The organism is Streptomyces sp. NPDC052687 (genome assembly GCF_040678395.1).
Taxonomy (GTDB): domain Bacteria; phylum Actinomycetota; class Actinomycetes; order Streptomycetales; family Streptomycetaceae; genus Streptomyces.
On record NZ_JBFATR010000009.1, the window covers coordinates 1 to 57,671 of the forward strand.

The 57,671-nt window shown below is 72.1% G+C and carries 48 protein-coding genes and 2 tRNA genes; 43 read left to right on the forward strand and 7 right to left on the reverse strand.

Annotated features, from left to right (window positions below; all coding sequences use genetic code 11):
- The 17 genes from AB0K92_RS11280 to AB0K92_RS11360 all read left to right on the forward strand — a co-directional run.
- On the forward strand, window positions 1-459 hold a 459-nt coding region (locus AB0K92_RS11280; RefSeq protein ID WP_365921650.1), incomplete at its 5' end, for a hypothetical protein.
- A gap of 261 nt (window positions 460-720) precedes the next feature.
- Window positions 721-1,041 carry a 50S ribosomal protein L21 gene (gene rplU, locus AB0K92_RS11285; RefSeq protein WP_004001309.1) on the forward strand — a complete coding sequence of 107 codons (321 nt, stop codon included), beginning with the start codon at window positions 721-723 and terminating at the stop codon, window positions 1,039-1,041.
- Window positions 1,042-1,055: 14 nt separating this feature from the next.
- Window positions 1,056-1,310 carry a 50S ribosomal protein L27 gene (rpmA, locus tag AB0K92_RS11290; RefSeq protein WP_073938528.1) on the forward strand — a complete coding sequence of 85 codons (255 nt, stop codon included), beginning with the start codon at window positions 1,056-1,058 and terminating at the stop codon, window positions 1,308-1,310.
- Between the two features lie 138 nt (window positions 1,311-1,448).
- A complete protein-coding gene (gene obgE / locus AB0K92_RS11295; protein WP_365921652.1) occupies window positions 1,449-2,894 on the forward strand; it encodes a GTPase ObgE in 1,446 nt (481 codons plus the stop codon).
- Window positions 2,895-3,053: 159 nt separating this feature from the next.
- Window positions 3,054-4,487, forward strand: a complete 1,434-nt coding sequence (locus AB0K92_RS11300; protein ID WP_365921654.1) for a VCBS repeat-containing protein — start codon at window positions 3,054-3,056, stop codon at window positions 4,485-4,487.
- A gap of 110 nt (window positions 4,488-4,597) precedes the next feature.
- Window positions 4,598-6,082 carry an FG-GAP-like repeat-containing protein gene (locus AB0K92_RS11305; protein WP_365921656.1) on the forward strand — a complete coding sequence of 495 codons (1,485 nt, stop codon included), beginning with the start codon at window positions 4,598-4,600 and terminating at the stop codon, window positions 6,080-6,082.
- Between the two features lie 176 nt (window positions 6,083-6,258).
- Window positions 6,259-7,830, forward strand: a complete 1,572-nt coding sequence (locus tag AB0K92_RS11310; RefSeq protein WP_365921658.1) for an alkaline phosphatase D family protein — start codon at window positions 6,259-6,261, stop codon at window positions 7,828-7,830.
- A gap of 352 nt (window positions 7,831-8,182) precedes the next feature.
- On the forward strand, window positions 8,183-9,679 hold the full coding sequence (locus tag AB0K92_RS11315) for a bifunctional cytidylyltransferase/SDR family oxidoreductase (RefSeq protein ID WP_365921660.1): 1,497 nt from the start codon (window positions 8,183-8,185) through the stop codon (window positions 9,677-9,679).
- 122 nt (window positions 9,680-9,801) lie between these two features.
- A complete protein-coding gene (locus AB0K92_RS11320; RefSeq protein ID WP_365921662.1) occupies window positions 9,802-11,889 on the forward strand; it encodes a hypothetical protein in 2,088 nt (695 codons plus the stop codon).
- A gap of 191 nt (window positions 11,890-12,080) precedes the next feature.
- Window positions 12,081-13,271, forward strand: a complete 1,191-nt coding sequence (locus tag AB0K92_RS11325) for a glycosyltransferase (RefSeq protein WP_365921664.1) — start codon at window positions 12,081-12,083, stop codon at window positions 13,269-13,271.
- A gap of 461 nt (window positions 13,272-13,732) precedes the next feature.
- Window positions 13,733-14,401, forward strand: coding sequence for a trypsin-like serine protease (locus AB0K92_RS11330; protein ID WP_165998508.1), 669 nt, complete (start codon window positions 13,733-13,735; stop codon window positions 14,399-14,401).
- Window positions 14,402-14,490: 89 nt separating this feature from the next.
- Entirely contained in the window at window positions 14,491-15,621 is a 1,131-nt protein-coding gene (locus AB0K92_RS11335; protein ID WP_165998506.1) for a phospholipase D-like domain-containing protein, read from the forward strand.
- Between the two features lie 260 nt (window positions 15,622-15,881).
- Entirely contained in the window at window positions 15,882-16,988 is a 1,107-nt protein-coding gene (proB, locus tag AB0K92_RS11340; RefSeq protein WP_365921845.1) for a glutamate 5-kinase, read from the forward strand.
- A 197-nt stretch (window positions 16,989-17,185) separates the two neighbouring features.
- Complete coding sequence (locus AB0K92_RS11345; protein ID WP_365921666.1) at window positions 17,186-17,656, forward strand: hypothetical protein; 471 nt, start codon at window positions 17,186-17,188, stop codon at window positions 17,654-17,656.
- Window positions 17,657-17,772: 116 nt separating this feature from the next.
- Entirely contained in the window at window positions 17,773-19,059 is a 1,287-nt protein-coding gene (locus AB0K92_RS11350; RefSeq protein WP_365921668.1) for a glutamate-5-semialdehyde dehydrogenase, read from the forward strand.
- A 102-nt stretch (window positions 19,060-19,161) separates the two neighbouring features.
- Window positions 19,162-19,737 carry a hypothetical protein gene (locus AB0K92_RS11355; RefSeq protein ID WP_365921670.1) on the forward strand — a complete coding sequence of 192 codons (576 nt, stop codon included), beginning with the start codon at window positions 19,162-19,164 and terminating at the stop codon, window positions 19,735-19,737.
- An 87-nt stretch (window positions 19,738-19,824) separates the two neighbouring features.
- The gene (locus AB0K92_RS11360; protein WP_365921672.1) at window positions 19,825-20,901 is read left to right on the forward strand and encodes a hypothetical protein; all 1,077 of its coding nucleotides are present in this window, start codon (window positions 19,825-19,827) and stop codon (window positions 20,899-20,901) included.
- A 130-nt stretch (window positions 20,902-21,031) separates the two neighbouring features.
- Here the strand turns inward: AB0K92_RS11360 and AB0K92_RS11365 are convergent, their stop codons facing one another.
- Window positions 21,032-22,126, reverse strand: a complete 1,095-nt coding sequence (locus AB0K92_RS11365) for a M48 family metallopeptidase (RefSeq protein ID WP_365921674.1) — start codon at window positions 22,124-22,126, stop codon at window positions 21,032-21,034.
- Window positions 22,127-22,288: 162 nt separating this feature from the next.
- Here AB0K92_RS11365 and AB0K92_RS11370 point away from each other — a divergent pair, with 162 nt between their 5' ends.
- The 9 genes from AB0K92_RS11370 (at window position 22,289) to AB0K92_RS11410 (ending at window position 27,264) form a co-directional block, all read left to right on the forward strand.
- The gene (locus AB0K92_RS11370) at window positions 22,289-22,438 is read left to right on the forward strand and encodes a hypothetical protein (protein WP_365758837.1); all 150 of its coding nucleotides are present in this window, start codon (window positions 22,289-22,291) and stop codon (window positions 22,436-22,438) included.
- A gap of 110 nt (window positions 22,439-22,548) precedes the next feature.
- On the forward strand, window positions 22,549-22,713 hold the full coding sequence (locus AB0K92_RS11375) for a hypothetical protein (RefSeq protein ID WP_165998494.1): 165 nt from the start codon (window positions 22,549-22,551) through the stop codon (window positions 22,711-22,713).
- Window positions 22,714-22,785: 72 nt separating this feature from the next.
- Entirely contained in the window at window positions 22,786-23,436 is a 651-nt protein-coding gene (nadD, locus tag AB0K92_RS11380; RefSeq protein ID WP_365921676.1) for a nicotinate-nucleotide adenylyltransferase, read from the forward strand.
- A 16-nt stretch (window positions 23,437-23,452) separates the two neighbouring features.
- Window positions 23,453-25,234, forward strand: a complete 1,782-nt coding sequence (locus AB0K92_RS11385; protein ID WP_365921678.1) for an LCP family protein — start codon at window positions 23,453-23,455, stop codon at window positions 25,232-25,234.
- 89 nt (window positions 25,235-25,323) lie between these two features.
- Window positions 25,324-25,773, forward strand: a complete 450-nt coding sequence (gene rsfS / locus AB0K92_RS11390) for a ribosome silencing factor (RefSeq protein WP_365921680.1) — start codon at window positions 25,324-25,326, stop codon at window positions 25,771-25,773.
- Window positions 25,764-26,435, forward strand: coding sequence for a histidine phosphatase family protein (locus AB0K92_RS11395; RefSeq protein WP_365921682.1), 672 nt, complete (start codon window positions 25,764-25,766; stop codon window positions 26,433-26,435). Before rsfS ends, AB0K92_RS11395 begins: the two co-directional genes overlap by 10 nt.
- Window positions 26,436-26,552: 117 nt before the next feature.
- Window positions 26,553-26,625 (forward strand) — tRNA-Ala (locus AB0K92_RS11400).
- 225 nt (window positions 26,626-26,850) lie between these two features.
- Entirely contained in the window at window positions 26,851-27,027 is a 177-nt protein-coding gene (locus AB0K92_RS11405) for a hypothetical protein (protein ID WP_165998484.1), read from the forward strand.
- Between the two features lie 3 nt (window positions 27,028-27,030).
- Entirely contained in the window at window positions 27,031-27,264 is a 234-nt protein-coding gene (locus AB0K92_RS11410; RefSeq protein WP_003976229.1) for a hypothetical protein, read from the forward strand.
- On the opposite strand, the gene AB0K92_RS11415 is transcribed toward AB0K92_RS11410, so the two are convergent.
- Window positions 27,233-28,420: a glycosyltransferase 87 family protein gene (locus AB0K92_RS11415; protein WP_365921684.1), complete on the reverse strand. Its 1,188-nt coding sequence runs from the start codon at window positions 28,418-28,420 to the stop codon at window positions 27,233-27,235. The genes AB0K92_RS11410 and AB0K92_RS11415 overlap by 32 nt on opposite strands.
- 134 nt (window positions 28,421-28,554) lie before the next feature.
- On the opposite strand from AB0K92_RS11415, the gene AB0K92_RS11420 reads away from it, so the two are divergent.
- Window positions 28,555-28,627, forward strand: a tRNA-Ala gene (locus AB0K92_RS11420).
- Between the two features lie 72 nt (window positions 28,628-28,699).
- Here AB0K92_RS11420 and AB0K92_RS11425 read toward each other — a convergent pair.
- Both AB0K92_RS11425 and AB0K92_RS11430 read right to left on the reverse strand, forming a co-directional pair.
- The gene (locus tag AB0K92_RS11425) at window positions 28,700-30,313 is read right to left on the reverse strand and encodes an NADH-ubiquinone oxidoreductase-F iron-sulfur binding region domain-containing protein (protein WP_365921686.1); all 1,614 of its coding nucleotides are present in this window, start codon (window positions 30,311-30,313) and stop codon (window positions 28,700-28,702) included.
- Window positions 30,310-31,593 carry a cytochrome b/b6 domain-containing protein gene (locus tag AB0K92_RS11430; protein WP_365921688.1) on the reverse strand — a complete coding sequence of 428 codons (1,284 nt, stop codon included), beginning with the start codon at window positions 31,591-31,593 and terminating at the stop codon, window positions 30,310-30,312. Before AB0K92_RS11430 ends, AB0K92_RS11425 begins: the two co-directional genes overlap by 4 nt.
- Before the next feature lie 377 nt (window positions 31,594-31,970).
- Here AB0K92_RS11430 and leuS point away from each other — a divergent pair, with 377 nt between their 5' ends.
- The 10 genes from leuS (at window position 31,971) to AB0K92_RS11480 (ending at window position 44,499) form a co-directional block, all read left to right on the forward strand.
- Entirely contained in the window at window positions 31,971-34,856 is a 2,886-nt protein-coding gene (leuS, locus tag AB0K92_RS11435) for a leucine--tRNA ligase (RefSeq protein WP_365921690.1), read from the forward strand.
- A 188-nt stretch (window positions 34,857-35,044) separates the two neighbouring features.
- On the forward strand, window positions 35,045-35,794 hold the full coding sequence (locus tag AB0K92_RS11440; RefSeq protein ID WP_365921692.1) for a hypothetical protein: 750 nt from the start codon (window positions 35,045-35,047) through the stop codon (window positions 35,792-35,794).
- An 82-nt stretch (window positions 35,795-35,876) separates the two neighbouring features.
- Entirely contained in the window at window positions 35,877-36,722 is an 846-nt protein-coding gene (locus AB0K92_RS11445) for a DegV family protein (RefSeq protein WP_365921694.1), read from the forward strand.
- A 141-nt stretch (window positions 36,723-36,863) separates the two neighbouring features.
- Entirely contained in the window at window positions 36,864-38,003 is a 1,140-nt protein-coding gene (locus tag AB0K92_RS11450; protein WP_365921696.1) for a ComEA family DNA-binding protein, read from the forward strand.
- Window positions 38,004-38,530: 527 nt separating this feature from the next.
- Window positions 38,531-40,981, forward strand: coding sequence for a ComEC/Rec2 family competence protein (locus AB0K92_RS11455; RefSeq protein WP_365921698.1), 2,451 nt, complete (start codon window positions 38,531-38,533; stop codon window positions 40,979-40,981).
- A gap of 118 nt (window positions 40,982-41,099) precedes the next feature.
- Window positions 41,100-41,552 (forward strand): hypothetical protein, encoded by a 453-nt coding sequence (locus AB0K92_RS11460; protein WP_365921700.1) that lies wholly within the window; start codon window positions 41,100-41,102, stop codon window positions 41,550-41,552.
- Window positions 41,553-41,603: 51 nt separating this feature from the next.
- Window positions 41,604-42,440 (forward strand): arylamine N-acetyltransferase, encoded by an 837-nt coding sequence (locus AB0K92_RS11465; protein ID WP_365921702.1) that lies wholly within the window; start codon window positions 41,604-41,606, stop codon window positions 42,438-42,440.
- 124 nt (window positions 42,441-42,564) lie between these two features.
- Entirely contained in the window at window positions 42,565-42,810 is a 246-nt protein-coding gene (locus tag AB0K92_RS11470; RefSeq protein ID WP_165998297.1) for a hypothetical protein, read from the forward strand.
- A gap of 73 nt (window positions 42,811-42,883) precedes the next feature.
- Window positions 42,884-43,873, forward strand: a complete 990-nt coding sequence (gene holA / locus AB0K92_RS11475) for a DNA polymerase III subunit delta (RefSeq protein WP_206313049.1) — start codon at window positions 42,884-42,886, stop codon at window positions 43,871-43,873.
- A gap of 230 nt (window positions 43,874-44,103) precedes the next feature.
- Window positions 44,104-44,499: a nuclear transport factor 2 family protein gene (locus AB0K92_RS11480; protein WP_365921704.1), complete on the forward strand. Its 396-nt coding sequence runs from the start codon at window positions 44,104-44,106 to the stop codon at window positions 44,497-44,499.
- A gap of 191 nt (window positions 44,500-44,690) precedes the next feature.
- Here the strand turns inward: AB0K92_RS11480 and rpsT are convergent, their stop codons facing one another.
- Window positions 44,691-44,957, reverse strand: a complete 267-nt coding sequence (gene rpsT, locus AB0K92_RS11485) for a 30S ribosomal protein S20 (RefSeq protein WP_086168781.1) — start codon at window positions 44,955-44,957, stop codon at window positions 44,691-44,693.
- Window positions 44,958-45,196: 239 nt separating this feature from the next.
- Here rpsT and lepA point away from each other — a divergent pair, with 239 nt between their 5' ends.
- The 6 genes from lepA (at window position 45,197) to AB0K92_RS11515 (ending at window position 55,985) form a co-directional block, all read left to right on the forward strand.
- Window positions 45,197-47,065, forward strand: coding sequence for a translation elongation factor 4 (gene lepA / locus AB0K92_RS11490; RefSeq protein WP_365758874.1), 1,869 nt, complete (start codon window positions 45,197-45,199; stop codon window positions 47,063-47,065).
- Between the two features lie 360 nt (window positions 47,066-47,425).
- Entirely contained in the window at window positions 47,426-49,300 is a 1,875-nt protein-coding gene (locus AB0K92_RS11495; RefSeq protein ID WP_365921706.1) for an AMP-dependent synthetase/ligase, read from the forward strand.
- Between the two features lie 258 nt (window positions 49,301-49,558).
- Window positions 49,559-51,559: an ATP-binding SpoIIE family protein phosphatase gene (locus AB0K92_RS11500; protein ID WP_365921708.1), complete on the forward strand. Its 2,001-nt coding sequence runs from the start codon at window positions 49,559-49,561 to the stop codon at window positions 51,557-51,559.
- Between the two features lie 111 nt (window positions 51,560-51,670).
- Window positions 51,671-52,903 (forward strand): radical SAM family heme chaperone HemW, encoded by a 1,233-nt coding sequence (hemW, locus tag AB0K92_RS11505; RefSeq protein ID WP_365921710.1) that lies wholly within the window; start codon window positions 51,671-51,673, stop codon window positions 52,901-52,903.
- 142 nt (window positions 52,904-53,045) lie between these two features.
- Window positions 53,046-53,432: a hypothetical protein gene (locus AB0K92_RS11510; RefSeq protein ID WP_365921712.1), complete on the forward strand. Its 387-nt coding sequence runs from the start codon at window positions 53,046-53,048 to the stop codon at window positions 53,430-53,432.
- Window positions 53,433-53,447: 15 nt separating this feature from the next.
- Window positions 53,448-55,985 carry a caspase family protein gene (locus AB0K92_RS11515; protein WP_365921714.1) on the forward strand — a complete coding sequence of 846 codons (2,538 nt, stop codon included), beginning with the start codon at window positions 53,448-53,450 and terminating at the stop codon, window positions 55,983-55,985.
- Here AB0K92_RS11515 and AB0K92_RS11520 read toward each other — a convergent pair.
- Complete coding sequence (locus tag AB0K92_RS11520; RefSeq protein WP_365921716.1) at window positions 55,966-56,778, reverse strand: DUF3097 domain-containing protein; 813 nt, start codon at window positions 56,776-56,778, stop codon at window positions 55,966-55,968. The genes AB0K92_RS11515 and AB0K92_RS11520 overlap by 20 nt on opposite strands.
- 32 nt (window positions 56,779-56,810) lie before the next feature.
- Window positions 56,811-57,542: an MBL fold metallo-hydrolase gene (locus tag AB0K92_RS11525; RefSeq protein ID WP_365921718.1), complete on the reverse strand. Its 732-nt coding sequence runs from the start codon at window positions 57,540-57,542 to the stop codon at window positions 56,811-56,813.
- Window positions 57,543-57,671 lie beyond the last annotated feature (129 nt).

Consider the following 57,671-nt stretch of genomic DNA (forward strand, 5'->3'; position numbering starts at 1 on the left):
GTGCGCAAAGCCACCGCGCCGACCGCGCCGGTGGAGGCGGGCGTCGTGGTCGTCCCGTCCACGACGGAGCCCGCCGCCGGGGCGCCGGTCGTGGAGCAGGCCGCCGAGGAGGCCGAGCAGGCGCCGGCGGAGGCCGAGGAGGCCGCCGCGGAGGCGGCGCGTGGCCCGGAGGAGGAGGCGGGCGCCGAGCCCGCCGCGGAGACCGGGGCCGCCCCCGCCAAGAAGGCCGCCCGCAAGACGGCCAAGAAGGCGACGGCGAAGAAGGCCGCCACCAAGACGGCCGCGGCCAAGAAGACCACCGCGGCGAAGAAGACGGCGGCGAAGAAGACCGCCGCCAAGAAGACGACGGCCAAGAAGGCGGCGACGAAGACCACCGCCAAGAAGGCCACGTCGAAGAAGACGGCGGCGGCCGAGCAGCAGGCGGCACCGTCCGTCTCGGCCTCCACCGACGAGGGCTGAGCCCGATCAGGGCCGATGCCCGTGGGTGTGCGGCCGGTCACGTGCGACGTACGTGACCGGCCGCACACCCCGGGCCCGGTTTGACCCCCTCGGCAAAGGCCCCGTAACCTTGACCGTCGGCGTGTCCACTGCACACGCCACATCCCCGTAAACCTCTTCCTTCCGGGCACGGGCCGTGACCGGGAGAGGCCGTTCGCGCGCGGGTCGCGCCGGGCGGCTGGCCTGCGGGGGTGCCGTTCTCCGAGCGAAAGTGAGATCCGCGTGTACGCCATCGTGCGCAGCGGTGGTCGCCAGCACAAGGTTGCTGTCGGCGACATCGTTGAGGTTGACAAGATTTCCACCGCCAAGGTTGGCGACACGGTCGAGCTCTCGACCCTGCTCGTTGTCGACGGCGACTCCGTGACCAGCGACCCGTGGGTGCTGGCCGGCATCAAGGTCCAGGCCGAGGTCGTGGACCACCACAAGGGCCAGAAGATCGACATTCTGCGCTACAAGAACAAGACCGGCTACCGCCGTCGTCAGGGCCACCGCCAGCAGTACACGGCGATCAAGGTCACTGAGATCCCCACGGCTGCGAAGTAAGGGACTGAGGAGAGATGGCACACAAGAAGGGCGCATCGTCCACTCGGAACGGTCGCGACTCGAACGCCCAGCGGCTCGGCGTGAAGCGCTTCGGCGGTCAGGTCGTCAACGCGGGTGAGATCCTGGTTCGCCAGCGCGGCACCCACTTCCACCCGGGCGCCGGTGTCGGCCGCGGCGGCGACGACACGCTGTTCGCGCTGCAGGCCGGTGCGGTGCAGTTCGGCACCAGCCGTGGCCGCAAGGTCGTGAACATCGTTCCGGTTGCCTGAATCGACTGATTCGGCACCGAACGCTTCGCGAGGCGGACCTCACTTCCCGGGCGGGAAGCGGGTCCGCCTTTCGCGTGTTGGCACTAAGACATACGTGTAACACAGAGACACACACCGCATTACTGGAGGCACTGAACCATGACCACCTTCGTGGACCGCGTCGAGCTGCACGTCGCCGCGGGTAACGGGGGCCACGGCTGTGCCTCCGTCCACCGTGAGAAGTTCAAGCCGCTCGGCGGCCCGGACGGCGGCAACGGCGGACGCGGCGGGGACGTCATCCTCACCGTCGACCAGTCCGTGACCACGCTGCTCGACTACCACCACTCGCCGCACCGCAAGGCGACCAACGGCAAGCCCGGCGAGGGCGGCAACCGTTCCGGCAAGGACGGCCAGGACCTGATCCTGCCCGTGCCGGACGGCACCGTCGTCCTCGACAAGGCGGGCAACGTCCTCGCCGACCTCGTCGGTCACGGCACCTCCTACGTCGCCGCCCAGGGCGGCCGGGGCGGGCTCGGCAACGCCGCCCTCGCCTCCGCCCGCCGCAAGGCGCCCGGGTTCGCGCTGCTGGGCGAGCCGGGGGACCTGCGGGACATCGTGCTGGAGCTGAAGACCGTCGCCGACGTGGCGCTGGTCGGCTACCCGAGCGCGGGCAAGTCCTCGCTGATCTCGGTGCTCTCCGCCGCCAAGCCGAAGATCGCCGACTACCCGTTCACCACGCTGGTGCCGAACCTCGGCGTGGTCACCGCGGGCTCGACCGTCTACACCATCGCCGACGTGCCCGGACTGATCCCCGGCGCCAGCCAGGGCAAGGGCCTCGGCCTGGAGTTCCTGCGCCACGTGGAGCGGTGCAGCGTGCTGGTGCACGTGCTGGACACCGCGACGCTGGAGTCCGACCGCGACCCGGTCTCCGACCTCGACGTCATCGAGGAGGAGCTGCGGCAGTACGGCGGGCTCGACAACCGGCCGCGGATCGTCGTGCTCAACAAGATCGACGTACCGGACGGCAAGGACCTCGCCGAGATGGTGCGGCCGGACCTGGAGGCGCGCGGCTACCGGGTCTTCGAGGTGTCCGCGGTCGCGCACATCGGCCTGCGGGAGCTGTCGTTCGCCCTCGCCGAGCTGGTCGCGAAGGCGCGCGCCGCCAAGCCGAAGGAGGAGGCGACCCGGATCGTCATCCGGCCCAAGGCCGTGGACGACGCGGGCTTCACCGTCACGCGCGAGGAGGTCGGCGGCGAGCCGCTGTTCCGGGTGCGCGGCGAGAAGCCGGAGCGCTGGGTGCGCCAGACCGACTTCAACAACGACGAGGCGGTCGGTTACCTCGCCGACCGGCTCAACCGCCTCGGTGTCGAGGAGGAGCTGATGAAGGCGGGTGCCCGCGCGGGCGACGGCGTCGCCATCGGCCCCGAGGAGAACGCGGTCGTCTTCGACTGGGAGCCGTCCGTCATGGCGGGTGCCGAGATGCTCGGCCGGCGCGGTGAGGACCACCGCCTGGAGGAGCAGCGGCCCGCGGCCCAGCGGCGCCGCGACCGCCAGGCCGAACGCGATGACGCGCAGCGCGAGTTCGACGACTTCGAGCCGTTCTAGACGGCGGCGGCCCCTCCGGGGCGCGCCGGGGTGAACTCCGGGGAAACTCGCGGCGCATGGCAGGGCAACCAACCCCTCGGGCCGTGAGTCGAACAGGGCGTGCGAAGAGGATCTTGGTCCTTTCCGCCGTCAACTGCCCGTTCGATCCCCGGAGTCGTCGTGTCCCAGCCCGCAGCGCGCCGCCTGAGGCGCACCGTCGTGGTCGCGCTCGCCCTGCTCGCCGCCGGCCCGGCCACCGGTCTGCCGGCGGCTCAGGCCGCGGACGGCGTGCGCGCCGTACGCCAGGACTTCAACGGTGACGGATACGAGGACGTGGCCGTCGGCGCGCCCGCCGCCACCGTGGGCGGCAAGGCGAAGGCCGGGTACGTCGCCGTACTGTACGGGGCGCCGGAAGGTTTCGGCGCCGGCAAGAAGGTGTTCCACCAGGACTCGCCGGGCGTGCCCGGGACCGTCGAGGCGGACGACCGCTTCGGCGAGACCCTGACCGCCGCCGATCTCGACGGGGACGGCCTCACCGATCTGGTCGTCGAGTCCCGTGGCGAGAAGTGGGAGTCCGGTGGCGTGCCCCGGGACGGCAACCGGACCGTCCTGTGGGGCGGCCCGGCCGGGTTCGCCTCGGGCAAGGTGCTGCCTCCCGTCGGGAACTCGTCCCACCAGATGGGCAGCTCCGTCGCCGGTGACTTCGACGGGGACGGGCGGCAGGACCTCGTGCACGGCGGGCACGTGTCGTACGGCCCGCTGGGCCGGGACGGCGTCGCGGCGCGCGTCCAGGACATCACCCTGGTCGAGGGCGACATGTACTTCGCGGGGATGGCCGCCGGTGACACGGACGGCGACGGAGCGACCGACCTCGTCACCATCGCCCGCAGCTACGACTGGGATGACGAGGGCGACTACGGTTACCGCATCGACCGCCTGCGCGGCGGCCGGGACGGTCTGAGTGAACCCCGCAGCGTGCCCGACGCCGCGGGCCGGCCCATCCACCCCGAGGGCGATGTCTCCGCCGTGGCCCTCGGCGACCTCGACGGCGACGGCCGGGACGACATCGTCACCGGCGGCGAGGCGCTGAACATCGTGCGCGGCACCGCCGACGGGGCGACGGGCACCGACCCCCGCGTCATCACCCAGGACAGCCCCGGTGTGCCCGGTGCGCAGGAGGCCGGCGACGGGTTCGGGCGGGGCCTGGCGACCGGCGACGTCGACGGCGACGGCTACGACGACATCCTCGCCGGGATCCCCTTCGAGGACTTCTCCGGGCTGAAGCGGGCCGGCACCTTCGCCGTCGTCCCCGGCGGCGCCCAGGGGCCGACCGGCGCCGGGACCAAGGTGTTCAGCCAGAACACCGCCGGGGTGCCGGGCACCGCGGAGTCGTCCGACTGGTTCGGCGAGCGGGCGGCGCTGGTCGACAGCGACGCCGACGGGCGGGCCGAGCCGGTCGTCGCTGCACTCGGCGAGGACCGGTACGCCGGTGCCGTCTGGGTGCTGCGGTCCTCCTCCGCGGGCGTGCAGACCGCCGGTTCCTTCTCCTTCGGCGCGCGGACCCTGGGCACCGTCAAGGCGGGCGCGCGGCTGGGAAGTTGGCTGACGTCCTGAGTGCGGTCGGCCACCCGTCCCGCTTCATCGACGTAACGACGCAACAACGTAACGACGTAACGATGCAACGACGTCTCGACGTCTCGACGTATCGACAGGAGTCACAACAGATGACCAAGCGCAGCACGTTCCGGCGCGCCGGCCTCGCCGTCGTCCTGGCGGCGACCGGTGCGGGCGTCGTCCCCGCGGCCCAGGCCTCGGCCGCCGGGCCGGCCGCCGCCGCCGTCGAGCGGAGGGACGACTTCAACGGGGACGGCTACGCCGACCTCGCGGTGGCGGCGCCGGACGCGACCGTCGACGGGAAGACGAAGGCCGGTTTCGTGGCCGTGGTGTACGGCGGCGCGAGCGGGCTGAACACGGCGACCAGGCAGGTCTTCACCCAGAACGGCGCGGGCATCCCGGACGACGCCGAGGTGAACGACCGGTTCGGTGCCGCGGTGACCACGGCGGACCTCGACGGGGACGGGTTCACCGACCTGGTCGTCGGCGTGCCCGGCGAGGACACCGTCCCGGGCGTCGACTCGGGGGCGGTGCAGGTCGTCTGGGGCGGCGCGCAGGGCCTGTCGGGCGGTGCCACGGTGGCGACCGGCGACTCGGCGTACGACGCGGTGGGCGACCGGGGCCGCCTGGCCGCCGGGGACTTCGACGGCGACGGCGTGACCGAGCTGGCGACCGTCGACGACAACTGGAAGCTGCTGCAGACCGAGGGCCCGTTCCGGCGGGACGGTTCGGCGGGCGGCGGGCAGCGGTTCGTCACGGACGACTCCGACCCCCGCTACCTGGACATGGCGGCGGGCGACGTCGACGGCGACGGCATCCTCGACCTGGTGGCGACCGCTCACCACGGCGACGAGTACGACGCCCGGCACATCAAGGTGTGGAAGGGCACCCCGGACGGTCTCGCCGCACCCGAGGTCGTGGTGAACACCCGGGGCTACGCGCTGCAGGGCGGAGAGGCCCTGGACCTGGGTGACGTCAACGGCGACGGCATCGACGACGTGGTCGTCGGCCGCCCGGTCGACGGCTACGACAGCGACGTCGACCTGCCGCTTGCAAACGGCGGCATGGTCACCTTCGTGCCGGGCACCGCGAACGGCCCCGACGGCACCAAGGCGCAGAGCCTCAACCAGGACAGCGCCGGCGTCCCCGGCGCCGCCGAGGCCGACGACGCCTTCGGCAGCGACGTCTCGGTCGCCGACGTCAACGGCGACGGCTACGCGGACGTCTCGGCGGGCGTCTTCGGCGAGGACTACGACGGTCTCACCAATCCGGGGTCCGTGGTCGTGCTGCGCGGCGGCGCGGGCGGCCTGACCGGCACCGGTGCCGTGTCGTACAGCCAGGACACCGACGGCGTGCCGGGCGCCGCGGAGAGCGGTGACCAGTTCGGCCGGGCCACCCGCCTGCTCGACGCCAACGGTGACGGCCGCGCCGAACTGGCCGTGGGCGCGCCGGGCGAGAACACCGGCTCCGGTTCGGTGTGGGTCTTCCGGTCCACCTCCGCCGGGGTCACCCCGACCGGCTCGGTCACCTTCGGGCACGGCACCCTGGGTACGGTGGCCGCCAACGCCGGGCTGGGTTCCGGGTTCGCCCACTGACCACCTGGCTCACGACCCGTCGCGGTGAGGGCGGCTCTGTCTCCCGCGGCGGGTTCCGTGTCCCCGCCCGTCTCCCATTTGTCATGCACGCGCTTCCTCGCGTTCAGCGCCCGGACCGACCGGACAGAGAGCTTCCGGAGTGTCCAACAGGCCGCTGTGGCAAGGGAGTTCCCGCGATGACCGGAGTGACCGCACCAGGACCCGTACCCGCCTCCCCCGACCGACGCCGCTTTCTGACCGCGGGCGCCGCCGTGCTCGGTGCCGCCGCCTCCGCGCAGCTGTGGCTGCCGGCCGCCGCGCGCGCCGCCGAATCCCCGCTGCCCGACGGCGTGTTCAGCCTCGGTGTCGCCTCCGGTGACCCGCTGCCCGACGGGGTGGTGCTGTGGACCCGGCTCGCCCCGGACCCGCTGAACGGCGGCGGCATGCCCGACCGGGCGGTGGCCGTGGAGTGGGAGATCGCCGAGGACGAGCGGTTCGCCAGAGCCGTGCGCCGGGGCACCGCCCAGGCCCGGCCCGAGTACGGGCACAGCGTGCACGTGGACGTCCGCGGCCTGCGCCCGGGCCGCACGTACTGGTACCGCTTCCGGGCCGGCGGTCAGCTCTCGCCCGCCGGCCGCACCCGCACCGCCCCCCACCGCCACAGCTCCGGCGGCTCGGTGCGGCTCGCGCTCGCCTCCTGCCAGAACTGGCAGCACGGCTGGTTCACGCCGTACGCCGACATGCTCGCCCAGGACCCCGACGTGGTCCTCTTCGTCGGCGACTACATCTACGAGTCGGTCCCGTCGGCGACGGCGCCGCGCCGCCACGAGGGCACCGGGGAGCCGTACACCCTGACCCAGTACCGCAACCGGTACGCCCAGTACCGCACCGACCCCGACCTCGCGGCCATGCACGCGGGCGCGCCCTGGGTCGTCACCTTCGACGACCACGAGGTCGACAACGACTTCGCCGGACAGATCCCGCAGGACCCCGACAAGCAGTCCCACGACGCCTTCGTGGCCCGGCTCACCGCGGCCTACCAGGCGTTCTACGAGCACATGCCGGTCCGCGCCACGGCGATCCCGAACGGCCCCCACATCCGCATGTACCGCCGCCTGGAGTTCGGCCGCCTCGCCCGGCTCAACGTGCTCGACACCCGGCAGTACCGCAGCGACCAGGCCACCAGCCAGGCCGGGGCCATGGACCCGTCGCTCACCATGCTCGGCGCCGGGCAGAAGCGCTGGCTGCTGGACTCCCTGCACCACTCGCCGGCGCGCTGGAACCTCATCGCCTCGCAGATCATGATGGCCGAGACCGACCTGCTGGTCGGCGAGGGCAAGCAGTGGTTCTACGACGCCTGGGACGGCTACCAGGCCGAACGCAACCAGTTCCTGGAGGAGTTCCGCAGGGTGCGCAACCCGGTGGTGCTCACCGGCGACCGCCATCTGACGATGGTCAGCGACCTCAAGGAGGACTTCGCCGACCCGGACTCCGCGGTCGTCGGCGCCGAGTTCGTCGGCACCTCCATCTCCAGCAACGGCGACCAGGACCAGGCCGCCTTCCACCGCGAGTGGGACCCGCGGCTGCCGGACAACCCGCACTGGAAGCTGCTCGACGCGCACCGCGGCTACCACCTCTTCGACGTGCGCCGCGACGGCATCGACGCCCAGGTGCGCGTCGTCGACACCGTGCGCCGGCCGCAGGCGACGCCGCGCACGCAGGCGAGGCTGCGGGTGGACGCCGGACGCCCCGGCGTCCACCTGGTCTGAGCGCCTTTCACCACCACCCGAGAACGCCCCGGGACCGACGGTCCCGGGGCGTTGCGCGTTCGCTCCCGGAATCATTCCGACACCGAATTGCCGCGCAATCTTGATCTCGAATTCGGTGCCAAAGGGGCTGCCGGGGGAGCTGTTGTGAAGATCCGTGGCGGCGGCTGTGTACTTACTCACAGCACATTTGCGGCCCGTGGCCCCAGCTGCGGGAACCACTCGCCAATCACCATGCGTACAAGGTAAATGACAGGTTGCGCGCACATATGCGGCAGCGGTCGCTCACCTTGCATCGCGGTAACCACAAGTGGGAGCATTTCCAGGTTCCCAGTCGCCACAAGGTAGGTCACCTGTGTCCCAGCACATAGCCAAGCCCCGTACCACCGCAGTGATCCTGGCCGGTGGAACCGGTCAGCGTGTGGGTCTGTCGATCCCCAAGCAGCTGCTGAAGATCGCCGGCAAGGCAGTCATCGAGCACACCCTGACCACCTTCGAGAAGGCCGACTCCATCGACGAGATCATCGTCCTGATGGCGCCGGGCTACGTGCCGGACGTCGAGAAGATCGTCGCGAAGGCCGGGTTCACCAAGGTATCGAAGATCATCGAGGGCGGCTCGACGCGGAACGAGACCACCGAGCGCGCCATCGCCGCGCTCGGCGAGGGCCTGGCCGAGGGCGAGGACCTGAACGTCCTCTTCCACGACGCCGTCCGCCCGCTGCTCTCCCAGCGCGTCATCGACGACTGCGTCGCCGCCCTGGAGCGGTACCAGGCCGTCGACGTCGCCATCCCGTCCGCGGACACCATCATCGTGACCCGGACCCACGGTGAGGACGGCGAGTTCATCACCGAGATCCCGGACCGCTCCCGGCTGCGCCGCGGCCAGACGCCGCAGGCCTTCAAGCTGTCCACCATCAAGCGGGCCTACGAGGTCGCGGCCGGCGACCCCAACTTCCAGGCAACGGACGACTGCTCGGTCGTGCTCAAGTACCTGCCGGACGTGCCGATCCACGTCGTCGCGGGCGACGAGTACAACATGAAGGTCACCCAGCCCGTCGACGTCTTCATCGCCGACAAGCTCTTCCAGCTCGCCTCCACCGCCGCGCCCGAGCAGAACGGCGAGGAGGCCTACCGCGAGCTGCTGACCGGCAAGACCGTCGTGATCTTCGGCGGCTCGTACGGCATCGGCAAGGACATCGCCGAACTCGCCGAGTCCTACGGCGCGACCGTCTACGCCCTCGGCCGCTCCACCACCGGCACCCACGTGGAGAACCCGGAGGAGGTCGACGACGCGCTGTCCAAGGCGTACGCCGAGACCGGCCGGATCGACTACGTGGTCAACACCGCCGGCGTGCTGCGCATCGGCAAGCTGGCCGAGACCGACAACGCCACCATCGAGGAGGCGCTGAAGGTCAACTACCTGGCCCCGGTGCAGATCGCCCGCTCCTCGTACAAGTACCTGGCCGAGACCAAGGGCCAGTTGCTGCTGTACACCTCCAGCAGCTACACCCGCGGCCGCGCCGAGTACAGCCTGTACTCCTCCACCAAGGCCGCCATGGTGAACCTCACCCAGGCGCTGTCGGACGAGTGGGCCGGCGACGGCATCCGCGTCAACTGCATCAACCCGGAGCGCACCGCGACGCCCATGCGTACCAAGGCCTTCGGCCAGGAGCCCGCCGGCAGCCTGCTCTCCTCCGAGGCCGTGGCCCGCACCTCGCTCGACGTGCTGCTGTCCGAGCTGACCGGCCATGTCATCGACGTGCGCCAGCAGGACCCGACGGCGGCCGCGGGCAGGGCCTCCGGCTTCGAGCAGGCGCTCGCCTCGGTCCTCGACCGCCAGAGTGGCATGTAACATTCATCAGTAAATAGGTGCGGAATTCAGGCCTCTGTGCGCTTCCCTTGGTGGAGCATTCACAGAGGCCTGTATCCGTAGTCGACAAAACCGGCATCCCCTCCCAGAGCAGGTTTTTCTCCGTGATTTCCACCGCTATACGCGTCGCCCGGGTGGGCAGCGCGGCCGAACTGGCCGCGGCGGTCCTGGTGCTGCTGGGTTTCCCGGCGCTCATGCTGGCCGCGCTCGTCCCGAGCGTCCCCGCCTTCGCGGCCGCGGCAGCCGTGACGTACCTGGCGGACCACTATCTGCACCGCAAGGGCAGCTACCTGATCAACCGCCTCAGCAAGGTGCGCGCGGGTCTGTCGATCCGCTTCCTGATCCGGCAGCTGCTGCTGATCCTGCTGCTGGCCCGGCTGTCGCTCTCGGACGACCTGATCTTCTACGGCGCGGTCGCCTGCTTCATCGCCTTCTACGGCCTTCAGGCCCCGCACGGCGCTCTGGTCACCCTGATCCGCAGCCGCCGCCGGATGCCGGTCGCCACCCGCAACGTCGACCTCAAGTCCCGCATCCGCATCCCGGACGCCCCGCCGCGCAGGCTGCTGCACCGCTCCGCGGAGAAGATGCTCCACCTCGACCTCGCCGCGGTCGTCGGCGTGCTGGTCGCCGCCGCCTTCGACGTGCCCGCCGCCGGGTTCGCCGGCGTCGGCCTCACCCTGCTGCTGGGCGTCGGCTACGTCCTCGTGCTCGCGCCGTACGTCCGCGGCCGCAAGATCCCGCCGCGCGCCGAGACGGTGCTCGCCGCCGTCGACGACTGGCTGCGCGAGTACCGCCCGGAGACGGTGCTGTACTTCTCCGGCTCCAAGGACTCCGCGTACCAGGTCAACATGTGGCTGGAGACCATGGAGAACCTGGACTCCAAGCCGCTGATCATCCTGCGCGAGCGGACCATCCTCGACCGCATGGCGCCCACCACGGTCCCCGTCATCTGCGTGCCCGGAGGGGTGCACCTGATGAACATGGACCTGTCCACGGTGCGCGTCGCGCTCTACGCGGCGAACGTCGGCAAGAACATCCACATGCTGCGCGTGCCCACCATGAAGCACGTCTTCATCGGCCACGGCGACAGCGACAAGCTGGCCAGCGTCAACCCGTTCAGCAAGGTCTACGACGAGGTGTGGACCGCCGGCCGGGCCGGCCGCGACCGCTACGCCATCGCCGACGTCGGCGTCCGCGACGAGGACATCGTCGAGGTCGGCCGCCCGCAGCTGGCGCCGATCCAGCCCTGGCGGGGCGTCCCCGAGGGCCGCATCCCCACCGTGCTGTACGCGCCCACCTGGGAGGGCTGGGACGGCAATCCCGGCAACACCTCGATCGTGCTGGCCGGCGAGAACATCGTGAACCGGCTGATCACGGCCGACCCGCCGGTGCGCGTCCTGTACAAGCCGCACCCGTTCACGGGCACCGTCAGCAAGGACGCCAAGGCCGCCCACCAGCGCATCGCCGCCCTGGTCGAGAAGGCCGCCGCCGAGCGCGCCGCCGACCCGCGCTTCGCCGCCGACAGCGCCGCCCAGGCCGCCGCGAAGGCCGAGCTGGCCCGCATCGAGGCCCGCCTCGCCGAACTGACCGGCCGCGGCGGCGAGAAGCGCGACGAGGCCGAGGCGACCCGCGACGGCATGGTCGACGTGCCCACGTTCCAGGAGATCGCCCGGCTGCGCGCCGAGTGGAACCACGCCTACTGGCGGGCCTTCCCGAGCTGGGAGCACCGGGTCATCACCGGCGCCGAGCCGCGCCTGTACGACTGCTTCAACGTCTCCGACGCGATGGTCTCCGACATCTCGTCCGTGGTCTCCGACTTCATCGCCAGCGGCAAGCCGTACGCCGTCACGGACTCGGCCGAGGTGGGCGTCGAGGAGTTCAAGCGGCAGAACACCGCCGTGCGCGCCGCGGTGATCCTCTCCAACAGCGCGGCCGAGCTGGGCGAGCTGCTGGCCGCGGTGCGCGACCCGGCCGCCGACCCGCTGGCGGAGGACCGCAAGGAGCTGAAGCAGTACCTGCTGGGCCCGGACGAGCCGAAGTCCATCGTCCAGTTCAACACCGCGGTGGCGAACCTCGCGCTGAAGGCCGAGACGCGCAACCTCGGCCAGCAGACCCGTCTGCTCGCGGAGGCGGCGGTGCCCGGGCAGCGGGTGGCCACCAGCGGCGAGACGGACGGTGTGACGGCCGGCTGACACCGCCCGCCCCGTCGATTTCGGCCCCCGAGGGACTGCCCTCGGGGGCCGAACCCGTTCCCCCGTCACCCTCGTACTGTGAGGTGTCTCACGAAAGGGTGAAGGTGGGACAACCGCTTGCCGCCACCACCCGTCTATCAGGTAGCTAATAAGGAGATACGGGAGGAATTTCCCGTTGACGAGGGGGAAATGTGCCCGTGACGCAGCCTGATGTCAGCGTGATCATCGGGGCGTACGAAGCCATGCCGTACCTGGTCGAATGCCTCGCGTCGGTCGAGGCACAGACCATCGACCCGGCACGCATGGAGGTCATCGCGGTGGACGACGGCTCCACCGACGGCACGGGGGAGTGCCTGGAGGAGTTCGCCGCCCGCGCGCCCATGCAGGTCACCGTGATCCGCCAGGAGAACTCCGGCGGGCCCAGCGGCCCGCGCAACGTCGGCCTCGCCAAGGCGGCCGGACGGTACGTGTTCTTCCTGGACGCCGACGACCGGCTCGGCCCGGAGGCGCTGGAGCGGATGGTCGCCATGGCCGACCGCAACGGCACGGACGTGGTCCTCGGCCGCGTCGAGGGCATCAACCGCACGCCGCCGAAGTCGATGTGGGGCAAGACGCTGGAGCGCACCGACGTCTTCTCGTCCAACATCAAGTTCACGCTCAGCGCGCAGAAGCTGTTCCGGCGCGAGCTGCTGACCCGCCACGACATGCGGTTCGACGAGTCGCTGTGGACCGGTGAGGACGCCCTGTTCACCATGGAGGCGTACCTGCGGGCGAACGGCGTCTCCGTCCTCGCCGACTACACCTGCTACTACCTGGTCGGCCGCGAGGACGGCAAGCACGTCACCAAGACCGGCAGCTACACCCTGCGCTTCGACTCCGCCCGCGCGCTGATGAAGCTGATCGCGGACATGGTGCCGCCGGGCGAGCGCCGCGACACGCTGATGGTGCGGCCGTTCCTCATCACCCTGCTGCCACAGTTCGGACCCAGGTTCCTCAAGGACGACGAGGAGACCAGGCGGCACAAGTTCGAGCTGGCCAAGCCGCTGATGGACGCCCACTGGACGGAGAGCGTCGCCCGCCGCCTGAAGGTCGAGGAGCGGCTGCGGCTGCACATGGTGGCCGAGCAGCGTCCCGATCTGCTGGTCGGCATGCTGGAGTTCCTCAAGTCCAAGAAGCAGGTCCCGGCCGTCCTGGAGAACAAGGGCCGCCGCGTCTACCTGGTCTACCCGTACTTCCGCGACCGCGGCGCCGGCCTGCCCGACTCGCTCTACCTCGCCGAGCCCCGCGAGGCCCGCGCCTTCCAGGGCTACCGCGAACCCACCACCACCGCCTCCCTGCTGCGCCGCGCGCTCCGCAAGGCCCGCCGCATGCTGCGGCGTTGACTCCGACGGGGTGGGAGCGGGGCGCCAGGCCGTTCGCCTCCTGCCCGCTCGGCCTCGCCGGTGCCCCGACGCAGCTCACATTCCACCCACGCGTCGGGGCCCTGCCGGGCAGGAGCTCGAAGTTCGACGAGGCTGCGCGCCGGTGGCCTTGCTCCGTGCCGGTGCCGCGCCTCCGACGGGGCACGCGAAGCGAAGAGGCGTTCCTTTCCGGCCCCTTCGCTGAATTTCGGTCATCCGACTACGGAATGAAAGATTCGATCAACTGTTCAGGTAAGTTCATGTCCACCTCACCGCATGGGCAACTTCCGCCTCATGCGAAACATGTCAGGGGGACATGGATGCGTAGCCGCAAAACCCGTCGGACTGTTGTACTCGCGGCACTCCTCGTACCGTTCATGGGAGCGCTGACACCCATGTCGGCTCAGGCTCACGAGTCACAAGGGGCCTTGACCGCGCCCTCCGTGAGCAGTGCTGACGGGACGGCAGAAACGCGGATCATCGGAGGAACCAAGCCCGAGTCCCGCGGGATGGCCGCTATATCGCTGGATGGGAATCCTCATTGCAGCGGGTCGATAATCGACAACTACTGGATTCTCACTGCCAAACACTGCGTCAGGGCCGACGGCGGCGACGGGGACAAGTACGCCTACAGCAGGCTCAAGGTACGTGTGAAGAGCGTTTACTCGGACAGTGGTGGAGGCGTTGTCGGCGTTTCCCTCACGAAGTCGCGGGACAGGCATGACCTGGCGCTGATCAAGCTCAACCGGTCGGCGAACGCGGAGCCCGTACGCATGGCCACGAAGCACTCCGCAGTCGGTGCGACCACCTATGTATTCGGCTACGGAACGAACTCCACCAGCGGCGCCAGTGATCACCGACTGCGCCGGGGAACCGAACGCGTCCTGGACAACTCTTTCCCGGGAATCCTGACCACGGCGATCGACGGAAAGCCGTGCCACGGGGACTCCGGTGGTCCGCTGTTCAAGCTGGTCGACGGAAAGCGGTACCAGATCGGCGTCGTCTCCAGGCTTCCGCAGGGCGACCCCCTGGACTGTTCGGCAGGGCGCACGGTCTACTCGTCCGTGCCCAACAGCCTGGACTGGATCAACGGAGTCATGCGGGACTTCTGACAGATCTCGCACGAGCAATGCCCGCTGGCCGATGCAGCGGGCATTGCTGCACCCGTCCGCGTACACGAAGGTTAGGTTCTGTCACTCTCATGCCGGTTCGCTCGCTGAAACACCTGGCCGTGCCCGCTCTCCTCGCCGGTGCCCTGCTTCTGCCCGGCATCCCAGCCACGGCGGCCGAGCAGGCGCCACCGATCAGTACGGGGGCGGTGTTCAACAACCCAAGAGGCACCACGGCACAGAAGAATGCGGTGAAGAACCACATCATCACCGCGATCAACAATACGCAGAGCGGTCGAATGATCCGGTCCGCGCTCTATGCGCTGAAGGATCAGGATTATACTGATGCGCTCATCGCGGCGGACCGCCGCGGAGTCGCCGTGCGGGTGGTCCTGGACGCGAAGTTCAAATCCTCAGCGGCTACGCAGAATTTGATCTCCGCGCTCGGCGCCGATAAGTCGAAGGACTCCTGGGTGCATGTCTGCACATCGGGAGCTGCCTGCATCGCCACGGGGCGAAGCAGCATGATCAACCACAACAAGTTCTTCACGTTCTCGCGGATCGGTGACGCAGGAGAAGCGGAGGACGTGGTGATCCAGACCTCCGCGAACCAGACCTCACTCAATACGGAGAAGTACTGGAACAATGCTTACACCGTCGTGGGCAACACGGCACTGTACACCGCGTATCGTGATTACTTCAACGACTTGGCGGCGATGAACAAGAACGCGAACTACTTCACCAGCGGAAAGGTGGGTAAAGAGAAGTACTACTTCTTCCCTCAGAAGTCCGGGGACATCGTGGTGAGTGTCCTGAACAACCTTTCATGTGGTGGGGGCGCCACAGTGCGGGTCGCGGCGTTCGCACTGCACCGGGATGCGGTGGCGCAAAAGCTGAGGTCGTTGGCCGACCAAGGGTGCTCCGTGCGCATCGTCTTCAATGACAGCAACGACGTCAGTAAACTTTCCGGGCACAGAAACATTGCTCTGCGCCAGCTGAGCACAGACGATGGCTACCTCGTTCACTCCAAGTATGTGCTGATCGAAGGTGACTACGCCGGGCACGCGAACACGAAGTGGACCTTTACCGGATCTCATAACCTCGATGAGTCATCGCTGCGCGATAACGACGAGGCGATGCTCAGGCTGGAGGGTGCGGGGCCACACGACGCCTTTCGCCAGAACTTTGAAAGTATGTTCGCTGTCGCGACTCCCGCCGGCTAGTCCCTCATGAGAACCGTGGGCTTGGTTCCCGGCCTGCGGAGGGCCTGTGGCACGCCCGAGATCGGTCGTGCCACGTTGGGCGCCGGTTCTTCGCCCTGTCGTCTCCCGGCGGTAAGCCGGGCGTGAGACTGCTGCGCACCACGCGCGTCCGCAGCGTGGACCAGTGGCGCGCAGTACGCCTCCTGTCCCGTAGATTGCCTGGTGGGCGACTGAACCTACGCGAGGGGACAGACAGCAAGGTGGCAGGGGCAAGGCAGGCCGTGCGCGAGGCCCGCAGGATCGTCGTCAAGGTGGGTTCCTCGTCGCTGACCACCGCCTCGGGCGGACTGGACGCCGACCGGGTGGACGCGCTCGTCGACGTCCTGGCGAAGATCCGCAGCGGTGGCGAGAAGGAGATCGTGCTGGTCTCCTCGGGCGCCATCGCCGCCGGACTCGCCCCGCTGGGGCTGCGCCGCCGCCCCCGGGACCTGGCCCGCCAGCAGGCCGCCGCCAGCGTCGGCCAGGGCCTCCTCGTGGCCCGCTACACCGCCTCCTTCGCCCGCTACGGCGTCCGCGTCGGCCAGGTGCTGCTCACGAGCGACGACATGAGCCGCCGGGCCCACCACCGCAACGCCTCCCGCACCCTCGACAAGCTCCTCGCGATGGGCGCGTTCCCGATCGTGAACGAGAACGACACGGTCGCCACCGACGAGATCCGCTTCGGCGACAACGACCGGCTCGCCGCCCTCGTCGCCCACCTCGTCCACGCCGACCTGCTCGTCCTGCTCTCCGACGTGGACGGCGTCTACGACGGCGACCCCGGCAAGCCCGGCACCTCGCGGATCGCGGAGGTGCGCGGCCCGCGGGACCTCGCGGACGTGGAGATCGGCAGCGCCGGCAAGGCCGGGGTCGGCACCGGCGGCATGGTGACCAAGGTCGAGGCCGCCCGGATCGCCGCCGCCGCGGGCATCCCCGTCGTGCTGACCAGCGCCGTCCACGCGGCCGACGCGCTCACCGGCCAGGACACCGGCACCTACTTCCACCCCACCGGCAAGCGCTCCGCCGACCGGCTGCTGTGGCTGCAGCACGCCTCCACCCCGCAGGGCGCGCTGACCCTGGACGACGGGGCGGTACGGGCCGTGGTGGAACGGCGCACCTCGCTGCTGCCGGCCGGCATCGCCGCCGTCGAGGGCGAGTTCAGCGCGGGCGACCCGGTCGAGCTGCGCGACGGCTCCGGGCGGGCGGTGGCGCGCGGGCTGGTCAACTTCGACGCCAAGGAGATCCCCCGGCTGATCGGGCGCTCCACCCGGGAGCTGGCCCGCGAACTGGGCCCGGCGTACGAGCGCGAGGTGGTCCACCGCGACGACCTGGTGCTCCTGCACTCCTGACGGCACCGCACGGCCCGTGCGGCGAAATTCTGTCACCGCGTCCGCACAGAGCGTAAAGACATCCGTACGCGCGGCCGGAATGCGGTGAATCGTCCGCCTCGGGTGGTGGACGTTCCGCAAAAGTGCCACACGAACACTCGGGGACTGCTCAACTTTGTGTCGAGGGCGCAGTTCCGTCACGTGTGAAGGAGGCCGTCGTGAGACGAGTACGCCCTGGGGCGACGGCGCCCCGCGGTGGTGCCGGCTCCCGCTCGGCCGGTGCGGACCGGGCTGCGCTGACCAGCGTGGCGGCCGGGGACCGCTTCGAGGGCGAGGAGCCCGCCGACCTGCCCCGGCTGTGGCACGTCACCCTCAGCGTCTCCGGCGAGGCCGCCCCGCTGACCGAGGTCCGGCGGTCCCTGGAACAGCTGGCCCACGACCACCCCTTCCTGCTGACCAGCCGCTACGCCGGGGACCACGCCGAGATCCGGTACTGGGAAGAGGCCCGCGACCTGCACGACGCGGCGGCCGTGGCGCTGCGCCTGTGGGGCGAGCACCGGCAGTCCGCCGGGCTGCCGCCCTGGGAGATCGTCGGCCTGGAGGTCATCGACCGGGCCACCTACCACCAGCGGCTCGCCGAGGGCTACGGACCGCCCCCGGCGAGCCCGGTCGGCGTTCACCCGTTCTGACCCCCTTTGCCCGCGCCTCAGGGGCGCTCCGGAACGCGTCTCAGGGGCGCTCCGAAACCGTCTCGGGGTGTGGAACGGGCGAGGAACCGGCCCGTCCGGCGCACTACCCTTCCCTCATGACCACGCTCTCGCCGTACGACTCGATGTCCCCGGTCACCCAGGCCGCCTACCGCGCCAAGGCCGCCGCCGCCGACCTCGCGCCGCTGCCGCGGTCCGTGAAGGACGACGCGCTGCTCGCCATCGCGGACGCGCTGGAGGTCCGGACGAGCGAGATCGTCGAGGCCAACGCCAAGGACGTGGCCAAGGCCCGGGAGAGCGGCACCAGCGAGGGCATGATCGACCGGCTCACCCTCACCCCGGAGCGGGTCCGCGCCATCGCCGCCGACGTGCGCGACGTGGCCGCGCTGCCCGACCCGGTCGGCGAGGTGGTGCGCGGCTCCACCCTGCCCAACGGCATCGACCTGCGCCAGATCCGGGTGCCGCTCGGCGTCGTCGGCATCATCTACGAGGGCCGCCCGAACGTGACGGTCGACGCCGCCGCCCTGTGCCTGAAGTCCGGCAACGCGGTGCTGCTGCGCGGCTCGTCCTCGGCGTACCAGTCGAACACCGCGCTGGTCCGCGTGGTGCGCGACGCCGTCGGCGGCGCCGGCCTGCCCGCCGACGCCGTCCAGCTCGTCCCCGGCGAGAGCCGCGACAGCGTGCGCGAGCTGATGCGTGCCCGCGGCCTGGTCGACGTGCTCATCCCGCGCGGCGGCGCCTCCCTGATCAACACGGTCGTCCAGGAGTCCGTCGTCCCGGTCATCGAGACCGGCACCGGCAACTGCCACGTCTACGTCGACGCGCAGGCCGACCTCGACATGGCCGTCGAGATCCTCATCAACTCCAAGGCCCAGCGGGTCGGCGTCTGCAACGCCGCCGAGACCCTGCTCGTCCACCAGGACATCGCCGCCGAGTTCCTGCCGCGCGCCCTGGACGCCCTCGCGGACGCCGGGGTCACCGTGCACGCCGACGAGCGGGTGATGGCGTACGCCAAGGACTCCAGGGCGACGGTGGTCGAGGCCACGCCGGAGGACTGGGAGACCGAGTACCTGTCGTACGACATCGCCGCGGCGGTCGTCGACTCGCTCGACAAGGCCGTGGAGCACATCCGGCTGTGGACCTCCGGCCACACCGAGGCCATCGTCACCACCTCGCAGCAGGCCGCCCGCCGGTTCACCCAGCTGGTCGACTCCACCACCGTCGCCGTGAACGCCTCCACCCGGTTCACCGACGGCGGTCAGTTCGGCTTCGGCGCCGAGATCGGCATCTCCACGCAGAAGCTGCACGCCCGCGGCCCGATGGGCCTGCCCGAGTTGACCAGCACGAAGTACATCGTCACCGGCGACGGGCACGTGCGGCGCTGAGGCGCGCGAGCCGGGCGCGCGCCGTCCGGCCGCGCGGTCCGGTATGCGGATGAATTTCCCTACCGTCTGCCCAAACCGACCCCCCAGGTCTACTCTGGATGCGTGCCGGAGGACGTGGGGGGTTCGCCGTTCCGTGACGGCTGGGAGCCCGACGACGACCACGACCGCGGGGTGTCGGACGAAGAGTTCGCCTCCGTGGTCTTCGACGAGGCCTTCATACGGGCGGCCGTGGTGCACGAGCCGACCGCCGTGGAGCGCCTCCTGGCCGCGGCCCAGGCCAGAGCGGAGGCCTCCGAGGCGGAGGCCCGTCGCACCCACGGCCGAGGCGAGCGCTACGACGACGGGTACGGCGGCCACGAGCCGGGCGCGTTCGGTCATGATCCGGACTTCGACGGCCCGGACGACCCCGACCTCCTCGACGGCCCGGGCATCGGCGCCGGGCCCTACGGCCGGCACGGCCGCTGGCACCGCCCCGTGGCCTGGCTGCTCGCCGTGGTGATGGGCGTCGGCATGATCGCCCTGGCCTTCGCCGCCGTCTACCGCGGCGCCTCCTCGGGCCGCCAGGACCAGGTGCCGCCGCCCGCCTCCACCGGCCTGGAACAGGGCGGCACGGCCGGTCCCTCGGCCTCCGCGGACTACTCCCGCCCGGCCGTCTCGGCCGTCCCGCGCACCCCCTGACGACGACGCTCCCCCACGGGTGAGGGCCAGTCAGGAGTTGGCCGGACGGTGCGTTTACCGCGTCGCCGGCAGACCTACCCTGAAGATATGGGCGGGCCTGGAGACCCACCCGAGGGGACACCCGACGGCGCCCCCAACGGTGCGGACGACGAGTACCGATCCGTCGTGTTCGACGAGTCGTTCGTCCGCGCTGCCCGCCTCCAGGAGTTCTCCGCGCGGGAACGCATCACCGACCACGCGCCCGCCGTCCGCCGCCGCCCCCCGGCCCGCCGCCGACTGCCCCGGCAGGCCCTCATCCTGGTCCTGCTGATCGCCGTCGCCTTCGGCACCGCGATCTACATGGGCGTACGCCACCCCTATCCGGCCACCCCGACCGCCCGGCCGCCCGCCGTCGAACCGCTGCGCATGACCGTCGTCCCGCTCGCCCCGCGCGGCCCCGTCCCCGGCACCACCGACATCGAACGGCTGTACGAGGCGAGTCCCGCCGCCGGGTTCCGGACCGGCGCCGAGGGCATCCCGCTGCCCGCCGCCCGCCGCACCGACCACTTCTCCGACGGCCAGGTCCTCACCGCCCTCACCACGGCCAAGGACTACGTCGTGCGCTCCTCGCTCTACCCCGAGGTGCTCACCGGCGGCCAGGTCCGCCCCGTACGGGTCCTCCTCGACGCCGACCAGCTGGCCCAGTTCGACCGCAGCTTCGACCACCCGGCGGCCGACGGCCGGCACGCCCCCACCGGCTGGCTGGTCCGCTTCGACCCGGCCGGCGTCGAACTGGCCGCCCCCGGCATCCGCGTCCACGGCAGCCTGCGCGCCGAGGAGGCCGACGCGTCCACCCTGGAGGTCACCTCCGACCACACGTTCGTGTACGCGCTGCGGCCGGCCGGGGCCGGCGCCGCCGCCGAGGCGTCCCTGTTCACCGTCCGCCGCGAGCTGCACTTCCGCTTCGACCGCGAGGACCTGCGGCTCCACCAGACCCGGCTGACCGGGTCCCGGCTCCAGGCCGGACCGATGTCCTGCGCCGAGGACGCCACCGCCCGGCTGCGCCCGCTGCTCGCCGGCCAGACCGCCAAGGAAGGCGGCCCGGCCGGCACCGACCCGTACGCCCTGCACGGCGTCCCCGCGCTGTGCGGCACCCTCGCGGACAGCGCCCAGCCCAGGGTCTAGCCCAGGGTCTAGCCCAGGCGCGCACGGGTGTCCGCCAGGCCGGTCCCGGGGGGCGTACGTCAGGCCGGCCCGGGGGCGTACGTCAGGCCGGTCGAGGCAGGGTGTCCGCCAGGCCGGTCTGCTGCCCGGTCTAGTCCCCCTGACCCTGCTCCGGCGCGTCCCCGGAGGGGCGGTCCTTGCGCGGTGCGCCGGTGAAGCCGCCCCAGCCGCGCCGCATCCGGTCGCCCAGGTCCCCGGCGCCCCCGGCGATGTCCGTGACCAGCTTCATCAGCGGGTCCTTCGACTCGCGCACCTCCGACGCGTAGTGCGCCGCCGACTCGCGCAGCGACTCCGAGACCCTGGCCTCCTTGTCGTCGCCCCGCTTCGGGTAGTGGCCGTCCATGATCCGCTGGTAGTCGCGGGTGGCCGCCCACTTCTTCAGCTCGGCCGCGCGGACCGTGGCGAAGGGGTGCGAGCGCGGCAGCACGTTGAGGATCTTCAGCACCGAGTCGCGCAGATCGCCGGCCGCCTCGTACTCGTCGGCCTGCTCCAGGAACGCGTCCACGTTCATCTCGTGCAGATGGTTGCCGCCCGCCAGCTTCATCAGGCCCCGCAGCGAGGCGTGCAGGTCCTGCCCCACCAGCAGGCCCGCGCGGTCCGCGGACAGCTCCGACTTGCGGAACCACTCGCGCAGCGCGGTCACGATCGCCATCACCGCCATGTTGCCGAGCGGGATCCACGCCACCCGCAGGGCGAGACTGGTCAGGAACAGCAGGATCGTGCGGTACACGGCGTGCCCGGACAGGGCGTGGCCGACCTCGTGGCCGACCACCGCCCGCATCTCCTCCTCGTCCAGCAGCTCCACCAGCCCCGTGGTGACCACGATGACCGGCTCGTCCATGCCCACGCACATCGCGTTCGGCTGCGGGTCCTGCTGGACGTACATCGGCGGGACCTTCTCCAGGTCCAGGATGTAGCAGGCGTCCATCAGCATCGTGTGCAGATGCGGGAACTGCCGGTCGGAGACGCGCACCGAGTCGGACAGGAACAGCAGCCTCAGGCTCCGCTCGGGCAGCAGGCCGCTGAGCGCCTTGAAGACGGTGTCGAAGCCGCTGAGCCGGCGCAGCGCCACCAGCGCCGAGCGGTCGGCCGGATGCTCGTAGGCCCGCGAGGAGATCTCCGGGAAACGCCGGCGCCGCCTGCCGGGCAGCTGCTCGGATCCGGACTGCGGATGGTCGTAGGACATCGGGTCCCCCAGATGCGTCGGTGTGCCCGGCCCGGACACCGTGCCCGGACCGTCTGCGGTCGCGGTGCCCCCGAGGCGACCTCCAGCCTAGAACCTGCCTTCCGGGGCAGACCGCGGGCGGAGTTACCGTGGACGGGCAGCACAGCGAAGGAGCCCCACGTCATGGAGTACAACGCCGCGTCCGCCTGGCTCATGGCCGCCGAGCAGCAGGGGGCCGGGAATCTCCTCCGGGTCGTCCTGGTCGTGATGCTGGTGGGGTGCGTGCTGACCGCCTGGTTCCTGCTGCGGGGGTACAGGCGGAAGGACGACTGAGCGCGCCCGAAGGTTGCCCGACACCGGAGTCGGGGTGATCGCGGCGGAGCGGCCCGCATACGATGGGCCGACATCTTTATCCCGCCCACACGCGATAGGTCCTGACGAAGATGAGCCTCCACACCACCACCGCCCAGCTGGTCACCCTCGCCTCCGAGGGCGGGGAGCACGGCGGCAACCACGAAAGCCTCAGCCCGCTGCTCACCGGCGGTGGCGCCTTCGTCATCCTCATGCTGCTGCTGTGGGTGACCACCCGCTTCAACCGCGACCGCTGACGGACGCCCGCGGGGGCCGGGGACGACTCCGCCCGTCGGGGCACACGGGCCGGGCCGGTAGGGTCTGCACGCATGGGGAAGCAGGACATGCCTACCGGTCCGGTGAACGACACACCGCAGGGCACCAGCGGCGGCGGCAAGCGCCGCCTCGGCGTCATGGGCGGAACGTTCGACCCGATCCACCACGGCCACCTGGTGGCCGCCAGCGAGGTCGCCGCGCAGTTCCGCCTCGACGAGGTCGTCTTCGTGCCGACCGGCGAGCCCTGGCAGAAGAGCCACCGCACCGTGTCCCCGGCCGAGGACCGCTACCTCATGACGGTCATCGCGACCGCCGAGAACCCCCAGTTCTCGGTCAGCCGCATCGACATCGACCGCGGCGGCCCCACCTACACCGTGGACACCCTGCGCGACCTGCGCGCGCTCAACCCCGACACCGACCTGTTCTTCATCACCGGCGCCGACGCCCTCGCCCAGATCCTCACCTGGCGGGACACCGAGGAGCTGTTCTCGCTGGCGCACTTCATCGGGGTCACCCGCCCGGGACACCACCTGGACGACCCCGGCCTGCCCGAGGGCATCGTCTCGCTCGTCGAGGTCCCCGCCCTCGCCATCTCCTCCACGGACTGCCGCGCGCGAGTCGCCAAGGGAGACCCCATCTGGTATCTGGTGCCCGACGGAGTCGTGCGCTACATCACCAAGCGCGAGCTGTACCGCGGCGAGTGAGCCGAGAGGGGCACCGGTGAACGACCGATACGACGCGGGCTACGGGGGCGAGGACCAGTACCAGCTCGTCGGCTACGACGAGTACGGCCGCCCCGTGTACCAGCAGGCGCAGCAGCAGCCGTACGACCCCCCGTACGACCCGTACGACCCCTACGGGCAGCAGCAGGCCGCCTCCCAGGGCTACCCGCAGAACCCCCAGGGCTACCCGCAGACCCCCCAGGGCTACGGCTACGACCCGTACCCGACGGGCCAGCAGCCGCCCAGCCCGTCGTACGACACCTACGGAACCGGCCAGGAGCCCTCGTACGGCTCCTACGACGGCTACGCGGGCCACGAGGGCCAGGAGGGCCAGGAGGGTCACGGCGCCGCCTACGGGCAGCAGGCCGCCGCCCCGCAGCCCCGGGTCGCCGAGCAGACCGCCCACATCCCGCAGCAGGCCGGACCGGCCGACGACGCCCCCGCGCGGGACGACGTCCATGACGGCCATGACGGCCATGACGGCCGTGACGGCCGTGACGGCCGGGACGACCGCGACTACCGCACCGAGCAGTTCTCGTTCGTCGAGGAGCCCGACGGCGACTCCGAGGACGTCATCGACTGGCTGAAGTTCACCGAGAACCGCACCGAGCGCCGCGAGGAGGCCCGCCGCCGCGCCCGCAGCCGGCTCATCGCCCTGGCCGTCGTCCTCGCCCTGGTCGCGGCCGGCGGCGTCGGCTGGCTCTGGTACGCCGGGAAGCTGCCCGGACTGTCCTCGTCCGACGGCACCACCGGCACCACGGCCGCCGCCGGCGCCCAGAAGCGCGACGTGATCGTCGTCCACCTGCACGACACCAAGAAGGGCGGCACCTCCACCGCCCTGCTCGTCGACAACACCACCACCAAGCAGGGCACCACCGTCCTGCTGCCCAACTCCCTCGCCCTGACCGGCGACGACGGCACGACCACCACCCTCGCCAAGTCCGTCGAGGACGACGGCTCCACCGGCACCCGCGAGGCTTTGGACACCGTCCTCGGCACCTCCATCCAGGGCACCTGGCGCCTGGACACCCCCTACCTGCAGAACCTCGTCGACCTCGTTGGCAACATCGAGATCGACACCGACACCGACGTGCCCGACCCGGAGGCCGCGAAGAAGGGCCAGGCGCCCCTGGTCAACCAGGGGCAGAACCAGACCCTCAGCGGCAAGATGGCCGTCGCCTACGCCACCTACCGTGCCCCCGGCGAGGCCCCCGACGCCCAGCTGCAGCGGTTCGGGCAGGTCCTGCAGGGCGTGCTGCGCAAGATGTCCTCGGACCCCGAGGCCGCGACGACCACCGTCCAGACCCTGGCGCAGATCCTCGACCCGTCGCTCACCGACAAGGACCTCGGCACCTTCCTGGCCGCCCTGTCCGACCTCGCCAAGAGCGGCGACCACAGGACCGCGATGCTGCCCGTCCAGGCCGACGGCACGCTGACCGCCGAGGCCAGCGACAGCGTGGTCGGGGACGTCCTCGGCGGCACCGCCAAGAGCCCCGACCAGGGCGCCGCCGTGCGCGTCTCGGTGCGCAACGCCAGCGGGGTGAAGGACAACACCGAAAAGGCCCGCGTGGTCCTCCTCAACGGCGGCTTCACCTTCCTGGAGAGCGGCACGGCGGCCGCCCAGGGCACCTCGAAGGTGCTCTACGCCGAGGCCGCCGACCGGCAGAACGCCACCGAGGTCGCCAAGACCCTCGGCCTGCCCGAGAGCGCCGTCACCAAGGGCGAGGTGACCTCCAACGCGAACGTGTCGGTCGTCCTCGGCCGGGACTACGCGCCGTAGCCCCGCGCGGGCCCCGCGTAATGGCGTGGGGCCCCGTCGGCGGCCGTGAGACCCTGGAAGACAAACGACCGCCGACGGAAAGCCTTGTAGTGACCGCGACCGACCGCTCTCTCGAACTGATCACCACCGCCGCCCAGGCGGCGGCCGACAAGCTCGCCCACGACGTCATCGCCTACGACGTCAGCGACGTGCTGTCGATCACGGACGCCTTCCTGCTGGCGTCCGCCCCCAACGACCGCCAGGTCAAGTCGATCGTCGACGAGATCGAGGAACGGCTCCTGAAGGAGCTCGGGGCCAAGCCCGTGCGCCGCGAGGGCGACCGCGAGTCCCGCTGGATCCTGCTCGACTACGTCGACATCGTCGTCCACGTCCAGCACAGCGAGGAGCGCGTCTTCTACGCCCTGGAGCGGCTGTGGAAGGACTGCCCCGAGATCGAGCTGTCCGAGGACGCCCGGGCGACCCGCGGCAAGGCCGAGGAGCACGTCAAGCTCCAGGCCGCCCAGGAGGAGGCCGCCGAGGCGGCCGGTGAATGGCGGTGAGCGCCACCGGTGAGGTGACCGCCGGGATCCAGGGCCGCCGCGTCATCCTGTGGCGGCACGGGCAGACCTCGTGGAACGTGGAGCGCCGGTTCCAGGGCACCACGGACGTCGCGCTGACCGAGACCGGCGTCGCCCAGGCGCGCCGCGCGGCCCGGCTGCTGGCCTCCCTGCGGCCCGACGCGATCGTCGCCTCCGACCTGTCGCGCGCCGCGGACACCGCGGCCGAGCTGGCCGCGCTCACCGGCCTCGACGTCACCCTCGAAGAGGGCCTGCGCGAGACCTACGCGGGCGTCTGGCAGGGCCTGACGCACGACGAGATCCTCGCCCGGTACGGCGAGGAGTACGCCGCGTGGAAGCGCGGCGAGCCGGTCCGCCGCGGCGGCGGCGAGCTGGAGACCGAGGTCGCCGACCGCGCGGCGCCCGTCGTGCTCCGGCACGCCGAGAAGCTGCCCGAGGACGGCACCCTCGTGGTGGTCAGCCACGGCGGCACGATCCGCACCACCATCGGCCGGCTGCTCGGCCTGGACGCCCGCCACTGGGAGAGCCTGGGGGGCCTGTCCAACTGCTGCTGGTCGGTGCTCGGCCAGGGCGCCCGCGGCTGGCGGCTGCTGGAGCACAACGCCGGCACCCTGCCGGAGCCGGTCCTCGGCGACGACGACTGAGGGGCCGCGGGGCCGTCGTACGGCCGTCGGACGGCCCCGGGGGACCCGGATTTCACTTTCCGGCAGGTCGCAGGCTAAAGTTCTTCTTGTTCGCCCGGCCGAGCGGGGAGAACGCAAGGGGCTATAGCTCAGTTGGTAGAGCGCCTGCATGGCATGCAGGAGGTCAGGAGTTCAATTCTCCTTAGCTCCACAGGACGAATCCCGTCCCTCTCAGGGGGGCGGGATTTTTCGTCTGTGGCCTTCCGGTCCTCGAACGGTCGTGAACGGATGTGACCCGAGAGGCGTATACCTCTGTGGTGACGCGTGGACGGGTGCCGTGTCCGGACTGGTACCCCGGCGTCGCTGACCGTGTCGCTCCGGTCGTGGCAGAATCAAACGGCCGGAAGGGGGCGCGGCCCGACGGGAGGGAGTAGCGATGCCTTCGAGCATCCTCGAGGAGGTCGGCCACCTCCTCGGCGAAGCAGCGTTGATACGGCACACGGCCACCCGGCTCAGCTGCCCTTCCTGCGGTTCCGCGCACGTCGCCCAAGTCCTCGGTGACAACGGCGGAATCTCCTACGTGTGCACGGCCTGCGGCCACAGCTGGAGCTGATCGATGGGTGCCCACAGGCGGAAGTGCGACTGGTGCGGCAGCGGTACGCCGATCGTCCGGGACATGGAACCGGTGAACCCCGACTACCAGTACTGGTGCGAGGAATGCGCGCGGGCGCTGATCATAAAAGGCGACCCCATCGAGACGTACCGCGAGCTGGAGGGCGAGCCGATCTACGGCCGTCTGCTGGAGGAGCACTGCACGCTCAAGCGGTTCTACTCGTTCGTGACGGCCTGAGCGCGGCGCACAGCAGAAACGCGCAGCCGGCCGCCGCGTAGAGGCCGCAGAGCAGCAACTCGGTGCCGCCCTGGTGCAGTTCGGGCCGCTTCGCGCCGTGCGGCACCCACCACAGGGCGTACGAGCCGAAGATCAGCGCGGTGCCCGCGGCGACCGCGCGGTGGCCCTGTGCGGCCAGGAGCAGCACCACGGGCACGCACCACACCCAGTGGTGCGACCAGGACACCGGGCAGATCAGCAGCGCCGTCACCGCGCACCCGAGCACCGCCCACGCGCGCTGCCCGCGCAGCTCCGCCCGGACCGCCACGGCCAGCCCGGCGGCGCCCACGAGGGCCGCCGCGACCGCCCAGGCGGCCCCCGGGTCCGGGGTGTGCAGCACGCGGGCCAGGACGCCGCGCAGCGCCTGGTTCGCGGTCTCCTCGGCGTGCCCGACCCGCCCCGCGCGGAACACCATGCAGCTCCAGAACCGCCAGGAGTCGTACGGCAGGACGGCCGCCGCGAGCAGGGTGGCGCCGGCGAACGCGGCCGCCGCCCCGCGCGCGTGGCGCAGCCAGGGCCCGCCGGTGCCGTGCGCGCGGTGGGCGACGACGCCGGTGGCGAGCAGGAACACCGCGAACAGCGCGGGCGTCAGCTTCACCGCCGCCGCGAGGCCGATGCCGAGCCCGGCCAGCCGGTCGCCGGGGCGGCGGGTGAGGTCCCACAGGACCAGCACCGCCAGCAGCAGGTTGACCTGGCCGTAGCGCAGGGTCGTCCACACCGGTTCGCACCACACGGCCACCGCCGCGACCCACCACACGGTGTCCACGCGCGCGTGCCCGACGAGCCGCAGCGACAGCCGGACGAAGACGACCAGCAGGGCGAGGTTCCCGGCCGTCGCGAGGGTGCGCAGCCCGGAGACGTCGAGCAGGGTCAAGGGGGTGAACAGCAGGGCGGCGAAGGGCGGGTAGGTGGTCGGCAGGCGGGCCGCCGTCGTGCGCAGGGCGTACAGATCGCCGCCCGCGCGGACGGTGGCCCCCTCCGCGCGGTACACCATCAGGTCGATCATCGACACCTGCGCGGCCCGCTGCGCGACCCAGAACGCCGCGAACGACAACAGGCAGGCCCCGACGGCGGTGGGTACACGGCGGTGGACCCCGGAGAACGCGATCACGGTCACGAGGGCCGACCATAGCGCCCATATTCGGGCAGACCGGAAACGATTTGGTGTTCCACCGGGGGGACCGTGTAATGTTCTCTGTGTCGCCGCGAGGGAAACCCGAGAGGGAAACCGCAGCGGACGGCACACCGCAAGGGGCTATAGCTCAGTTGGTAGAGCGCTTGCATGGCATGCAAGAGGTCAGGAGTTCAATTCTCCTTAGCTCCACAGTAGATCCCGCCGGGTCAGGACGACCCGGCGGGATTTTTCGTGTCCGCCCCGCCCGGACCGGTCAACCGCTCAGCGGCCGAGGGCGCGGCGCCCGCGCCCCTGGGACAGCACCGGCAGGTTGCGGGAGGCGGTCTTGTCGCGCGGCGCCTCCTCCTCGATCCGCAGGGCGAGCGCCGGGCAGCGGCGCACCGCGCGCAGGGCCTTCGCCTCGGCGTAGCGGGGCACGGCCGCCTGGGCGACGGTCGGGAAGCCGTCGGCGCCCAGCTCGAAGACCTCCGGGAGGATGTCGGCGCACAGTCCGTGCCCCCGGCACAGCGTCCAGTCGACGTAGATCTTCTGGCGGCTGGGGCCGTTCTCCTCGGTCGTGCCGCCGCCGGGGACGCCCGTGGGGGCCATGCCCCCTTCGAAGAGCGGCAGAACGCCCTCCACGGGCCGCCCGCAGCCGTTGCCGAGGACATGGGCGGCCAGGTCGTCGGTGAACGCCTTGATGGTCGACTCCAGGAACATCGCGGAGCCGTCCGGGTGCGAGCACGCGCCGCGCCGCTTGACGTTCCTGGCGACCTGCTTGAGCGCCTCCAGGGCGGCCGGTCCGCCGCCGTTCAGGATGTCCTCCATGCCCCGCGCGGCGGCCGGCAGCCCGAGGTAGCACGGGCCGCACTGGCCGGCGCTCTCCTCCGCCAGCCACTGCGCCACCCGCAGCGACTCGCCGAGCGGGCAGGTCTCCTGGCTGATCGGCAGGATCGCCCCGGCGCCCAGGGAACCGCCCACCGCGTCCAGCGAGTTGCGCGAGACGATCGCCTCGTTCACCGTCGCCGCGTCGATCCACTTGCCGTGGTAGCCGCCGGTCAGCACGCCCTGCGGGACCGGCGGGGCGCCGGCCAGCTGCAGCACGTAGCGCAGCGGCACCCCGGTGGGCACCTCGATCACCATGGGGCGGGCCACCGCCCCGGAGACCGTGAGCAGCACGGTGCCCGGCTCGTCGTACAGGCCGGTGTTGCCGTACCGCTCCGGGCCGATGCGCGCGGCGATGGCCAGCTGGGCGAACGTCTCGGCGTTCGACAGCAGGGTCGGGGCGCCGCCGACGCCGCTGACCGAGGCGCTGATCTTGCGGCCGGGCGGGATCGCCGGGCCGCCGTCGATCGAGCGGATCAGGGAGGCGGCGGCGCCGGTGACCATCCGGACCGGATTGCGCTGCACGCGTGCGCGCAGCGCCGATCTGCGCCCGTTGCTCAGGCCGCGCTCGGCGAGCGCGGCCTCCATGGAGCGCTGGGTGGACTCGCGGGTGACGCCCACCACGAGCGTGCGGGCACCCAGCGCCTCGGCGCACAGCAGCGCGCCGTCCAGGATCAGGTGGGGGGCACGGTTGATCAGCACCGTGTCCTTGCGGCAGGCGGGTTCGTCCTCGCTTCCGTTGATCACCACCACCGGCCGTACGCCGCGGCGGATCGCCGACTCGGCGACCGACCGCAGCTTCTTGTGGAAGGGGAAACCCGCGCCGCCGCGGCCCCTCAGGTTGATGCGTTCGGCGAGCTGCGCGAGCTGCTCGCCGCCCAGGGGTTCGAGCGGCCCGTGCACCTTCAGGTGCATGGGCAGATCGAGTCGTTCGACAAGGTCGAAGCCCGACGTGAGCTGAGGAAGTCCGACCACGCGGACTTCGGGTACGTCGGGCAGGGCCTCGTTCACTTAAAGCCTCCGGAAGGCGTGTTCCAAGGTTCGCCCGAACCCGGTGCGCCGAAGTCGTAGGACGCACCGGGCAGTGTTTCTGTGGCGGGACCGCTGTTGTCGTACGTGTCGTTGGGGTTGTACGTGCCGTACAGGGTGTTCGACTCAACCGTGTCGTAGATCTCGGTGCCGCCGTACCCGTCCGCGCCCGGATTGTCATAGGTCGGGATGGTGTATCCGGTGTCCTGGAGGGGGTCGTACGCCGACGGGGGCGCCTCACCGACCGGCGGCGGGGACGGGATCGGCCAGGAGGCGTCCACGCGGGGCAGCGACGACGAGGTGTCCACGCGGGGCAGCGACGACGAGGTGTCCACGCGGGGCAGTGACGAAGAGGTGTCCACGCGGGGCGGCGTTTCGGTGGGCCGGCCGTCCGGGGCGGGGCGCTGGGAGCGGCGGGGGCGGGACACCGCGCGGTAGGCGGCCGCGAAGCCGGCCGCGGGCTCGGCGGTCCGCTCGCGGCCCGCCCGCGCGGTGTCGTAACCGGGCAGCGGGGAGGGCTCGGCGCCGCCCGCCCGCGCGCGGGCGGCGTCCAGGTCCTCGCGGTCCGGCTGCGCGCCGCCGCCCAGCAGGGCGGTGATCCGGTCGGCGACCCGGCGCTTGACCGGGCGGGGCGCCGAGCGCAGCGCCAGCGCCGCCATCACGCCGACCAGGCACAGGCCGTAGAGGAACACGAAGACCGGCTTGGCCTGGCGGCCGGCGAACAGGCCGTGGACCAGGGCCGCGCACCAGGCCGGGTAGGCCAGCATGTGCATGGTCCGCCAGCGGGCGGCGATCGGGGCGGGGGAGGCGAAGGCGCTGCGCAGGGCGCCGGTGAGGCCGACGAAGACCATGAGCAGTCCGGCCAGCGAGCCGAGCCCGATCAGGCCGGCGCCGCCGGTGACGCCGAGCGAGAACGGGATCAGGGCGGCGAGGATGCCGACGTGGTCCAGGGCCAGTTTGGTGACGACGTGCAGCAGCAGGAAGGCGATCGAGGCGACCGCCGTCGCCCGGTGTACCGCCTGGCCGACGATCCGCTGCCGCGCGTTGAGGAAGATCCGGTCCTGGGCCACCAGGCCCCAGATCACCGAGCAGGTCAGGGAGACCAGGCTGAGCACGCCCGCGCCGAAGTTCAGGAACTCGCGGAAGGTGTCACCTCCGGCCAGGACGAGCACGGGTATGAGGACCAGCGCGGCAGCCGTCGCCACGCCGTAGGCCGAGCGGCCCCGTGCGGCGAGCGAGCTGTTACTGCGACGAGAGTTCATGGGGGTGACTCCGAGCGGTTCGGGAAAGCGGTCCCGGGCCGCACTCTAGGTCGCGCCATACCCACGAGTACGAGGTTTGAGTTATTGCGCTGTTATCAAATGACAATGCCGCCGTTGTGATGCCCCTTAGGGGTTGTTACGCGAAGTAACCGTGATCTTCGTTCAGCTTCTGGACCTTCGTCGCGGCCCGGCCGAGGGCTGCGGTACCCTGACGCCATGCGTGCCGTACGCCTTCTGCTTAGCGGGCCGCGCTGATCAGTACCGGCCACCGGACGAGTCGAGTGGCCGGAATCGGCGCGGCGTCCCCTCCTGTGCGAGGGGATTTTTCGTTTCTCGGCAAGCCGTAGGCAGAGACGATCGATGGAGCTTTGAGGATCATGAGCGAGACGAACCCCGCTGCCACCGCCGGCATGGCTGCGGATGCCGCGCCGCACCGCTACACGGCCGCCCTGGCCGCGGACATCGAGGCACGCTGGCAGGACTTCTGGGACGCCGAGGGCACCTACGCGGCACCCAACCCGAAGGGCGACCTGGCGGGTGACCCCGAGCGGGTCGCCAAGCCCAAGAAGTTCTTCATGGACATGTTCCCGTACCCCTCGGGCGCGGGCCTGCACGTGGGCCACCCGCTGGGCTACATCGCCACCGACGTGTACGCGCGCTTCCACCGCATGACCGGCCACAACGTCCTGCACACCCTGGGCTTCGACGCCTTCGGCCTGCCCGCCGAGCAGTACGCCGTGCAGACCGGCACGCACCCGCGCGTGTCCACCGAGGCCAACATCGAGAACATGAAGGTCCAGCTGCGCCGGCTGGGCCTGGGCCACGACAAGCGCCGGACGTTCGCCACGATCGACCCGGACTACTACAAGTGGACCCAGTGGATCTTCCTGCAGATCTTCAACTCCTGGTACGACCACGACGCGAACAAGGCCCGCCCGATCTCCGAGCTGATCGCCCAGTTCGAGTCCGGTGAGCGCGAGGTGCCCGGCGGCCGCTCCTGGAACGAGCTGAACTCGGTCGAGAAGGCCGACGTCCTGAGCGAGTACCGGCTGGCCTACGCCTCCGACGCGCCGGTCAACTGGTGCCCCGGCCTGGGCACCGTGCTGGCCAACGAGGAGGTCACCGCCGAGGGCCGCTCCGAGCGCGGCAACTTCCCGGTCTTCAAGGCCAAGCTGCGCCAGTGGAACATGCGCATCACCGCCTACGCCGACCGGCTGCTGGAGGACCTGGACGCGCTGGACTGGCCCGAGGCCATCAAGCTGCAGCAGCGCAACTGGATCGGCCGCTCCGAGGGCGCCCGCGTCGACTTCCCCGTCGACGGCGACCACATCACCGTCTTCACCACCCGCCAGGACACCCTGTTCGGCGCCACCTACATGGTGCTGGCGCCCGAGCACCCGCTGATCGACACGATCACCCCGGAGGCCTGGCCGGAGGGCACCCACCAGGTGTGGACCGGCGGCCACGCCACCCCCGCCGAGGCCGTCGCCGCCTACCGCGCGCAGGCCGCCGCCAAGTCCGACGTCGAGCGCCAGGCCGACGCCAAGGAGAAGACCGGCGTCTTCACCGGCGCGTACGCCGTCAACCCGGTCAACGGCGAGCGGATCCCCGTCTTCATCGCCGACTACGTCCTGATGGGCTACGGCACCGGCGCGATCATGGCCGTCCCGGCGCACGACACCCGCGACTTCGCCTTCGCGCGCGCCTTCGAACTGCCGATGCGATGCGTGGTCGAGCCGTCGGACGACCGTGGCACGGACCCGTCCACGTGGGACGACGCCTTCGCCTCCTACGACGCGAAGATCGTCAACTCGTCGGGCGACGACGTCTCCCTGGACGGCCTGGGCGTCGTCGAGGCCAAGGCCCGCATCACCGCGTGGCTGGAGAGCAAGGGCATCGGCGAGGGCACCGTCAACTTCCGCCTGCGCGACTGGCTGTTCAGCCGCCAGCGCTACTGGGGCGAGCCCTTCCCGATCGTCTACGACGAGGACGGCGTCGCCCACGCGCTGCCCGAGTCGATGCTGCCGCTGGAGCTGCCGGAGGTCGAGGACTACAGCCCGCGCACCTTCGACCCGGACGACGCCGACACCCAGCCCGAGACCCCGCTGTCGCGCAACGAGGACTGGGTCAACGTCACCCTGGACCTGGGCGACGGCCGCGGCCCGCGCAAGTTCCGGCGCGAGACCAACACCATGCCCAACTGGGCCGGTTCCTGCTGGTACGAGCTGCGCTACCTGGACCCGCACAACGGCGACAAGCTGGTCGACCCCGAGATCGAGCAGTACTGGATGGGCCCGCGCGAAGGGCAGCCGCACGGCGGCGTCGACCTGTACGTCGGCGGCGCCGAGCACGCCGTACTGCACCTGCTGTACGCCCGCTTCTGGTCCAAGGTCCTGCACGACCTGGGGCACATCGCGTCGTCCGAGCCGTTCCACCGCCTGTTCAACCAGGGCATGATCCAGGCCTACGTCTACCGCGACAGCCGCGGCATCGCCGTGCCGGCCGCCGAGGTCGAGGAGCGCGACGGCGCGTACTGGTACCAGGGCGAGAAGGTCACCCGCCTGCTGGGCAAGATGGGCAAGTCCCTGAAGAACGCGGTGACCCCGGACGAGATCTGCGCCGAGTACGGCGCCGACACCCTGCGCCTGTACGAGATGGCCATGGGCCCGCTGGACGTCTCCCGCCCGTGGGACACCCGCGCGGTGGTCGGCCAGTTCCGGCTGCTGCAGCGGCTGTGGCGCAACATCGTCGACGAGACCACCGGCGAGACGACCGTCGTCGACACCGAGGCCGACGAGGAGACGCTGCGCGCCCTGCACAAGGCGATCGACGGCGTGCGCGGGGACCTGGAGGGCATGCGGTTCAACACCGCCATCGCCAAGATCACCGAGCTGAACAACCACCTGACCAAGGCCAACCGCCCGGTGCCGCGCTCCGTCGCCGAGGCGCTGGTGCTGCTGGTCGCGCCGCTGGCCCCGCACATCGCCGAGGAGCTGTGGCGCAAGCTGGGCCACACCGAGTCGGTGGTGCACCAGGACTTCCCGGTGGCCGACCCGGCGTACGTGGTCGACGAGACCGTCACCTGCGTCGTCCAGATCAAGGGCAAGGTCAAGGCCCGCCTGGAGGTCTCCCCGGGCATCTCCGAGGAGGAGCTGGAGAAGGTCGCGCTGGCCGACGAGAAGGTCGTGGCGGCGCTGGACGGGGCCGGGATCCGCAAGGTGATCGTGCGGGCGCCGAAGCTGGTGAACATCGTTCCGGCGTGAGGACGCCTTCAGCGTTTCTGAGCGGCTGTGAGCGCCGGGCCGTCCCCTAGGGGGTGTGCTCGGGGTTCGATGCGGGCAGGTTCGGGGTTGTCGTGGAACTCCGGGCCTGCCTGTCGCGTTTACCGTGGAGAAGCGGCGCGGTGGGTGCCGTGGCGGACACAGGGCCGACCGGCCGGAGGAGGAGCGTCGTGGAAGCGGTGATCGCGGTGGTGGCCCTGCTCTTCGTGCTCTTCGTGGCACTCGGTGTCTACGCCACGGTGAAGGCCGTCGGCGCCGCCAAGCGGGGCGTGGACCGCACGATCACGCAGGCCCGGCGCACGGTCGAGGACCACACGCTGCGCGCCAAGTCCTTCGCCCAGCCCGGCCCGGCCGGCGAGATCGCCCAGCTGCGGCTGAAGCTGCGCACCTCCATGCGGGCCACCCAGGACGCGCTGAACGCGGGCGCCGCCGAGGACGAGTCGCTGAAGGAGTCCCTGGGCCTCTTCCACCGGCTCAGCGCCCACGGCCACGAGCTCGACGCGGAACTGCGGCGCCTGGAGGCCGAGCCGGACCGGGCCGCGCTCGCCGAGCGGCTGCCGGGCCTGCGCGAGCGCACCGAGCGCATCACACGGTCGGCGGACTCCCTGCGCTGGGCCGCCCGCGACCGCGCCCAGCGCTTCGCCGACGACGACCTGGACACGCTCAGCGCCCAGATCGACGTCGAGGCCGGTGCCCTGCGGCACTGGACGACGGAGGTGCCGTCCGCGTCCTCCGCCGCCGCCCCGCCCCCGCCCTGGCCGGAGGCGCCCGCCGCCGACGCCGCGGCCTCGCAGCAGACCTGGCAGGACACCCCGCGGCAGCACACCGCCGACGAGCCGGCCCGGCCCGCCATCACCCCGCCGGACCCGCGCCCGGCCTACCCCTGGCAGAAGAAGCCCCGCCCCGAGTCCACCACCTGAGCCCGCCGGCCGGGTCCCCGTTCCGGCGTGGGTGACCGGGCCGGGCTGCCGTCCGCGCGCTACGCCAGGTAACCTCCAGCTCATGTCCCGGCATGTCGCGATCGTCACCGATTCAACGGCCTACCTGCCGCCACGGACGATGGAGCGCCACGGCATCACGGCGGTTCCGCTGACCGTGGTCCTCGGCGACCGGGCACTCGAAGAGGGCACCGAGATCTCGACCCGCTCCCTGGCCCAGGCGCTCCAGAAGCGACGCCCCGTCACCACCTCACGGCCCAGCCCCGAGCTGTTCGCGCGGACCTACCGCGAGGTCGCCGAGTCGGGCGCCACCGGGATCGTCTCCCTCCACCTCTCCGCCGAGCTGTCCGGCACCTACGACGCGGCGCTGCTCGCGGCGAAGGAGGCGCCGGTGCCGGTGCGGGTGGTGGACACCGGCATGATCGCGATGGCGCTGGGCTTCTGCGCGGTGGCGGCGGCCGAGGCGGCCGAGGCGGGCGGTTCCGTGGACGAGGCCGTCACGGCGGCGGAGAAGCGGGCCGCCGGCACCTCCGCCTACTTCTACGTCGACACCCTGGAGTACCTGCGCCGCGGCGGCCGGATCGGCACCGCCCAGGCCCTGTTCGGCTCCGCGCTCGCGGTGAAGCCGCTGCTCCAGCTGGACGGCGGCCGGATCGGCCCGCTGGAGAAGGTGCGGACGGCGTCCCGGGCGATCGCCCGCCTGGAGGAGATCGCCGCCGAACGGGCGGGGGCCGCGCCGGTCGACATCGCCGTCCACCATCTCGCCGCCGCGGACCGCGCCTCGGCACTGGCGGAGCGGCTGCGGGCGCGGGTGCCCGGACTGGCGGAGCTGCATGTGAGCGAGGTGGGAGCGGTGATCGGGGCGCATACGGGGCCTGGGCTGCTGGGGGTCGTGGTCGCGTCGCGGTGAGGCGGCCGGCACGGCGGCGGAGGGCGTGAGCCGGTTCGGCACCCACTCGTTCGGGTGACGCGGTTTTCCACAACCGGGCGGTGATCCCCGGGAATTCACCATGATCATCGCGAGTGCGGTGAAGTGCCCGACCCTCGTCGCATGGCACTTCGAGCACGCACACGCAGTACGTCCGCGACGAGTGGTCCGGGCCGCGCGCCGGCCTCGGACAGCCGCGTCCTGGTGGACAGCCGTCTCCGGCACCGCCGTCCGCCCCTGCGCGGCAGGTCCGCCGCCCGGCAACGGCACGCGCCCGCCGACGAACTCCGGCGGCGCGCGCGGCTGTTGTTCGGCGATCAGGCGGTACGACCTGTCGCGGGGCGCTTCGGGGAAGTGGTCTCGGCCGAGGGACGCGGCGAGGGGCGCGCGGAGGGACGCGCCGAGGAACACGCCGAGGGGCGCGCGGAGGAACATGCCGAGAAGCGGCGGGAGTCGAGGGCAGGGTCGTCGCGGGGCGGGGAGTGGGAGCCTGTCGAGGAGCCGGGGTCCGTCGAGGAGCGGGAGCCCGTCGAGGAGCGGGAGCTTGCCGAGGCCTGGCGTCAACGGGCGGGGCTCGCGCTGCGCGAGCGGCTGCCGCTGTGGTTGCAGACCCGGGCCGGTCTGGAGCGGCGCAACGTCGTCGCGCTGACCGTGCTGCTCGTCGTGGCCGCGGGGTTCGCCGTGCAGCACTTCTGGAGCGGGCGCACGGAAACGGTGAGCGCGCCGGAGGTGGTGGAGGCGGCCCCCGCGCATCCGGAGCCGGCGGGTGAGCCCGTTCCGTCCGCCGCTCCCACGGGTGTGCCGGGCGCCGGCGCCGAGATCGTGGTGGACGTCAGCGGGAAGGTGCGCGAGCCCGGCATCCACCGGCTGCCCGCCGGATCGCGGGTCGTGGACGCGCTGGAGGCCGCGGGCGGGGTACGGCCCGGCACGGACACCGACGGGCTGAACCGGGCGCGGTTCCTCGTGGACGGGGAGCAGGTGGTCGTGGGCGGGCCGGCACCTGCTCCGGCGTCGGGCTCTGGGCCGGGGGCGGGGTCTGCCGGGGGCGCTCCCGCGGGTGCCGTACCGGCCGGGCCCGTCTCCCTCAACACGGCCACCGTGGAACAGCTCGACACCTTGCCGGGCGTCGGGCCCGTCCTCGCTCAGCACATCATCGACTACCGCACCCGGCACGGCGGCTTCCGCTCGGTGGACGAGTTGCGGGAGGTCAGGGGGATCGGCGAGCGGCGGTTCGCCGATCTGCGGGATCTCGTGCGGCCATGAGGGGCGGGGAGGAGGGCTCGCAGGGCTCGCCTGCGGCGGGGCGTGCGGATGCGGGTTCGGGCGCGGGGAAGACCTCGGCTGGTGCTCACGTTGCTGCCGCGGCTTCGGTTCCGGTTCCGGCTCTCGCTCCGGCATCGGCTCCGGCCCCGGTCGCCGCCACCCGGCGGCGGGCCGTGCACGCGGCCTCCGGGAAGCGGCTCGGGGCGGCGAATCCGCGGCAGGAGGGGCCGGCGGACCTGCGACTCGTCGGTCCGGCGCTGGCCGCCTGGGCGACGGCGGCGGTGATGCTGGGTGCGCCGGCGGGATGGGCCGTCGGGGTGGTGGCAGTCTGCTCGGGCGGTGCCGGCCTGCTGCTGTGGGTGACGACGTGTCGGCGCGGGCGCCGGGACCGAACGGAGCTGGGAGACCCGCCCACACGGGCCCGGCAGGCCCGAACGGAGCCGGGGGACCGGCCCACGCGGGCCCGGCAGGCCCGAACGGAGCCGGGGGACCGGCCCACACGGGCCCGGCAGGCCACGTGGCCGCGGGTGTCGGTCGCCGCCGTGCTGCTCTGTGTCGCCGCGGCGGCCGCCTCGGCGGGCTTGCACGGGGCGGATCTGCGGCGGGGGCCGGTGCCGGGGCTGGCGCGGGAGTACACCACCGTGACCGCGGAGGTCGAGGTCACCGCGGATCCCCGGCTGACCCGGCCGCGGGTCACCGGGAACCACCTGGCGCGGGCGTCGGTGCTGGTGCGGGGGGAGGTGCGGGGTGTGCTGGTGCCGCCGGCCGACGGCGCGGCGCGCGCCGAGCGGGCGTTGACGGTGACGAGGACACCGGTACTGATGATCGTCGACGCGGGCCCGAGCAGGGCCGCGCGCGAGGCAGGGCCGCAGCTCGGCGGAGCCGAACGTGCCCCGGAGCCCGAACGGGGCGGGGCGGAGACCGGCGGAGGCGGTGCGGAGCCCGAACGGGGCGGCGCGGAGACCGGAGGGGGCGGGGCGGAGACCGGAGGGGGCGGGGCGGAGCCCGGACGCGGCATCGCAGAGGCGGGGCAGGGCAGGCCCGCGGCGACCTCGTGGCTCGGGCTGCTGCCCTCCACGCGGGTGCGGGTGACGGGACGGCTCGCGCCGCCCGTGGTCGGCGGGGACCGGATCGCGGCCGTGCTGCGGGTGCGCGGACGGGCGGCGCCCGTGGTCGTCGGGGAGCCGTCGGCGGCGCAGCGGTTCGCGGGGCGGCTGCGGGCCGGACTGCGGGAGGCCACCGACGGGCTGCGCCCGGACGCGCGGGCCTTGCTGCCGGGGCTGGTCGTCGGAGACACCTCGCGGATCGGCCCGGATCTGGAGGAGGCGTTCAAGGAGACCGACCTCGCGCACACGCTCGCCGTGTCCGGCAGCAACCTCACCATCGTCCTCGCGCTGCTGCTGGGTCCGCCCGGCCTGGCCCAACGAGCCGAGCGGCGGGGGCCGGCGCCACGGCTCGGCGTCTCACTGCGGGGAACGGCGGTGCTCGGCGGGGTGCTCACCCTGGGGTTCGTCGTGGTGTGCCGCCCGGACCCGAGCGTGCTGCGGGCCGCCGCCTGCGGGGCGGTCACCCTGCTCGCCCTGGCCACCGGACGCCGCAGGTCCCTGATCCCGGCGCTGGCGACGGCGGTGCTGCTGCTGGTGCTGTACGACCCGTGGCTGTCGCGGAGTTACGGCTTCCTGCTGTCGGTGCTGGCGACCGGGGCACTGCTCACGCTCGCGCCCGGCTGGAGCGCGGCGCTGGGCCGGCGCGGGGTGCCGCCGCGGGCGGCGGAGGCCCTGGCGGCCGCGGCGGCGGCGCAGGCGGTGTGCGCGCCGGTCGTGGCGGTGTTGTCGGCACGGGTGAGCCTGGTGGCGGTGCCGTGCAATCTGCTCGCGGAGTGCGCGCTGGCCCCGGCGACCGTGCTGGGGTTCGCCGCGCTGGTGGTGGCGCCGGTGGCGATGCCGGTGGCCGAGGCGCTGGCGTGGTGCGCGGGCTGGCCCGCCGGGTGGATCGCGGGCATCGCCCGCACCGGGGCGGCGCTGCCCGGCGCGGGGGTGGACTGGCCGGGGAGCTGGGCCGGGGCCGGACTCCTGCTGTGCGTCACGGTGGCTCTCGTGGTGGTGGGGCGGCGGCTGGTGCGCCATCCCTGGTTGTGCCTGGCCGGCGGGTTGCTGCTGGTGGTGGCGGTGGTGCAGCCGCCCCCGCTGACCCGGGTGATCACCGGCTGGCCGCCGCCGGGCTGGCGGCTGGCCCTGTGCGACGTGGGGCAGGGTGACGCGACCGTGCTCGCGGCGGGCGAGGGCACCGGCGTCGTGGTGGACGCCGGACCGGACCCGGCCCTGGTGGACCGGTGCCTGCGCGGACTGGGCGTGACGCGGGTGCCGCTCGTCGTGCTCACCCACTTCCACGCCGACCATGTGGCCGGACTGCCCGGAGTGCTGCGCGGGCGCGCGGTGGGGGCCCTTCAGACCACGGGGTACGAAGAGCCCGCCGACCAGGCCGCGTTCGTCCGGCGAGAGGCCGCCGCGCGGGGGATCCCGGTGACCCGGGCGGTCGCCGGAGAGCGGCGGCGCGCCGGAGACCTGTCCTGGCAGGTGCTGTGGCCGCCGCCCTCCGCACCGGCGCCGGAGGGGCCGAACGACGCCAGCGTCGCCCTGCTGGTGCGGACGGCGGGGCTGCGGATGCTGCTGCTCGGCGACCTGGAACCCCCGGCCCAGCAGGCCCTGCTGCGGACCCCGGCGGCACCACTGCTCGACGGCGTCGACGTCCTCAAAGTCGCCCACCACGGTTCCGCCTACCAGGACGTGGAGTTGCTGCGCCGCACCGCACCGCGCCTGGCGCTCGTCTCCGCGGGAGCGGACAATCCCTACGGGCACCCCGCACCCAGCACCCTGGCCGCGCTGCGGGCGACCGGCGCGGCGGTGCTGCGCACGGACCGGGACGGGACGGTCGCGGTGATCGGTGCGGGCGGCGAGATACGGGTGGCGCGGGACTGAGGGCACGGCCGGCCGACCAGCCGACCAGCCGGTCAGCCAGCCAGTCAGTCGGCCAGCCAGCCGGTCAGTCGGCCAGCCGCACCGTGACACCCGGCCGCCGCAGGTCCTTGCACCGGGCATGATCAACCGACGGACCACCGCCACCGCCACCGCCACGGCCTTGACCGCCGCCTCCCTGGGCACCGCCCTCGCCGGCGCCGCCCCCGCCTCCGCCGGCGGCATCGGCGACTTCCTCTCGCCCGCTTTCGGCACCTCCTGCGCCAACCACCACACCGGCGCCCACGCGCGGGGAGCGACCACCCACGGCACCGGCACCGCCGACGGCAACCTCGCCGGCCTCCCCGTGGGCAGCGCGCTCAACCAGTGCGGTGGCGCCGACGCGCCGCTGTCCTCGCACGACCGCGGAGTCTGCGTGATCACCCAGTGGTTCTCGGGCACCAACATCCGGTCCGGCCACATGTCGAAGGACGCGGCCGGTGTGTCCGCCGACACCGTGAACCAGGTGATCACCCTGCTCAGCGAAGCAAACGTCGATGCCACGAAGCCCGTCACCGAGGGCGCGTGCGGCTGACGCGAGCTGTGGTCGAGGCAGCCGGCGTCGAGGGCGCGACACACTGAGGTCATGAACTCGGCTGAGGTTGACGCGTATCTGCGCCGGCTGGGCGCCGCCCGCCCGGACCGGCCCACTCTCGACGCCCTGCGCGAGCTGCATCTGTGCCATCTGCGGACCGTGCCCTTCGAGAACCTGTCGATCCACCTCGGTGAGGAGATCGCGCTCGACGAGAAGCGTCTGCTGGACAAGGTGGTGGGCGCGCGGCGGGGCGGGTTCTGCTATGAACTCAACGGGCTGTTCGCCGGGTTGCTGGACGCGCTGGGCTTCGGGGTGACACTGCTGGCGGCGCGGGTCCACGGGGCGCGGGGGCGGCTGGGCATCCCGTACGACCATCTCGCGCTGCGGGTGCGGACGGCGGACGCGGGGGACTGGCTGGCCGACGTCGGGTTCGGGGCGCACAGCCACTTCCCGCTGTCGTGGCGGGACCGGCGGGAACAGGACGATCCCGGAGGCTCCTTCCGTATCGCGGAGGCCGGGCCGGACGCGGCAGGGGCCGGGGGCGGGGCGGGCGCGGGGGAGACGGGCGACCTGGACCTGCTGAAGGACGGCGAGCGGGAGTACCGGCTGGAGACCCGGCCGCGGCTGCTCGCCGACTTCGTGACCGGGGCCTGGTGGCACAGCACCTCGCCGGAGTCCCCCTTCACGCGGAAGCTGGTGTGCACGCGGGTCACGGAGGACGGCGGCCGGATCACGCTCAGCGGACGCACGCTGAAGGTGACGGCGGCGGACGGCGCGCGGGAGGAGCGCGAGTACGGCGAGGGGGAGGACGAGGCGGTACTGGCGGTGTACCGGGAGCGGTTCGGGATCGAGCTGGAGAGGGTGCCGAGGGTCGCCGGGGGCGCGTGAAGCGACCGTGGAGGGCGCGCCACCCTGGCTGGGAGGGCGTGACCTCCGGACGCCCGAGCCTCCGGCCGCGGGCGGCCTGCCGGGCGACGGCGGACTGCCCCGGACCGTGGCGGAGAATGTTGCCGTGAGTGATGTGAGACATGTGCTGGTACTGCCCGACCGTGACGCCGCGGAGGAGGCGGCCGAGGCGCTGGGGGAGCGGTTCGGGCTCGACGAGGAGCCGCAGCTGGTGCGGGACGCGCTGGCCGGGGAGGACGACGCCGAGGACGCCCAGTGGCTGGTCGTCGTGGCCGACGAGGACGAGCGGCTGGACCCCCGCGAGCTGGACGAGTTCGCCGGGCAGTGGGAGGGGTGGCGTGAGGAGCCGTAGGACGTGAGCCGCGGGCCGGCCGGCCTCCGCTGTCGGTCCGCCGTTGTCAGTGCCCCGTGCCATGCTTGTCCCGATGGCCAGGAAATCCGCGAATGACGACCCCCTCGCCCCGGTGACGCTCGCCGTGGGCCAGGAGGACCTGCTGCTCGACCGTGCCGTGCGGGAGGTGGTGGCTGCCGCCAGGGCCGCCGACGCCGACACGGACGTACGTGACCTGACCCCGGATCAGTTGCAGCCCGGCACCCTCGCCGAGCTGACCAGCCCGTCGCTCTTCGCGGAGCGCAAGGTCGTGGTCGTACGCAACGCGCAGGACCTGTCCGCGGACACGGTCAAGGACGTCAAGGCGTACCTCGGCGCGCCGGCCGAGGAGATCACGCTGGTGCTGCTGCACGCGGGCGGCGCCAAGGGCAAAGGGCTGCTGGACGCCGCGCGCAAGGCGGGTGCGCGGGAGGTGGCCTGCCCGAAGATGACGAAGCCGGCGGACCGGCTGGCGTTCGTCCGGCAGGAGTTCCGGGCCACCGGGCGCTCCGCCACCCCCGAGGCCTGCCAGGCGCTCGTCGACGCCATCGGCAGCGACCTGCGCGAGCTGGCGTCCGCCGTGTCGCAGCTGGTCGCCGATGTCGAGGGCACCATCGACGAGGCCGTCGTCGGGCGGTACTACACCGGCCGCGCCGAGGCGTCGAGCTTCACCGTCGCCGACCGGGCGGTCGAGGGCCGGACGGCCGAGGCGCTGGAGGCGCTGCGCTGGTCGCTGGCCACCGGGGTCGCCCCTGTGCTGATCACCAGCGCGCTCGCCCAGGGCGTCCGCGCGATCGGCAAGCTGTCCTCCGCGCGCGGCGGCCGGCCCGCCGACCTCGCGCGTGAGCTGGGCATGCCGCCGTGGAAGATCGACCGGGTCCGCCAGCAGATGCGGGGCTGGACCCCGGACGGGGTGGCGGTCGCGCTGCGGGCCGTCGCGGAGGCCGACGCCGGTGTGAAGGGCGGCGGCGACGACCCGGAGTACGCCCTGGAGAAGGCGGTCGTGACGATCGCGCGGGCGGCCCGCTCCAGAGGACGGGCGTAGCGAGACGGAGGCCGGGCGGGGCCCAGAGGTCAGGCGCGGCCGGGGGATCAGCACGCCCCATAGGCCAGGCGCGGCTGTCCGGGGAGCAGGCACCGCCCGGAGGCCGGCCACGGCTGCTCGGAGCACATCCGGAGGGGTTACGCGCGGTCCGGAGGGCGGGCGTCGCCGCGAGGGAGGACAATCGGCCGTATCAGCCGTACATCGCCGACGAAGGAGAGGTGGCGATCGCCATGGCTGAACACCCGCACGCCCAACTCGTACGCAAGGGCTTCGAAGCGTTCACGCGCGGGGACATGGACACCCTGCGCGGACTGATGACCGCGGACTGCACCCACCACGTGCCCGGCACCCACCCGCTGTCCGGTGACTTCAAGGGCCAGGACGCGATCATCGACATGTATCGCCGGATGGACGAGATGACCGGCGGGAACATGCGGGTCGAGCTGCGTGGCGTCGCCGTGGACGGCCGGGGCCACGCGGTCGGCATGGCCCTGTTCACGGCGGACCGCGACGGCAAGCACATCGAGGACTACGGTGCCCTCGTCTTCCGCATCGTCGGCGACAAGATCAGCGACATCGACGAGTGCGTGCAGGACATGGACGCGAACAACGACTTCTGGTCCTGACTGTCACGGAACAGCCGAAGGCCCCGCCCCCCGCCCTGGGGAAGGGCGAGGCGGCGGGGCCTTCGGATCAAGCTGCTGAGACCGTTCCCGCGTGGCGAACGCAGGCCGCGAACGGACTCGGGGTGCCGGTCGGGAGCGGATGAGAGAGGGCCCGCCCTGGGTCCGCCCGGCGATCAGACCAGATAAGGGGTTCAGCCCTTGAGGGACGCGACCTTGGCAGCCAGGGCCGACTTCTTGTTGGCGGCCTGGTTCTTGTGGATGACGCCCTTCGAGACGGCCTTGTCGAGCTGACGCGCGGCGGCGCGCTGGTACTCGGTGGCCTTCTCGACGTCACCCGCGGCAGCGGCCTCGCGGGCCTTGCGGATCGCGGTCTTCAGGGAGGACTTGACGGCCTTGTTGCGCAGCCGGGCCTTCTCGTTGGTCTTGATCCGCTTGATCTGGGACTTGATGTTCGCCACGAATGAGCCTTTTCAGGTTCAGGCACGGGCGAGAGGGATCCGGAGTGGATCCCGCGTCCCGTGCCAGGTGATTTCTTGGGGTCGTGCCTCGCGCTGAGAGGGCATGAGACACAGCCCCCTACACTACCAGCGGCCCTTCCGGTGGCCCAAACCGGTCGCCGCGCCGCACCCGTGGGACCATGGAGGCTACGTAACGATCCGACCCGAGGCATAAGGCGCCTCAAGAGACAGGACCCTGCGTGCCCGCGACCCCTAACAATGTGCCCGAGCCGAGCCGTACCGACCCGGCTCTGATCCGCAATTTCTGCATCATCGCGCACATCGACCACGGCAAGTCCACGCTCGCCGACCGGATGCTCCAGCTGACCGGCGTCGTCGAGCAGCGGCAGATGCGCGCCCAGTACCTCGACCGCATGGACATCGAGCGCGAGCGCGGCATCACGATCAAGTCCCAGGCGGTGCGTCTGCCGTGGGCCCCGACCCACGACAAGAGCAACACGCACATCCTCAACATGATCGACACCCCGGGGCACGTCGACTTCACCTACGAGGTCTCGCGGTCGCTCGCCGCCTGCGAGGGGACCATCCTCCTCGTCGACGCCGCCCAGGGCATCGAGGCGCAGACCCTCGCCAACCTCTACCTGGCGATGGAGAACGACCTCACGATCATCCCCGTCCTGAACAAGATCGACCTGCCGGCCGCGCAGCCCGAGAAGTTCGCCGAGGAGCTGGCGAACCTGGTCGGCTGCGAGCCGGGCGACGTGCTGAAGGTCTCCGCGAAGACCGGTCTGGGTGTCGAGGCGCTGCTGGACAAGGTCGTCGCCGAGATCCCGCCGCCGGTCGGCGTCAAGGACGCCCCCGCCCGCGCGATGATCTTCGACTCGGTCTACGACTCCTACCGCGGCGTCGTGACGTACGTCCGTGTCATCGACGGCCAGCTCAACAAGCGCGAGCGCATCCGGATGATGTCGACCGGCGCCACCCACGAGCTGCTGGAGATCGGCACCAACTCGCCCGAGATGCTGCCCGCCGACGGCCTGGGCGTCGGCGAGGTGGGCTATCTGATCACCGGTGTGAAGGACGTCCGCCAGTCCAAGGTCGGTGACACCGTCACCAGCCAGCACAAGGGCGCCACCGAGGCGCTCGGCGGCTACAAGGACCCGAAGCCGATGGTCTTCTCGGGTCTGTATCCGCTGGACGGCTCCGACTACCCCGAGCTGCGCGAGGCGCTGGACAAGCTCCAGCTCAACGACGCCGCGCTCGTCTACGAGCCGGAGACCTCCGCGGCCCTCGGCTTCGGCTTCCGCGTCGGCTTCCTCGGCCTGCTCCACCTGGACGTGATCCGCGAGCGCCTGGAGCGCGAGTTCGGCCTGGACCTGATCGCCACCGCGCCCAACGTGGTCTACCGCGTGATCATGGAGGACGGCACCGAGGTCGTCGTCACCAACCCGAGCGAGTTCCCCGAGGGGAAGATCGCCGAGGTGTACGAGCCGGTCGTGCGGGCGACGATCCTCGCCCCGACCGAGTTCATCGGCGCGATCATGGAGCTGTGCCAGACCCGCCGCGGCACCCTGCTCGGCATGGACTACCTTTCCGAGGACCGCGTCGAGATCCGCTACACGCTCCCCCTCGCGGAGATCGTCTTCGACTTCTTCGACCAGCTGAAGTCAAAGACCCGCGGCTACGCCTCCCTCGACTACGAGCCCACGGGCGAGCAGTCCAGCTCCCTGGTCAAGGTCGACATCCTGCTGCACGGCGACAAGGTGGACGCCTTCTCGGCGATCACGCACAAGGACCAGGCGTACGCGTACGGCGTGCGGCTCGTCGCCAAGCTCAAGGAGCTGATCCCGCGGCAGAACTTCGAGGTGCCGGTGCAGGCCGCCATCGGCTCCCGGGTGATCGCCCGCGAGACCATCCGCGCCATCCGCAAGGACGTCCTCGCCAAGTGCTACGGCGGTGACATCTCCCGTAAGCGGAAGCTGCTGGAGAAGCAGAAGGAGGGCAAGAAGCGGATGAAGATGGTGGGTTCCGTGGAGGTTCCGCAGGAGGCCTTCATCGCGGTGCTCTCCAGCGATGACGGCGCGGCATCCGCCAAGGGTAAGAAGTAACCAGGAGTAACCGCGCCGGTTCACCGGTAAATCGGACGCTGAGGGGCCCGTCGTACGAAAGTGCGGCGGGCCCCGTCGTATGAGCGGGGTGTCTCCGCGGGGAAAGCTCTGGTGAAAGTGACAGGCCTCGGAGTCTTACGCAGCGGCCGGTCGGGCTCTACCCTGTCCCTGCTCGTGGTTACTCGCGAGTTAAACAACGCGCCGTGAGTGAAAAGCCCCACCGATATAGCCGTACGGACACCCGCAACAGCCCACTGAGCCAGTCCCACAGAGCCACCCCTAGAGCCAGCCCCCACAGAGCCACCCCATAGAGCCAGCCCCACTGAGCCAGCCGCACCGTCGCGGGCCCCGGAGGATGTCGTGACCGACACACAGACCCTGATCGAGAACCGTCCGCCGTCCGTCGCGGGCCTCTTCCTGGAGCGCGTGGCCGCCACCCCGGACGCGGAGGCCTACCGCTACCCGGTGCCGCCGGCCTCCGGGCAGGGTCCCGACGACTGGAAGTCGCTGAGCTGGGCACAGGCCGCCGAGCGGGTGCACGCCATCGCGGCCGGGCTGATCGAGCTGGGCGTCCAGCCGGAGCAGCGGGTCGCGCTGGCCTCCGCCACCCGCATCGAGTGGATCCTCGCCGACCTCGGCATCATGTGCGCGGGCGCCGCCACCACCACGATCTACCCGCAGACCAACGCCGACGAGTCGGCCTTCATCCTCGCCGACTCCGGCAGCCGGGTGCTGATCGCGGAGAACGCCGAGCAGCTCGCCAAGGCGCGGGAGAAGCGCGCCGAGCTGCCCGAGCTGACCCATGTCGTGGTCATCGACCCCGCCGGCGTCGAGACCGGCGACTGGGTGCTCACCCTCGACGAGCTCCAGGCCCGCGGCGCCGCCCGGCTGGAGAAGGACCCCGAGCTGATCGAGCAGCGGGTCGGCGCGATCACCAAGGACCAGCTGGCCACCCTCATCTACACCTCCGGCACCACCGGCCGCCCCAAGGGCGTGCGGCTGCCGCACGACAACTGGTCGTACATGGCGAAGGCGATCGCCGCGACCGGCCTGGTCGGCCCCGACGACGTGCAGTACCTGTGGCTGCCGCTCGCGCACGTCTTCGGCAAGGTGCTCACCTCCGGGCAGATCGAGGTCGGCCACGTCACCGCCGTCGACGGCCGCGTCGACAAGATCATCGAGAACCTGCCGGTCGTCCAGCCGACGTACATGGCGGCCGTCCCGCGCATCTTCGAGAAGGTCTACAACGGCGTCGCCGCCAAGGCGCGGGCCGGCGGCCCCGCCAAGTACAAGATCTTCCAGTGGGCCGCCGAGGTCGCCCGCGAGTACGCCAAGGTCACCCAGGACAACTTCCGCCGCACCGGCACCGCCAGCGCCCCCTTCGGGCTGTCGGCCAAGCACAAGGTCGCCGACAAGCTCGTCTACTCCAAGCTGCGCGAGGCGTTCGGCGGCCGGCTGCGCGCCTGCGTCTCCGGCTCCGTCGCCCTCGCCCCCGAGATCGGCTACTTCTTCTCCGGCGCCGGCATCCACATCCTGGAGGGCTACGGCCTCACCGAGTCCTCCGCCGCCTCCTTCGTCAACCCCGGCGAGGCCTACCGCACCGGCACGGTCGGCAAGCCGCTGCCCGGCACCGAGGTGCGCATCGCCGAGGACGGCGAGATCCTGCTGCGCGGCCCCGGCATCATGGAGGGCTACCACGGGCTGCCCGAGAAGACCGCCGAGGTGCTGGAGCCGGACGGCTGGTTCCACACCGGCGACATCGGTGAGCTGTCCGCCGACGGCTACCTGCGCATCACCGACCGCAAGAAGGACCTGTTCAAGACCTCCGGCGGCAAGTACGTCGCGCCGACCGAGATCGAGGGCTCCTTCAAGGCGATCTGCCCGTACGTCTCCAACATCCTGGTCCACGGCGCCGACCGGAACTTCTGCACCGCGCTGATCGCGCTCGACGAGATGGCGCTCCTCGGCTGGGCGAAGGAGAACGGCCTGGAGGGCAAGTCGTACGCCGAGATCGTCGCCGCGCCGCAGACGGTCGCGATGGTCGACGGCTACGTCAAGCAGCTCAACGAGGGCCTTCAGCGCTGGCAGACCATCAAGAAGTTCCGGCTGCTGCCGCGCGACCTCGACGTCGAGCACGGCGAGATCACCCCGAGCCTCAAGCTCAAGCGGCCGGTCGTGGAGCGGGAGTACAAGCACCTGATCGAGGAGATGTACGAGGGCACCCGCGAGGCGTAGCCCCCGAGGCCCCGGCGCCGCCAGGCCCGGTCCGGCCTCGCCTCGCCCCCCGGCCCAGTCCGGCCCGGTCCCGTCCGGAACAGACTGGGCCAGGGGCATAGGTCAGACGCTCGGATCCGGCCGTCAACAGTCCGGATTCGACCAGGTGCGGTGCACGGTTCTCACTCATGACGGACCACTTCGATAACTCCGCGCGTTCGGGCGGGGTCGGTCTGTCACCCTGTCGGCAGCATCGACCGACTGCCCGGGGAGCTGGAGATGGGGGCCATACCGACACAGCGGGAGTCTTTGAGGCCCTCGGAGACCGACGCCGTCCTCGCGCACCCGCCGGAGCGGTGGGAGGCCCGCGCGACCCTGGCCGGCGGCCCCCACGCGCCGGGCGCCGCCCGTCGGCTGCTGCGCACCGCGTTACGCGAGTGGGCCGACCTCGGGCTGCCCGGCGCCGACCGGGCCGGCGAGGACGCGGCCGTGGTCGTCAGCGAGCTGGTCACCAACGCCGTCGTGCACGCCGGCACCGACGTGGACCTCGTCTGCCGGCTGGAGCCGGACACCGGCGCGCTCGTCGTCGAGATCTCCGACCGCCACCCCTCCCGCGCCCCGCGCGACGGCGCCGCCGACCCCGGCCACGGCACCCCCGAGTACGGCCGAGGCCTGCGCCTCGTCGCCGCCCTCTGCGAATCCTGGGGCGTCACCTACCGCCGGGGCGCCAAGACGGTGTGGGCGCGCCTGACCGGCGAGGACCACCCGGACCCGGACGACTCCGGTCCCGGTTCGGGTTCCGGCGCCGGCTCCGGCTCCGGCGACTCCCTCGCCACCGCGGGGCTCCTCGCCCCCGTACCCCGGCGCGCCGAACGCGACCGCGAGTGGCTCGGGCGCGGCGCGCTCTCCTTCCTCGCCGAGGCGTCCGACCTGCTCGCCGGGCAGCTCGACGAGGACCTGGTCGCCGCCCTCACCGGCCAGTTGCTCGTGCCCCGGCTCGCCGACTGGTGCGCGATCTGGCTGGAGGACGAGTCCATGGGCCGCGGCCGCCGCACCGACGGCGGCACCGGCGTCCCCGGCCCCCGCCTGGCCCGCGTCTGGCACGCCAGCGAGGACCACATGGAGAACCTGCGCCTGGCCCTGGAGAAGGAACCGCCCCCGGTGAACGACGAACCCGACGCCGGCGGCCCGATGCCCTATCCCTGGCCGGCCGAGGCGCTGGACCCACCCGGCCGACCGGGCGCACCGCGGCCCGCCACAGGCGCCACCGAGGGCACCACCCCCGGCGGCAGCGGAGGCACAGCGAGCACCGAAGGGCAGGGAGGCACCGCCCTCGCCTTCCGGCTCGTCGCCGGCGGGCGTCCCCTCGGCTCGCTCGTCGTCGGACGGGCCGGGACCGACGCGCTGCCCGGTGAGGTCACCGGGCTGGTCGAGGACCTCAGCCGCAGGGTGGCGCTGGCCATCGGGGCGGCCCGGCAGTACGCCCGGCAGGTCACCATCAGCGCCGTACTCCAGCGCGGACTGCTGCCCGGCGCGGTCGCCGAGATCCCCGGCATGCGCAGCGCACTCGTCCACGAGCCCTGCGACAAGGGCGGACCCAGCGGCGACTTCTACGACCTCTTCCCCGCGGGCGACGGCCGCTGGTGCTTCGCCGTGGGAGACGTGCAGGGCAAGGGTCCCGAGGCGGCCGTCGTCATCGGACTGGCCCGGCCCTGGCTGCGGCTGCTCGCCCGCGAGGGCTACCGCGTCGCCGACGTCCTCGACCGCCTCAACCAGCTCCTCCTCGACGACGCCACCGAGGCCGCCGACGCCGCCGCCCGCGCCCTGGCCGGCCCGGTGGCCCCCGGCGACGGCCCGCAGACCCGCTTCCTGTCCCTCCTCTACGGCGAGCTGGTCCCCTTCGACGGCGGTGTCCGCTGCACCCTCGCCGCCGCCGGACACCCGCTGCCCCTCCTCCTCGGCCCCGACGGCGACGTCCGCACCGTCGCCCGCCCGCAGACTCTGCTGGGCGTCGTCGAGGACGAGACGTACACCGGCGAGACCTTCGAGCTGCGCCCCGGCGACACCCTGCTCTGCGTCACCGACGGCGTCACCGAGCGCCGCTGCGGCACCCGCCAGTTCGACGACGGCGACGGGCTGGCGGCGGCGCTGGCCGGGTGCGCGGGGCTGAGCGCGGAGCTGATCGCCGAACGGATCCGGCAGCAGGTGCACGACTTCGGCGGCACCCCGCCCGAGGACGATCTCGCGCTGCTCGTCCTCCAGGCGGAGCGACCGTCGTAGGCCGGGACAGGAGGAGACCTGACAGACAGGCCGGACCGGACGGGTCAGGACCACGGACGCGTCAGGACCGGCCGGGTGAGGACGGGCCGGCGGTGCGGGACAATGGAGGACATGCCTTCCGCACTCCCCGACGGCGAGCCCGTCCCCGCCGACGGCGCGCTGCCCGCGTCCGCGCTCGCCGGGGCCGCCGACCGCCCCCTCGGGTTCTACCTGCACGTCCCCTACTGCGCGACCCGCTGCGGCTACTGCGACTTCAACACCTACACCGCCACCGAGCTGCGCGGCACCGGCGGCGTCCTCGCCTCCCGCGACAACTACGCCGACACGCTCGTCGAGGAGATCCGGCTCGCCCGCAAGGTCCTCGGCGACGACCCGCGCGAGGTCCGCACCGTCTTCGTCGGCGGCGGTACGCCCACCCTGCTGGCCGCCGCCGATCTCGTACGGATGCTGGGGGCGATCCGCGACGAGTTCGGGCTCGCGGCCGACGCGGAGGTGACGACGGAGGCGAACCCGGAGTCCGTGGACCCCGCCTACCTCGCCGAGCTGCGGGAAGGCGGCTTCAACCGGATCTCCTTCGGCATGCAGAGCGCGCGGCAGCACGTGCTGAAGGTGCTGGACCGCACGCACACCCCCGGGCGCCCCGAGGCATGCGTCGCCGAGGCCCGCGCGGCCGGCTTCGCGCACGTCAACCTCGACCTGATCTACGGCACCCCCGGCGAGTCCGACGACGACTGGCGTGCCTCCCTGGACGCCGCCCTCGGCGCCGGCCCCGACCACATCTCGGCGTACGCCCTGATCGTCGAGGAGGGCACCCAGCTGGCCCGGCGGATCCGCCGCGGCGAGATCCCGATGACCGACGACGACGTCCACGCCGACCGCTACCTCATCGCCGAGGAGCGGCTTTCGGCCGCGGGCTTCGACTGGTACGAGGTCTCCAACTGGGCCACCTCCGAGGCGGGCCGCTGCCTGCACAACGAGCTGTACTGGCGCGGCGCGGACTGGTGGGGCGCGGGCCCCGGCGCCCACTCCCACGTCGGCGGCGTGCGCTGGTGGAACGTGAAGCACCCCGGCGCGTACGCGGCGGCACTCGCGCAGGGCCGCTCCCCGGGCGCCGGCCGGGAACTCCTCTCCGAGGAGGACCGCCGGGTCGAGCGCATCCTCCTGGAACTGCGCCTGCGCGAGGGCGCCCCGCTGAGCCTCCTGCACGAGAAGGGCCTGAAGGCATCCCGCCGAGCGCTGTCCGAGGGACTGCTCCAGGAGGAACCGTACGAGCGGGGGCACGCGGTGCTGACCCTGCGGGGGCGGTTGCTGGCGGACGCGGTGGTCAGGGATCTGGTGGACTGAGGTGGTATCCCCGGACCACCCGACCATCCGACCATCGGTCCGGGAGCGGCGCACGTGCCCGTCAGATGTCTGCGAACGCCGGTCGGGGGACGCCTCCGGATGCCACGATGTGGGCCACCAGCGGTTGCCAGGGGGGGGCCACATGCGAGTCGAGGTGCGGGTCGGTGCGGAGTCGGCGGAGCTTCGCTCCCTGTACCGGTGGCTGAGGGCGGACGAGGAGCTGCGCTCCGCCCGCATCAGCCTGTCCGGCACGGGCGCGGCGCCGGGTGAGATGGGCTCCGCCCTGGACGTCATCGAGGTGCTTCTGGACAACGCCTGGTCGGCCGCGTCGCTGGCGGTGGCCGTGATGGCGTGGAGACAGACGCGTCCGGGCCCGGGCCGGGCCACGCTGCGCGTCGGGCAGACCGAGATCGAGATCAGCGGCGCCGACGAGGAGCAGGTGCGGCGTCTGGTCGCCCTGTGCGCGCAGGTGGACGACGGCCAGGATCCCGCCGCCGCGACCGGCGCGGGCGAGGACGCGAGCGCGTAGGCGACCATGGCGTCGATGCCCAGCCCCGCCGGGAGCCGTGCCGTGCTCATCGGCGTCAGCCGTTACGACCACCTGACCGACGTGCCCAACGTGGAGCGCAACCTGGGGGACCTGCGGCGCCTGCTGACCAGCCCCCGGTCGTGGAACCTGCCCGAGGAGAACTGCCTCGTCATCCCCGACCCCGCCGATGACCAGCAGGTGCTCGTGGCGGTGCAGAAGGCCGCGGAGCAGGCCACCGACGCCCTGCTGGTCTACTACGCGGGTCACGGCCAGATCGACTCCGACGAGGAGGAGTTCTTCCTCACTCTCCCCGGCAGCCGGCCCCACACCATGTGGACCGGCATCGAGTACCGGTATCTGCGCCGTGAGATCCAGAAGTCGAGAGCCCGGGCGCGCATGGTCATCCTGGACTGCTGTTACGCCGATCGCGCCACGATGAGTGGTGATGACATCGACCTGGCCGAGAAAGCCGCGGCCGACGGCACCTGCGTCCTGGCCGCAGCCGCGGGGAAAGCCCAGTTCGAAGAGGCGGAGCGCCACACCTTCTTCACCGGCGAGCTGCTCGACATCCTGACGCATGGCGTTCCGGGCGGGCCCCCGCTGCTGGACGCCGACAGCGTGTTCCGGGTCGCCCGCGACAACCTGGTCCGGCGTGGAAAGCCCAGGCCGACCATGAAAACGAGCAACACGGCCGCCGCTGTGCCGCTGGCCTGCAATACGCAGTACGCGTCGCCCGCCGACGTCCCACGGCAACCGGCACGGAAGCAGCCTTCCAGCACACCGGTCGAGGCGGAGGACACCACGGTGCGCTTCACCCGACGCCACAGCTGCCTGGCCGGGTTGCTCCTGCTGTTCGCCCTCCTTCTGGTCCTGGCCGCCGGCGGCCTCACCGTCGGTGATCCCCTCTTGGTCTACAAGGGCTTCAGAGGTCGGATCCCCGCCGGAGATCCGCGTGAGGACGTGATCGCCTACAGCGTGCTGTCGGTGTTGGCAGTCGGCTGGCTCGGCTTCCGGTTCCTGTTCGCCCCGTACGAGCTGCGTATCTCCGCGGAGGGTGTTCAGGTGCGGCGTAGATCGGACGAACGGTGGGTGGCCCGCTACTCCTGGCACCGCGTCCTCGAGGCCCGCGTCGAGTGGGTGCCGGCACGTCGACACGGGCACGGACCGTTTCTGCTCTTGCTCCGGTTGCGTGAGGGAACGCCTGCCCAGCTTCCGCGGGCGGCCCGGCGCGCCGGGCGACGGTGGGGGCTCGACGGTTCCTGCGTCGCCGATCTGGGCCGTCTCGCCTGCACACCGCACGAGGTCGACCAGGCCCTCGAACGCTTCGCTCCCCGCGACGTGTGGACCCGGACGCAGGCGGCTCAACGCGCCGGATACACCGCACCCACGCCCACCGAGATCCGCCCGGCGACGACGCTGCACGGCACGACGCGCCGCGCACTCCTGGGCGTCCTCACCCTTGTCCTCACCGCCATCGCCCTGGTCCCCGCCGTGATCGTCCCCGCCGCCGTCCCCGCGCCCCGGTACGGATGGGCGTTCGTCCCGATGGCCCTGTGGACGCTCTTCCTGCTGGTCCCCGCGCTGCTGCCGGCCCTGCTGCTGTGGCATGGCGGAAGCCTGTCCATCGGTCCCGACGGCATCTCTCACTCGAGCAGGCGCGGCACCCGGCACTGGACCTGGGACCGGATCGACCGCGTCGGCATCGTGTCCTGGCGGCGGCGCACCCCGGCGAGCGGGGCCGTGTTCCTCAGGCCGCGCGACCTGCCGTCGTCCCGTCCGGCCAAAGGCGTCGACGCGCTGCTCGCCCCCCTGGAAGCCCGATTCGGTGGCGTCCTCGTCTGCGACCTTTTCTCCATGGGGATCTCCCGTGAGGAATTCGAGACTGTCGTCCGCCGGTATGCCGGGGACCTGTGGGACCCCCACCCCCGCCCGCACGGGATCGTCCGGGACGACCAGCACGCGGCCCACTACGAAGGCGACTTCGCGGGGCCGCGTAGCTGGGTGGCGGCGATCGGTGCCGTCACAGCGACGTCCGTCCTCGGCGGCATCACCGGGAACCTGGTCGGGGACCCTCACTCCACCGACCCTTGGCTCGGCGGAGTGATGGCCTACACGTTCCTGCTCGCCGGCTGCCTCCCGTTCCTCGTGCTGCGCTCCCGGCTCACCGTGCGGATCGACCACCGGACGTTCGTCCTCGAGTCACGCGCCCGCCGGCTGACCATCCCCTGGGACCATGTCGACGCGACAGAGCGCCTCACCTCGGGGTCCGGCAAGAACACGCCCGACGACGTGGTCCTGTGGCTTCGTCCCGAGGACGCCTCCGGCTACCGCGGCTACTCGCGGTTGGGAGCGCACCTGAAGGGAGTCGAGCTGCGCATCGCCACCCTCCGTTCCAAGGGAGCCATGGACATCCCCGCCGAGCAGGTGGACGCCGCGCTGCGGCGGTTCGGCCCGGAGCGCTTCCGGTCCGGCGCGCCCGCGGCCGGAAGCGCAGGCCTCCCCCTGACCAGGGCAGCCCGGCGGAGGACACCCCCTAGGCCGGTGGTGCCGTGACGAAGTCGATCAGTTCCTCCACCCGGCCCAGCAGTTCCGGCTCCAGGTCCTTGTAAGACCCCACCCGCTTCAGGATCGCCTGCCACACCGCCCCGGTGTTGTCCGACGGCCAGCCCAGCGCCCGGCACACCCCGGTCTTCCAGTCCTGGCCCTTCGGGACCTCGGGCCAGGCCGGGATGCCCAGGGCGGACGGTTTCACCGCCTGCCAGATGTCGATGTACGGGTGGCCGACCACGAGGGCGTGCTCGCTGGTCACCGACTGGGCGATCCGCCACTCCTTGGAGCCCGGCACCAGGTGGTCCACGAGGACGCCGAGGCGGGCGTCCGGTCCGGGGGCGAAGGAGTCGACGACCGCCGGGAGGTCGTCCACGCCCTCCAGGTACTCCACGACCACGCCCTCGATGCGCAGGTCGTCGCCCCACACCTTCTCGACCAGCTCGGCGTCGTGGCGGCCCTCGACGTAGATACGGCCGGCGCGGGCCACGCGGGCGCGGGCGCCGGGGACGGCGACGGAGCCGGAGGCGGTGCGGGCGGGCCGTACCGGAGCCGGGGACGGCGGCCGGACGAGGGTGACCACCTTGCCCTCCAGCAGGAAGCCGCGCGGCTCCAGCGGGAACACCCGGTGCTTGCCGAAGCGGTCCTCCAGGGTGACCGTGCCCGCCTCACAGCGGATGACCGCGCCGCAGAAGCCGGTCGCGGGCTCCTCGACCACCAGGCCGGGCTCGGCCGGGACCTCGGGGACCGGCTGGGGCTTCTTCCAGGGCGGTGTCAGGTCGGGGGAGTACTGGCGCATTCGAATGACGATATGGACACCGCCGGACGGGTTCAGCGCGACACGCCGAAACGGGCCGCCAGGGCGTCGCGCTGGCGCCGCACGAACGCCGCGTCGACCACGGCGCCGTGCCCGGGGACGTAGAGCGCGTCCTCGCCGCCGAGGGCCAGCAGCCGGTCCAGGGCGTCCGGCCAGCGGGACGGGACGGCGTCGGGGCCGGCCTGGGGCTCGCCGGACTCCTCGACCAGGTCGCCGCAGAACACGACCTCCGTCTCGCCGGGGACGAGGACGGCCAGGTCGTGCGCGGTGTGCCCGGGGCCGACGTTCGCCAGCAGCACCTGGCGGCCGCCGCCCAGGTCGAGGGTCCACTCGCCGGAGACGTGATGGCGGGGCGCGACCAGCGCGTCCGCGGCCTCCGCCGCCGTCGCCTCGTCCAGACCGTTGCGGACGGCGTCGGCCCGCAGCTCCTCCCGGGCCCGCCGCGAGGTGAGCGCCGCGTCCACGCCGACCGCCCCGTACACCTCCGCGCCCGCCAGCGCGGCGGCGCCGAAGACATGGTCGAAGTGGGGGTGGGTGAGCGCGAGATGGGTCACACGCCGGCCGGAGATCTCCTCCGCCCCGGCCCGCAGCCGGGCGCCCTCCGCGAGGCCGGACCCCGCGTCGATCAGCAGCGCCGTGCCCTCGCCCAGGACCAGGCCCGCCGTGCAGTCCCAGCCCGGCAGGCGGCACCGGCCGACCCCGGTCGCCAGCCGTTCCCACCCCAGCTCTTCCCAAGTCACCGTCATACCCGCGACGCTAACGGGGACCGCCCCGGCCGCACGACCTCGCAGGACCGGCCTTGCCCGGGCCGTACCCGACGGCCGTACACTGGGCCGGTAAGGCTGGCACTCACACAGGGCGAGTGCCAGGGGGAG

Excerpts from the sequence above, each read along its gene's own strand:
- AB0K92_RS11510 (WP_365921712.1), top strand. The coding sequence starts at position 53,046 with ATGCGAGTCGAGGTGCGGGTCGGTGCGGAGTCGGCGGAGCTTCGCTCC.
- AB0K92_RS11500 (WP_365921708.1), top strand. The coding sequence starts at position 49,559 with ATGGGGGCCATACCGACACAGCGGGAGTCTTTGAGGCCCTCGGAGACC.
- AB0K92_RS11430 (WP_365921688.1), bottom strand. The coding sequence starts at position 31,593 with ATGAACTCTCGTCGCAGTAACAGCTCGCTCGCCGCACGGGGCCGCTCG.
- AB0K92_RS11395 (WP_365921682.1), top strand. The coding sequence starts at position 25,764 with ATGGCGGTGAGCGCCACCGGTGAGGTGACCGCCGGGATCCAGGGCCGC.
- hemW (WP_365921710.1), top strand. The coding sequence starts at position 51,671 with ATGCCTTCCGCACTCCCCGACGGCGAGCCCGTCCCCGCCGACGGCGCG.
- AB0K92_RS11515 (WP_365921714.1), top strand. The coding sequence starts at position 53,448 with ATGCCCAGCCCCGCCGGGAGCCGTGCCGTGCTCATCGGCGTCAGCCGT.
- AB0K92_RS11375 (WP_165998494.1), top strand. The coding sequence starts at position 22,549 with ATGAGCCTCCACACCACCACCGCCCAGCTGGTCACCCTCGCCTCCGAG.
- holA (WP_206313049.1), top strand. The coding sequence starts at position 42,884 with ATGGCCAGGAAATCCGCGAATGACGACCCCCTCGCCCCGGTGACGCTC.
- AB0K92_RS11520 (WP_365921716.1), bottom strand. The coding sequence starts at position 56,778 with ATGCGCCAGTACTCCCCCGACCTGACACCGCCCTGGAAGAAGCCCCAG.
- AB0K92_RS11335 (WP_165998506.1), top strand. The coding sequence starts at position 14,491 with ATGCCGGTTCGCTCGCTGAAACACCTGGCCGTGCCCGCTCTCCTCGCC.
- AB0K92_RS11445 (WP_365921694.1), top strand. The coding sequence starts at position 35,877 with ATGTCCCGGCATGTCGCGATCGTCACCGATTCAACGGCCTACCTGCCG.
- AB0K92_RS11410 (WP_003976229.1), top strand. The coding sequence starts at position 27,031 with ATGGGTGCCCACAGGCGGAAGTGCGACTGGTGCGGCAGCGGTACGCCG.
- AB0K92_RS11370 (WP_365758837.1), top strand. The coding sequence starts at position 22,289 with ATGGAGTACAACGCCGCGTCCGCCTGGCTCATGGCCGCCGAGCAGCAG.
- AB0K92_RS11525 (WP_365921718.1), bottom strand. The coding sequence starts at position 57,542 with ATGACGGTGACTTGGGAAGAGCTGGGGTGGGAACGGCTGGCGACCGGG.
- AB0K92_RS11480 (WP_365921704.1), top strand. The coding sequence starts at position 44,104 with ATGGCTGAACACCCGCACGCCCAACTCGTACGCAAGGGCTTCGAAGCG.
- obgE (WP_365921652.1), top strand. The coding sequence starts at position 1,449 with ATGACCACCTTCGTGGACCGCGTCGAGCTGCACGTCGCCGCGGGTAAC.
- nadD (WP_365921676.1), top strand. The coding sequence starts at position 22,786 with ATGGGGAAGCAGGACATGCCTACCGGTCCGGTGAACGACACACCGCAG.
- AB0K92_RS11305 (WP_365921656.1), top strand. The coding sequence starts at position 4,598 with ATGACCAAGCGCAGCACGTTCCGGCGCGCCGGCCTCGCCGTCGTCCTG.
- AB0K92_RS11365 (WP_365921674.1), bottom strand. The coding sequence starts at position 22,126 with ATGTCCTACGACCATCCGCAGTCCGGATCCGAGCAGCTGCCCGGCAGG.
- rpmA (WP_073938528.1), top strand. The coding sequence starts at position 1,056 with ATGGCACACAAGAAGGGCGCATCGTCCACTCGGAACGGTCGCGACTCG.
- AB0K92_RS11405 (WP_165998484.1), top strand. The coding sequence starts at position 26,851 with ATGCCTTCGAGCATCCTCGAGGAGGTCGGCCACCTCCTCGGCGAAGCA.
- AB0K92_RS11460 (WP_365921700.1), top strand. The coding sequence starts at position 41,100 with ATGATCAACCGACGGACCACCGCCACCGCCACCGCCACGGCCTTGACC.
- AB0K92_RS11465 (WP_365921702.1), top strand. The coding sequence starts at position 41,604 with ATGAACTCGGCTGAGGTTGACGCGTATCTGCGCCGGCTGGGCGCCGCC.
- leuS (WP_365921690.1), top strand. The coding sequence starts at position 31,971 with ATGAGCGAGACGAACCCCGCTGCCACCGCCGGCATGGCTGCGGATGCC.
- AB0K92_RS11360 (WP_365921672.1), top strand. The coding sequence starts at position 19,825 with ATGGGCGGGCCTGGAGACCCACCCGAGGGGACACCCGACGGCGCCCCC.
- AB0K92_RS11310 (WP_365921658.1), top strand. The coding sequence starts at position 6,259 with ATGACCGGAGTGACCGCACCAGGACCCGTACCCGCCTCCCCCGACCGA.
- AB0K92_RS11450 (WP_365921696.1), top strand. The coding sequence starts at position 36,864 with ATGGCACTTCGAGCACGCACACGCAGTACGTCCGCGACGAGTGGTCCG.
- AB0K92_RS11350 (WP_365921668.1), top strand. The coding sequence starts at position 17,773 with ATGACCACGCTCTCGCCGTACGACTCGATGTCCCCGGTCACCCAGGCC.